This window comes from Pseudoduganella sp. GW821-FHT12E03 (assembly GCF_058807115.1).
The window spans coordinates 877075-926103 of sequence record NZ_JBXAQJ010000002.1; the positions used below are offsets into that span (position 1 = coordinate 877075).

Consider the following 49029-nt stretch of genomic DNA (forward strand, 5'->3'; position numbering starts at 1 on the left):
GCGCCGCAGCACTTCCGCCACGCGCGCCTCGGGCGCCACCAGCGGACGCAGGAAAGGATCGGTGCGGGCATTGATGTACAGGTGCACGCCTTCGGCCACGGCCATGCGGCGGATCGCGGCGATTTTTTCGCACAGCAGTTCCGGCGCATCGGCGCCATCTTCGATGTTGATGCCGACCGCGCCGGCGCGGATCACATCGCGCGCCAGCGCCGCCACGGCGGCCGGGTCGTTGGCATAGCCGTTTTCGATATCGGCGGTCAGCGGCACGTCGGCCACCCGCACGATGGCGCGCAGGGTGGACAGCAGCAGGTCCGGCGGCAATTGCCCGCCATCGGCATAGCCGTGCGCCCACGCCACGGCGGCGCTGCTGGTGGCCAGCGCCTTGCTGCCGGCGTGCAGAGCCATGCGGGCCGTGCCGGCATCCCAGCAATTGGCCAGCAGCAGCAAGCCTTCGCTATGCAGGGCGTGGAACTGTTGATCGTGGCGTGCGGACATGGCGTCTCCAGGTGATTGTTAAAATCACCATGTTGACACATTTTGCACAAGGTTGCAGAAGGGGGGCGCGGTGGCCGCCCTGCGGGGCGGGCGGCCGGATCCGGCAGGAAGTGACGCCGGCGTTGTCGTCAGAGTTTGCCGGACAGAAAGAAGGGGATGGCGCCGGCGGAACTGTCGAGTTTGGCCTTGATGGCCAGGCGGGCGGACATCATGACTTCCTTTGAGGGCAGGATGACCTTGCCGGATAACTGCTGGGTATCAATATTGACGCCAAGACTGGCCATCGCGGCCACCGGGTCACTGGCGACCCACGCGCGGAAGGCGTCGTCGCGCGACAGCTTATCGAGAATCACGTCGAGATCACGGGTGATGACATTGTCCATACTTGCTTCCTTTCAGTGGGCCGTTGGCAAAGGTGACATCGTTGTGGCGGACACAACCAATCTAGGTCAAGGCCGCGGATTTCTCAAGGTAATACTGGGCGCTGTCGCCAGCCTCCGCCAGCGCCTGCAGGAAAGCATCGAGCAAGGCTTGCGGCATGGCAGCGCCGTCCGTCAGCAAGCCCTGTTCCAGGGCGCCGGCGGCCGCTTGCAGTTGGTGTGCGGAAAGGTTTCCGGCGGCCCCCTTGACCCGGTGCACCAGCCGCGCGGCCTTGTCATATTCACCGGCGGCAATGGCCTGGCGCAATTGCGGCAACAGCGTGTCGAAATCGTTGATGAACACGGTCAGCAGCCGCGACAGCAATGCGGCATTGCCGCCCAGGCGGTGCAGCGCATGCGGCAAATCCAGGCCCGGCATGGGGGGTAATTCCAGCCGTATGGCAGGGGCGGGCGCCAGGTGTTCGTGGCCGCCACCGGTACAGGCATGCAGTACCGCGTACAGTCCGGCCGGATCGATCGGTTTCGCCACGTAATCATTCATGCCGCGCGACAGGCAGTAGTCGCGGTAACCGGCCACCGCGTGCGCCGTGATGGCAATGATGGGAACGCGTTCCCGGCCCGGCATGGCGCGGATGCGCTCGGTGACATGGTAGCCATCCATGTCCGGCATCTGGATATCCATCAGCACCGCGTCATAGGCTTGCTGTTCGACCATGCGCAGCGCTTCGCGGCCGCTGTCGGCCATGTCGACGGCGACCCCGGCGCGCTGCAGGATTTCACCGCACACTTGCTGGTTGATCGTATTGTCGTCCACCACCAGCATGCGCAAGCCGCCCAGTCTTGGCGGCGTGGCGCGGGCGGCGGCGCTGGCGTCGTGCGCCGCCTGCAGCGCGCCGGAGGCCGCCACCCGCAGGGCGATGGCGAACGTAAAGCGGCTGCCTTTGCCCGGTTCGGATTCGACCATGATGGTGCCGCCCATCTTGCGCACCAGTTGCTGGGAAATCGCCAGGCCGAGGCCGGTGCCGCCATACAGGCGCGTGGTGCTGGCGTCGGCCTGGGCGAACGCCTGGAACAGCCGGGTTTGCTGCTCGCCGCTGATGCCCAGGCCGGTGTCTTCGACCAGGAAGCGCAGGTGCACCAGGTCGTTTTCATCGTGGCTCTGGGCCCCGTCGTCGAGTTCCACCCGCAGGCGGATATGGCCGCGGGTGGTGAATTTCAGCGCGTTGCCCAGCAGGTTGGTCAGCACCTGGCCCAGCCGCAACGCATCGCCCATCAATTGCGATGGCACATCCGGCGCGGCCCATACCACCAGTTCCAGGCCCTTGTCGGCGGCTTGCCACGAAAACAGGTCATGCAGCTGCGTCAGCGATTCATTCAGGTCGAAGGGCACGGCTTCCAGTTCCAGCCGCCCCGATTCAATCTTGGAAAAGTCCAGCACGTCGTTGATGATGCGCATCAGGCTCTGTCCGGCCCGGCCGATCTTGCGGAAGTAATCACCCGGCTTGCCGGTCAATCCCATCTGGCCGCCCAGGCCGGCAAAGCCCAGGATGGCGTTCATCGGGGTGCGGATTTCGTGGCTGATATTGGCCAGGAATTCACTCTTGGCGCGGGTCGCCGCTTCGGCATTGGCGCGTGCCACTTCCAGCTGGCGCATCGAGCGCGCTTTCTGGAACGCCGTGACAAACGGTTCCTTCAGCGCGATCAGCAAATCGAGGTCGCTGGTGTCAAAGGCGCTGGCGCTGCGCTGGTTTTCAAACAGCAGCAAGCCTTCGGTCTGGCCATCGATCCGGATCCGCACCGCCAGCACGGCGCTGGCGCCGGCCAGTGGCTGCGCCGCGCTCGCGCGCACCAGGTAGATGTCGTCGGCGATGCGGTCGGAGGCGCGCGCGTACTGCGCTTCGGCGGTATCGAGCGCGAGGCGCTGGCGCTCTTCCGTCATGCCGACGTTGCCCCAGGCGGCGCGCAGGGTCAGTTGCTCTGTGCCGGTCTTGCGCACCAGCGCCAGCGCCGCGTCGACCCCTTTGATGACGGTGGTTTCATGCAGGATCGTATGCAGCACCGAGTCGAAATCGAGCTGCTCATTGATGGACTTGACGATGGCGTTGAGTTTTTCCAGGTGGCGGGTGCGCGAATACACCAGCGATTGCAGGCGCGCCTGGTCGCGCTGCAAATACAGGGTGCGCCAGCGCAGCACGCCCCACGCCGCCCCCAGCAGCGCCAGCGCCATGGCGCCGTAAGCCCAGCCGGTCTGGTGCCAGGCCGGCTGAACCTGCACCGCGATAGCCAGTTCTTTCTCGTTCCATACGCCGGCGCGGTTGGCGCCTTTGACGCGCAGCACATAGGCGCCAGGCGGCACGTTGTTATAGGTGATCGCGCGCCGTGCTCCGTCGCCTTCGTGCCAGCGGCGGTCGTGGCCATCGAGTTTCCACGCATAGCGGTTGCGTTGCGGCGCCGAATAGTCGAGCGCCGCAACGTCGAATTCAAACGCCTTGATGCCGGGGGGGACCAGCAGATGACCGGAAGGCGGCACGGCGCGGCCATCGACCGACACCGACGTGATGGCCAGGGGCGCCTTGTATTGCCAGGGTTGAACCGCATCCGGGTGGACCACGGCGAGGCCGCCGAACGCGCCAAACAATAAATCGGCTTCGGCGGTGCGGGCGGCGGCGTTGACGAAATACGTGCGGAACGGCACGCCATCGGCCCGCACCAGGGCGCGCGCCTTGAGGGTGGCGGGATCGGCGATCGCAATGCCATCGGTGGTGGCGGCCCACATGCGTCCCCTGGCGTCGGGGATCAGCGCCACCACCACGTCGCTGGGCATGCCGTCCTGGGTTGTGAGGCGGCGGAATACCGGCTCGCCGTTGGCGCCGGCCTGGTCCGTCATGACGGCGATGCCGCCGCCATGCATGCCGATCCACAAGCGGCCCTGGCGGTCGAAGGCCAGCGCGGTGATCAGGGGATCGGGCAGGCCGGAAACATGCCGCACCGTGCCGCTGTCCACATGCAGGCGGTTCAAGCCGTTGCGGGTGCCGATCCACAGCGTGCCCTTGCCATCGTCCAGCACCGCGTGGATACGGTTATCGGTCAGGCCGCCGGCGCTGGCGGGACCTTGCACATAGGCGCGCACGGTATCGGCTTGCAGGTCGTAGCGCAGCAAGCCGTCATAGGTGCCCAGCCACAGGCTGCCATCGCGCGGCACGATATTGCCGACCCGGGGCGTTGGATTGGCCGCCGGCAGCGCGATGCGCCGTACCTGCATGCCGCCCGCCGTGGTGCGGTACAGGCCGAGCTGGGTGCCAATATAGGCTTCACCGTCCGGCGCCGGCGCCATGGTCAGCACCACGCGGTTCGGCAAGGCGCTGTCCGGGTGGGCGGGATCGGGCCGCAGCGCCGCCACGCGGATGCCGTCCGGACGCACCAGGTCGACGCCCTGGTCGGCCAGCCCCACCCAGATCCGGTTGCTCGCATCCGCCATCACCGCGGTCACGGCCGATTCGAGCATGCCTTCGCCGCCAAACACGGCGCCGATGGCGCGGCTGTGCGGCGCATACATATCCACCGTGCGTTCATTGCTGACCCACACCAGGCCGCTGCGGTCGCGCAGCAGGGCGGCGGTGCGGTCGCTGGCGAGGCTGTCGCGCACGGCGGCCTGGTGCAGGATGCGGCGCGCATTGCCGCTGGCGGTCTCCAGCTCGATCACGCCGCCGCCGTAGGTCGCGGCCCACAGTGTGCCTGTTTCCGTCTCGGTCAGCGCCAGCACCATGTTGGCGTGGGCGTCCGGCACGCCGTCCAGCGGCAGCAAGCGTGCGCCGGCGCCGGCGTCGACGCGGCCGATGCCGCTTTTCAGTGTGCCAAAGTACATGACGCCGGTGCTGTCCTGGTACAGCGACAGCACGGTATCGCGCAGGGTGATGTCGGTCACGCCGGCAATACCGGTGATGGGTACCTCGTGGAAACGTCCGGTCCGGGCGTCGCGCCGGACCAGTCCGTTTGCGGTGCCAATCCACAGGTCACCGTTGCGGGCGGTCAGCAGCGCGCGCACCTGGTGGTTGGGCAAGCCCTGCTGCCCCTGGCGGAAATGGGTGGCGCGGCCGGTGGCGGGTTGCAGGTAGTCGAGGCCGCCCGGGGTGCCGGTCCAGATGCCGCCGTTGGCATCGCTGGCAATGGCCGTCACGGAACCATGGCTCAAGCCATTGGCGCTGGGCGGATAGCGGATAAAGCGTTCGGACGTCTTGTCATACATGGCCAGGCCGGCCAGGGTGGTGCCGATCCACAGGCGGCCGAGCGGGTCCACGTGCAACACCTGGATGAAGTCGCCCGGCAGCGAAGTGGCGTCGGATGGATCGTGCAGGAAGGTGCGCATGCGGTAGCCATCCCAGCGCGCCAGGCCCCGTTGCGTCCCCATCCAGAGAAAGCCGTCGCCATCCTGCGCCAGCGCCATGGCGGTCGGATGCGGCATGCCTTGTTCCAGTCCCAGGTGTTCGAACAGCGGGGTGGCCAGTTTTTCCCAGCGGCTGGCGGCGCCTAGTGTGGTTGGCGCGGGTGCCGAACTGGCCGAACTGGCCGGTGTTGCCGCCGATGCGGCGGTGCCGGCGCCCGCGCCGCCGCACAGCGCCGCCAGCAGCACCGCCACCAGCGCCAGCGTCCCTGCGGTGTGGACACGCCGGCGCGGCGCCGTGCCGGCGGTAGCGGAGCGCTGGGCCGGGGAGTGTGCGGCGAGGCTTGGGAAGGCGGGCAGGGCTGGCATGGTCACCGTTTGAGCATACGCAATTGCCCTGTGAAAGTCCATGTCGCGCGCAAGCGTGCACAGCCTGTAGGGCACGCTTGCCGGGAGGCGCGTGAATATGTTGCGACCAGAATACAACAATGTCTGTTAGTACATTGAATGGGCGCGCCTGGCGGTTAATTGCGCGCCAGGGCGGCGATCAGTGCGCGGCTGGCGGTGGACAGGCTGCGGTGCGGCGGATAGATCAGCGAAAAGGGCCGGGTGCGGCCGCCGTGGCGCGGCAGTACTTGAACCAGTTCGCCCCGTTGCAGCGGGCCGGCCGCAACGAAGCGGTAAGTCTGGCAAATGCCCATGCCCTGCCGCGCCAGCGACACCACGCCCAGCACATCGTCGGTCACCCGCAGGCGCGGCGGCGGCTGCCATTCGGTGTCGCCGCCGTGCTCGGTCAACAGCCAGGGCGGGATCTTGCCGGTGCTGGGCATGACGAAGGTCAGGCAACTGTGGTGGGCCAGGTCGGCAATGGTCTCCGGCATGCCGGCCCGCGCCAGGTAGGACGGGGAGGCCACCAGCACCAGTTCTTCATCGCCGAGCTTGCGGGCGGCCAGGCCGCTGTCGGGCAGGGCGCCGAGCCGGATCGCCATGTCATAGCCTTCCGACACCAGGTCGACATTGCGATTGGCAATGCTCAGCTCGATCATGACCTTGGGGTGCTGGTCCATGAACGGGTGCAGCAGCGCGGGCAATTTGTAGTGCGCATAGGTGGTCGGGGCGCTGAGGCGGATGGTGCCGGCCAGTTCGCCGTCGGCGCCTTGCACGGCTTTTTCCGCGTCGGCCAGCACGCCAAACGCGAGCCGCGCCTGCTCCAGGTACGCCTGGCCGGCATCGGTCAGGCTCAGGCGGCGGGTGGTGCGGCGCATCAGTTGCGTGCCGAGCCGCGCTTCCAGCCGGGACACGGCGCGGCTCAGGACGGACGGCGTGGTGCCGAGCGCCACGGCGGCGGCGCTGATGGTGCCTTGGTCGGCGATGGCGGTGAAGACTTCGACATCGGCCAGGTAATCGAAATGGCGGGGCATTTGGTCCTTTGGCGAACAAATGATTTGTATCGGTGGTTGTTTATTGTTCTTGTGGGTATGAATAGAGTAGCGCCTATGTTCAACCCCTACAAGGAATACGCAATGAAAACCATGATGAAACAAGCGGCGGTGGTGGTGGCGCTGGGCCTGGCGGCGGCGGGTGCGCAAGCGGCCAATGTGCTGGTGCTGTTGTCGGATGAAGCGGTGCTGGATTTGAAAGGCGGCAAACAGTTCGCCACCGGGTTTTATGCCAATGAATTGATGCAGCCGGTGAAAAAGATCATCGACGCGGGCCACAGCGTGACGTTTGCCACGCCGCTGGGCAAGGCGCCGGCGCTGGACAAGCTGTCGGTGGACAAAATGCATTTTGGCAATGATGAAGCGGCCATGCAGGCGCACCTGGCCTTGCTGGCGCAATTGAAGATCACGGCGGCGGACGGCTCACCTGTCATCAGTCTGGCGCGGGTGGCGCAGCAGGGGTACGCACGCTATGACGCGGTCTTCGTTCCCGGCGGCCACGCGCCGATGCAAGACCTGGTGCGCAGCCCGCAGGTCGGGCAATTGCTGGCGCATTTCCATGCAACGGGAAAACCGACCGCGCTGGTCTGCCACGGCCCCGCCGCGCTGGTGGCGGCCATGAACCAGCCAGGAACATTCGTCGCCGCCCTGGAGGCGGGCGCCGCAGCCAAGGCGCGGCAGTGGGCCTATGCCGGTTACAAGATGACGGTACTGAGCAACGAGGAAGAAGACATGGCCAAGGGCATGCTGGGCGGCGAAATGAAACTCACGCCGCAGGCGGCATTGCAAAAAGCCGGCGCCCTCTACAGCAACGGCCCGGCGTGGGCGCCCCACGTGGTAACGGACCGGGAACTGATCACCGGCCAAAACCCGGCCTCCGCCGTAGGTGTCGCCGACGCGCTGCTCGCCAAACTGAAGTAACAATGGGGTCAGGCGTGCATTGATGCATTACGATGGCGCCTGATCACCATGTCCGACCGCAAACCCGCATGGAGTGCACGCCTCCCCCAATGGGGTCAGGCGTGCGTTCGTGCATGCAGCGACAACGCCCGCCATTGCTGGCCTCCCAGGGTAATGCATTAATGCACGCCTGACCCCCAATGAAAAATCCTCAATGAAATCAATGGGTTGGACTGGATGGGAGGGCGCAATGCGGGGAGTAACGCACGAATGCACGCCTGACCCCACAGGGGGGAGAAAAAAGCCCGGCGCTTGGCCGGGCTTTTGGGGGTACCTCTCTCTATATATAGAAGAGGGCTAGTCCTTGATTTCCAGCGCCCGGTTCAAGCTCAGCGCGGCCAGCGAGCCGGCGGCGCCGGACAGCAGGTACAGGCTGACATAGGCCAGGCCGAAGTTGGCCGACAGGCCCAGGGCGATCAGCGGGGCGAAGGCGGCGCCGACCAGCCAGGCCAGGTCGGACGTCAACGTCGCGCCGGTATAGCGGAAGTGCGGTTCAAAGTTCGCCGTCACCGCGCCGGCGGCCTGGCCGTACGACAGGCCCAGCAGCACGAAGCCCACCAGCAGGAACACGTTCTGGCCCAGGTCGCCGCCATCCATCAGCATCGGCACGAAACCGGAGAACACGGCGATCAGCGCGGCGGTGGTGCCCAGGGTGGTGCGGCGGCCGAAGCGGTCGGCCAGCAAGCCGGACGCCACGATGCTGATACCGGCCAGCACTGCGCCCACCATTTGCAATTCCAGGAAGTCGCTGATCGAACGGGTCGAGTAAATGTTAATCCACGACAGCGGGAACACGGTGACCAGGTGGAACAGCGCGTACGACGCCAGTGCCGCCAGTGCACCGATCAGCACGTTGCGGCCCTGCGATTGCGCCAGTTCCACGACATTCACCGGATCGAGCTGGTGGTCGTCCAGCAGGCGGGAATATTCCGTGGTCGACACCAAACGCAGGCGGGCAAACAGCGCCACCACGTTGATCGCGAACGCCACATAGAACGGATAGCGCCAGCCCCAGTCCAGGAAGTCCAGCGTCGACAGCTGCGCCAGCAGGTAAGAGAACAGGCCCGCGGCAATGATGAAACCGACCGGCGCGCCCAGCTGGCCCAGCATCGCGTACCAGCCGCGCTTGTGCTTGGGCGCCGACAGCGCCAGCAGCGACGGCAAGCCGTCCGACGCGCCGCCTTGCGCCAGGCCCTGGCCCACGCGCAGCAGCGACAAAATCACGATCGAGGCGGCGCCCAGGTGCGCATATTCCGGCAGGAAGGCGATACCGGCGGTGGAGATACCCATCAGGAACAGCGCGACCGTCAACTTGGTTTCACGCCCGAAGCGGCGTTGCAATTCCATAAACAGCACGGAACCGATCGGACGCGCAATGAAGGCGAACGCGAAGATCACGAACGAATACAGCGTGCCGTCCAGGCGGCTTTCGAACGGGAAGAACACTTGCGGGAACACCAGCACCGAGGCAATGGCGTAGACAAAGAAATCGAAATATTCGGAAGCTCGTCCGATCACCACCCCGACTGCGATGTCTTCAGGGTGGATTTCACCGTCGCGCGCGTTGATGTTGCGTGCACCGTGAGCGTGGCCGCGTTGAGGATAGTCGGCTGGGTAATCGCCGTGGTAGGTAACAGTCATGGCCAACTCCTTTGTCTCTTAATAATTGTTCAACAGCTCCCCCGGGAATTGGGCGGGGGTGGGACAAAGTGTCCAATTTCCAGAGAGCACTGTTAGACGTTACAGTAGCATGTTATTCATTTTATGTAACGTACATTACCGCATGAATCCAACGTTGATCCAACGCGGACTTGCTCTTTCCTCCGTTTTGTGGCTTTCCGGCTGCGATATGGTGGTCATGAAGCCGTCCGGAGATATCGCTGCTCAGCAGGCCAACCTTGTTGTTGTGTCCACTTTGCTGATGTTGCTGATTGTCGTGCCCGTCCTTGCACTGACTTTGTTCTTTGCATGGCGTTATCGCGCCAGCAACACTTCCGCCAAATACGAACCCGACTGGGATCACTCCACCAAGCTCGAACTGGTGATCTGGGGCGCGCCGCTGCTCATCATCATCGTGCTGGGCCTGCTGACCTGGATCAGCACCCACAAACTGGATCCGTATCGTCCGCTGGACCGCATCGACGAGCACCGTGCGATCGCGCCAGGGGTGAAACCGCTGGAAGTGCAAGTGGTGGCGCTGGACTGGAAGTGGCTGTTTATCTACCCGGAACAAGGTATTGCCACGGTTAACGAACTGGCAACGCCAGTGGATGTGCCGGTGCGTTACAAGATTACCGCCTCGACCGTCATGAACGCGTTTTACATCCCTGCGAAAGCCGGGATGATTTACGCGATGCCAAGCATGGAGACCGAACTGAACGCGGTCATCAACAAGGTTGGCGTGTACGACGGCTTCTCCGCGAACTACAGCGGCGCCGGCTTCTCCGGTATGCGTTTCAAATACCACGGCCTGTCGCAAGCGGACTTTGACGCCTGGGTCGCCAAGGTCAAGGCGTCCGGCAATACGCTGGACCGCACCGTGTACCAGGCGCTGGAAAAACCAAGCGAAAAAGAGCCGGTGCGCTACTTCGCCGGCGTGACCGACGGCCTGTACGACGCGATCCTGAACCGCTGCGTCGGCGAAGGCCAGACCTGCATCAACAAGATGGTGGCGGACGACATCGTGCGCGCCCGTACCGCGGCTGAACTGTGCTTCACCCCACAGGCCAAAGCCCAGCCTAAACTTTCGATGAAGAACGACTAATGCAAGCCCATACCGAAGTCCAACACGACCTGATCTTCGGTCGGCTCAGCTGGGACGCGATCCCGTTCCATGAGCCGATCCTGATCGCTACCTTTGCCGGCGTGCTGCTGGGCGGCGCAGGCCTGCTCGGCGCGCTGACCTATTTCCGCATGTGGGGCCCGCTGTGGCGCAACTGGATCACCAGTATCGACCACAAGAAAATCGGCATCATGTACATGATCCTGGGTTTGATCATGCTGCTGCGCGGCTTCGCCGACGCGCTGATGATGCGCGCCCAGCAAGCCATCGCCTTTGGCGACAATGCCGGCTTCCTGCCGCCGCACCACTATGACCAGGTGTTTACCGCCCACGGCGTCATCATGATCTTCTTCGTGGCGATGCCGTTCGTCACGGGCCTGATGAACTACGTGGTGCCGCTGCAAATCGGCGCGCGCGACGTGGCGTTCCCGTTCCTGAATAACTTCTCGTTCTGGATGACCACCTTCGGCGCCGTGCTGATCATGGCATCGCTGTTCGTCGGTGAATTCGCGAAAACCGGCTGGCTGGCGTATCCGCCGCTGTCGGGCATCCTGGCCAGTCCGGATGTCGGGGTCGATTACTATATCTGGGCGCTACAGGTGGCCGGGGTCGGGACACTGCTGTCCGGCGTCAACCTGATCGCCACCATCGTGAAAATGCGCGCGCCTGGCATGGACATGATGAAAATGCCGGTCTTCACCTGGACCGCACTGTGCACCAACGTGCTGATCGTGGCCGTGTTCCCGGTGCTGACCGCCGTGCTGGCCATGCTGTCGATGGACCGCGTGTTCGACACCCACTTCTTCACCAACGATGGCGGCGGCAATCCTATGCTGTACGTCAACCTGATCTGGATCTGGGGCCACCCTGAGGTGTACATCCTGGTGCTGCCGATCTTCGGTATCTTCTCCGAAATCGTCTCGACCTACTCGGGCAAGCGCCTGTTCGGCTACTCGTCGATGGTGTACGCCACCGTTGTGATCACGATCCTGTCGTACCTGGTATGGCTGCACCACTTCTTCACGATGGGTTCCGGCGCATCGGTGAACTCGTTCTTCGGCATCACGACGATGATCATTTCGATCCCGACCGGCGCCAAGATCTTCAACTGGCTGTTCACCATGTACCGTGGCCGCATCCGCTTCGAGCTGCCGATGATGTGGACCATCAGCTTCATGATCACGTTCGTGATCGGTGGTATGACCGGCGTGCTGCTGGCGGTGCCGCCGGCCGACTTCGTGCTGCACAACTCGCTGTTCCTGATCGCCCACTTCCACAACGTCATCATTGGCGGCGTGGTGTTCGGTGTGTTCGCCGCGATCAACTACTGGTGGCCAAAAGCGTTCGGCTACAAGCTGAACACCTACTGGGGCAAATGGTCGTTCTGGCTGTGGACCATCGGCTTCTACTTCGCCTTTATGCCTTTGTACGTTCTCGGCCTGATGGGCGTGACCCGCCGCATGAGCCATTTCGACGATCCATCGCTGCAGATCTGGTTCCAGATCGCCGCCGTGGGCGCCCTGATGATTGCCGGTGGTATCGGCGCCATGCTGCTGCAGTTCTATGTCTCGTTCCGCGACCGCGCCAAGCTGCGCGACGTGACCGGCGACCCATGGAATGGCCGTACCCTGGAATGGTCGACCTCGTCGCCACCGCCAGACTACAACTTCGCGTTCACCCCGGTCGTGCATGACAACGACGCCTGGGCCGACATGAAGAAAAACGGCTACCAGCGTCCGCTGTCCGACTTCGTGGAAATCCACATGCCTGCCAATACCTGGGCTGGTTTCGTGATCTCCGCGCTGGCCGGCGGCCTGGGCTTCTGCCTGATCTGGCAAATGTGGCTGCTGGCAGGCGTGGCGTTCGCCGCGATGCTGGGCACCATCATTGTCCATACGTTCAACTACAAGCGTGATTACTACATCCCGGTCAAGCAAGTGACCGAGACCGAAGAAGCCTTCACGCAAAAGCTGGAAGCCCACGCTTGATATGAGTACCGCGACCATGAAAGACACCACGGATATCAGCGCACGTTACTTCGTGCGCGAACACCACCCGGAGAACGGCACGCTGCTGGGCTTCTGGATCTACCTGATGAGCGACTGCCTGCTGTTCGCTTGCCTGTTCTCGGCGTACGCCATTCTGGGCCGCAACTATGCGGGCGGCCCGACCGGCGCTGAACTGTTCGACCTGAAACTGGTGGCCATCAACACGGCCTTCCTGTTGCTGTCGTCGATCACCTACGGCTTCGCGATGCTGGAATCGCAGAAGAAAAAACTGGGCCTGACGATTTTCTGGCTCGCCATCACCGGCGTGTTCGGCCTGGCGTTCCTGGGCCTGGAAATCTATGAGTTCCTGCACCTGATCCACCAAGGCGCCGGTCCGAACCGTTCCGCGTTCCTGACCTCGTTCTTCGCGCTGGTCGGCACCCACGGCTTGCACGTGACGTTTGGTATCGTGTGGCTGGTGACGTTGCTGTTCCAGCTGAAAAAGCATGGCCTGACCCATGAAAACAAGCGCCGCATGATGTGCCTGTCGATGTTCTGGCACTTCCTGGACGTGGTCTGGATCGGCGTGTTCACCTTTGTTTACCTGATGGGAGTCATGTAATGGCACATCACAATCACGACCACGGTCATGGCCACGGCCATGACGACCACCACGGCCACGACGATGGCCACGACCACGGCAGCCTGAAGACCTACACCATCGGCTTCATCTTGTCGGTGATCCTGACCGCCATCCCGTTCTGGCTGGTGATGGGCAAGGTGCTGGACAATCCAAGCACCACCGCCATGATCCTGCTGGGCCTGGGCGCGGTGCAGATCGTGGTGCACATGGTGTACTTCCTGCACATGAACACCAAGTCGGAAGGCGGCTGGAACATGCTGGCGCTGATCTTCTCGGCGATCCTGGTGGTCATCGTGCTGTCCGGTTCGATCTGGGTCATGTACCACATGAACCACAACATGATGCCGGGGATGCCGGATGCGCATGACATGCGTATTCGTCCCTAAGCGTCCGTAATCGCAAGGTTCGGACCATGCGGCCGCACGACACCCAGGAGCAAGCCCCGCGCTTGCACTCTTCCGCCCTGCGGAAGTTCCTGGCCGTCTGTGCGGCCGTTGCTGTTTTATTGCTGCTGGCGCTGGGAACCTGGCAAGTGTTCCGCCTGCAGTGGAAGCTGGACTTGATGGAAAAAGTGGACGCCCGTGTCCATGCCACACCGGTGGCCGTGCCGGAACCCGCCCGGTGGGCGCAGGTCACGGCAAGCATCGATGAATACCGCCACGTCACCCTGACCGGCGTCTATCTCCCCGAATACACGACGCGCGTCCAGGCCACCACGGACCTGGGCAGCGGCTATTGGCTGCTGACGCCGCTGTGCGTGCAGTCCTCGCACACGCAGTCATCCCATATTGTCATCATCAACCGCGGCTATATTGGCCAGGAAGCCGCCAAGCGGATGCCTGCCCCTGCGGCGACTTCCGCCGGCAAGGCGGTCTGCGCCACCGTGGCCGGCCGCCCGCCCGTCACCCTGACCGGCTTGCTGCGCATGCCGGAAACCGGCCGCGCCTTCCTGCGCCACAACGATCCCGCCAACCACCGCTGGTATGCGCGCGACGTCGCCGCGATCGCCCTGGCGCGCGGCTTTGACGGCGCCATGGTGGCGCCATTCTTTGTCGACACCGACAAGGGGCAGGAGCCCCCGGCCGAAGACGAGGCGCTGCGCCCGGTCGGCGGCCTTACCGTGATTTCGTTCACCAACAACCATCTGGTATATGCTCTCACCTGGTATGCGCTGGCGCTCATGGCGGCCGGGGCCTTTATCTGGGTGGCGCGTGACGACAAGCGCCGCCAGGCAAAGTAGTTAAAATTATGGCCTTGGCAATTGTGGGAGTGACCGTCAAGGTCGTGAGTCAATCACGGACGGGATTGCGTAGGGCGGACTCTACGAGGCCGCCATGCATGCGCCGCCGCCAGCGCGCGCAGTACTTTCGTGCGAGCACGGCGGCTTGGCGCTTTGCGCCAAACCGCCCTACATTCTGCATAAGCAGCCATAGTTAATCACCGGCCGCCGTGCCGGTAACGAATGCCGGGCCGGGAGCCATGTCGGGGACCACTGATATTTTCGCAGTACTAAAAGATCCAGCCGCGGTCACCGCGCTGGGACAGGCCGCCGGCCACCAGAACATGCAGCAGCTGATCCAGCTGCGCTGGATCGCCGTGGTCGGCCAGATTTCCACCATTGCCATCGTGGCCTGGGGCCTGGGCATCCAGCTGCCGCTGGCCTACATGCTGGAAGTGCTGGCCTGCCTGATCGCGTTCAACGTGGCCAGCCAGTTGCGCTGGCACGAAAAATGGACCGTCACCAACGGAGAACTGTTTTTATCGATGCTGGTCGACGTGGCCAGCCTGACTGCCCAGCTGTATCTCAGTGGCGGGACCTCGAACCCGTTTATTTTCCTGTACCTGCTGCAGGTGATCCTGTCGGCCGTGCTGCTCGAGGCATGGTCCACCTGGACCATCGTCGCCATCACCAGCGGCTGCCTGGCGGGCCTGGCGCTGGTGTCGAAACCCCTCGCATTGCCGCTGTTCCACGAGCGCGGCTACTTCAGCCTGTACATCCAGGGCATGCTGATCTGCTTTGCCATCAACGCGTCCCTGCTGGTGGTGTTCATCACCCGCATCATGACCAATTTGCGCGCGCGCGACGGCAAGCTGGCGGAAATGCGCCAGCGCGCGGTGGAAGAAGAGCACATCGTCCGCATGGGACTGCTGGCTTCCGGCGCGGCGCATGAATTGGGCACGCCGCTGGCGACGCTTGCCGTGATCCTCGGCGACTGGAAGCGCATGCCCGCGTTCAAGAACGATCCGGACATGCTGGAAGAATTGCAGGAAATGCAGACGCAGCTGGCGCGCTGCAAATCCATCGTCAGCGGCATTTTGCTGTCGGCCGGTGAAGCGCGCGGCGAATCGTCGACCAGGACCACCATCAATACCTTCCTCGACGAGCTGGTCGACGAGTGGCGCGGCACCCGCCCGGTGCATACATTTGAATATCAAAACCACCTGGCGCAGGATGCGCCGGTGGCGTTCGATTCGACCCTGAAGCAAACCATTTGCAACTTGCTCGATAATGCGCTGGAAGCGTCGCCGCAGTTCGTGCGCTTTGACGTCTCGCGCGAGGGCGAAGCGCTGAAAATGCTGGTGACGGACCGCGGGCCCGGCTTTCAGCCCGCCGTGCTGGAACAGTTGGGCAAGCCGTACAATTCGACCAAGGACAAGCCGGGGCGCGGCCTGGGCCTGTTCCTGGTGGTGAACGTGGCGCGCACCCTGGGCGGCACGGTCGACGCGAGCAACCTGGTGCAGGGCGGGGCGGCGGTGCTGCTGACGCTGCCGCTGGCGGCGATTGCCGTGCCTGACGACGTAGAGGAAAAGTATGACCATTGAAGCAGAACGGGAAGCACACGAAGCGCAGCCCGAAGAACGTGTATTGCTGATCATCGAGGACGATGAAGCCTTTGCGCGCACCCTGAGCAAATCGTTTACCCGCCGTGGCTATACGGTGCTGCACGCCCCGGGCCTGGAACAGGCGGAAGCGCTGCTGGAAGTACATTCGCCGGGCTTTGCCGTGGTCGACCTGAAGCTCAGCAACAACACCTCCGGCCTGTTGTGTGTGCAATTGCTGCACAAGTTCGACCCCGACATGCTGATCGTGGTGCTGACCGGCTACGCCAGCATCAACACGGCGGTGGAAGCCATCAAGCTGGGCGCTTGCCAATACCTGGCCAAGCCCTCCAACACCGACGATATCGAAGCGGCGTTCAACCATGTGGCGGGCAGCGCCGAGGTGGAACTCACGGGCCGCGCCACGTCGATCAAGACGCTGGAATGGGAGCGTATCCATGAAGTGCTGGCCGAGACGGATTTCAATATTTCCGAAGCGGCGCGCCGGCTCGGCATGCACCGCCGCACCCTGGCGCGCAAGCTGGAAAAGCAGCGCGTCAAATGAGTGCATTGAAGCGCTTGCCCTTTACCAGCAGGCCGCCGCGTTGATGAAGTGCCGGTTCAAGCCGGCGGTGGCCGCCGTGCCCGGCCCGCCCCCATCTTATTTGCCTTGCAGTGCCGCGCGTTCCACGTAAGTGCGCAGCAGCCGCTCCACGGTGCCGTCCGCGCGCCGCTGGCGCACCGCCTGCTCCAGTTGCGGCAGGTAGCGGATCAGCGGGGATTTGCGGGCAATCGCGATATATACCCCTTCCGTGGCGATCACCCCGGGCAGGCGCACCACCTTGTCCTGGTAGCCAAAGCGGCGCAACTGGATCTCTCCGCCATACAGGCTGAACGGGTAGTAATCGGCGTGGCCCGCGTCCAGTTTTTTCCAGTTCAGCAGCGCCGATGAGACGCGGCTGACGGTCAGCCGTTCCGCGATAAAGCGGTCGAACTGTTCGCCATAGCTCTCGCCCAGCATCGCGGTGCCGTGGCGGCCGATCAGGTCGTGCCAGCCCCCAAACGAAAATTCCCTGCCGCGCGCCACCCACACCACATTGGCGTCCTCGGCAAAAGGCGTGGCGTGGTAGTCCAGGTAGCGCAAGCGGTCCGTCGTCCGGTAAGCCCCGACAATCACATCGACCTTGCCATGTTCGGCTTCGGCTTGCGTGCGCTTCCAGTTGCCCTGGGTTTTGAAGTCCAGCGTGACGCCGAGGTCGCGAAAAATCAGGTCCGCCAATTCCGCCCCGGCGCCCGTGATACGGTCGCCTTGCTGCCACGAATACGGCGGCCAGTCCGGATGGCCGGAGGCGATATGGCGCTGTTGCGCCACGGCGGGCGGCTGGAACACCGGAAGGGACAGGCACAGCAGGACGCCAGCGCAAATGCGCCGTCGCAGTGGCCTGGCTGGCGCGGCTGGCGGCATGGCGTGTCCGGAATGGAATAGCTTCAAATGATGCTACTGTGCGGCAATTTAACAGTCAATCACTGAATGCATGCCGGTGAAAGCGGGAATGCCGCCGGGCCACCCGCAAAATCCAGATCCGCTGATCGCGTGAATTTCCGGTAAGCTCGTGGTTCTTTCATCAACATTGACGAAGGGAACCTGCAATGGACTTACTGGACGCCTATTGCGCGCGGATCGGCTATGCCGGCCCGCGCACACCCACCCTCGATACCCTGCGTGCGCTGCAACAGCTGCACCCGGCCGCGATCCCGTTTGAAGCGCTCGACGTGCTGATGGATCTCGGCATCTCGCTGGACCCGCGCGACATCGACGCCAAGCTGATCGCGGGCGGCCGTGGCGGCTATTGCTTCGAGCAAAACCAGCTGCTGCGGCGTGTGCTGCAAGCGATCGGCTTTACGCAGGTCGAACCGCTGATCGCCCAGGTGCGCTGGCAAGCGGGGCCGGAAGCGGAAGGCCGCCCCCGTTCGCACATGGTGCTGCGCGTGACCATCGATGGCGTGCGCTGGTTGTGCGACGTCGGCTTTGGCAGCTGTGTGCCGACCGCGCCGCTGCTGTTCGACAGCACAGAAGCGCAACCGACGCCGCATGAGCGCCTGCGCCTGACGCCGCTGGGCAATGAATATTTACTGGAAGCGGAACTGGGCGCGGACGGGCAGCGGGCGTGGCACAGCGTGTATCTGGTTTCACCGGCGCCGTGCCGGGACGGCGATTATGCGATGGCGAATTTCTATACGGCGCACTTTCCCCAATCGCATTTCCGCCATGATCTGATCGTGGCGCGTACCACGCCGGAAGCGCGCTATGCGCTGTTGCGCAACCGGCTGACGATCCGCCGGCCCGATGGCGGCGGCGAGCGGCGCTTCCTGACGGCGGACGACCTGGAACGGGCGTTGCGGGAAGTGTTCGGGCTGCCGGTGCAAGCCGCCTGGCGCCCGGTGCTGGAACGGGCGGCGGCCACCGTGTGGGAGCAGCAATAAGCCGTCAGTCCAGTTCGCCGATCGCGGCGCGCAGCGCCTCCAGGGTCGCGGGTTTGGTCAGGTGGTCGTCAAAGCCGGCCGCCAGGGCTTTCTCGCGGTCGCTGGCCTGTCCGTAGCCCGACAGCGCGACCAGCCTGGTGCCGTCCAGTTCAGGCAAGCGGCGCATGGCGCGCGCGGCCTGCATCCCGCTCATGTCGGGCAGGCCGATATCGAGGAAGACGATGTCGGGCGGGGCCGCCTGTGCCTGCGCGATGGCATCGGCGCCGCTGTGCGCCGTGTTGACGCGGTGGCCTGAAAATTCCAGCAGCGACGCCACCATTTCCGCCGCGTCGACGCTGTCGTCGACCACCAGCACACTGCGCGCCGGCGCGGACGGCTGCGGCGACGCATGGGGCGCGGGCGCAGCGGGAGCGTCGGCCAGCGGCAGCCGTACTTCAAAGGTGCTGCCGAGACCGGGGCCGGGACTGCTGGCGCGGACCTGGCCGCCGTGCAAGCCGATCAGGGTCCGGACCAGCGACAAGCCGATGCCGAGGCCATCCTGTACCCGGTCCGGCGCGTGCCCGGCCTGGGCAAACATCTGGAATATCGTTTCGATCTGTTCCGGCGCGATGCCGATGCCGTTGTCGGTGACCTGCACCAGTGCACACGCGGCATCGGCATCGCTGCCGGCCTGGTACGCCACCAGCAGGCCGATTTTCCCGCCGGGCGGCGTGAACTTGGCGGCATTGTTGAGCAGGTTGCCAATGATCTGGGCCAGCCGGACGCCATCGCCGGCGACCCACAGCGGCCCGGCCGGCATGACGGCGGTGACCGTGTGGCTGCGCCGCTCCAGCGCGGCGCGGGCCGTCTCCAGCGTGCCGCGCGCCAGTTCCCCCAATTCCACGGGCGCCAGCCGCAACGTGATCTTGCCTTGCGAGATGCGCGACACGTCCAGCAGGTCGTCGACCAGCCGGACCATGTGGTCGGTCTGGCGGATGATCATCTGGCGCGCATTTTCCTGTTCCGGCGGGGCGCCCGGCGCCAGGTGCCGCAACAGTTCGACGGCGTTGCGGATGGGACCCAGCGGATTGCGCAATTCATGGGCCAGGATTGCGAGGAATTCATCCTTGCGCCGGTTCATGTCGCGCAATGCCTGTTCCGCATGCCCCAGCCGCAGCAGCGCCCGCACATTGGCCACCAGTTCTTCCGGTTCGATCGGTTCGAACAGGTAATTGTCGGCGCCAATATCGAGCGCGCGCACCTTGTCCGGCTTGGCCAGGTAGGAAGCCGAGGTTTGCAGCACCAGCACCATGGCCGTATGGGGATCCCGCTTGAGCCGGGCGCATACATCGAAGCCGCTGATGTCGGGTAGCTTGGTGTCGAGCAGCACCAGCGCGGGCCGCTGCGACGCCGCCAGCGCCAGCGCCTCGGTGCCGCTGGCCGCTTCGATCACCCGGAATCCGGCCCGCTGCAAGATGCGGGTCTTGGCGTAGCGGGCCGCTTCGGTATCGTCCACATTGAGGATCAGATCGTCATCGGATGTCATAAGGCCTCGCGCGCGGCTTGGACCGGACACAAGGCCCGCAGTTGCGCCAGCAGCGCATCGCGCTGGACAGGTTTAATGAAGTAGGCGTCGGCGCCCAGGGTGTGCGCCTTTTGCCGGTCCGCCACGGCTGACGCAATGATGATGGGGACATGGCTGCGCTGCGCGTCGGCTTTGGTTTGCGCCAGCCAGCGCCACGTGTCGCCGCCATTCAGGTACAGGTCCAGGATCACGGCGGCGGGTGCTTCGGCATTCCACGCCTGCTCCGCTTCCCACAGGCTGGACGCGGGCACCAGGCGGTACGGCGTGTCGCGCAGGAAGCTGCGGTACAGCCCCAGCGTGCCGCGGTCGTCCTCGATGGCCAGCACCGGAATGCCTGCCTTGTGCGGCCCCGGGGCGGCGTCGGGCGCCTCGGCGGCATGCGGTGCCGCGGCGTACACCAGCGGCACCGTGACATGAAACGTCGACCCCGCGCCGGGCGCGCTGTCCAGCCCCACCGCGCCGCCCAGCAGCGCCGCCAGGCGGCGGCACAGCGGCAAACCCAGGCCCGTGCCTTTCACATGGCGCTGCAGGTGGCTGGGCACCTGCGAAAACTCCTCGAAGATGATGTGCTGGTATTCCAGCGCGATGCCGATGCCGGTGTCCTGCACGGCAAAGCGCACCATGGCGCCTTCGGACACGAGTGCGGCCGAGACGCGCACGTGGCCCTGTTCCGTGAACTTCAATGCATTGGAAATGAAATTGCGCAGGATTTGCGACAGCTTGGCGTCATCGCCGACCATGGACAAGGCCTGGTCCGGCATGTCGAACTCGAGTTCCACGCGGGTACCCACCAGCAGCGGGCGCAGCATGCCGCGCAGCGCGCTGAACATGTCGGCCACGTCGAAGGGGGCGGCGTGGACTTCGACCTTGCCCGCCTCGATCTTGGCCAGGTCCAGCAAATCGTCCACCAGCTCGGCCAGCGCATCGGCGCTTTTCAGGATATAGCCGCACTGCTTTTCCTGTTCGGATTCGAGTTCGCCGTCGGCGCGCGACAGCAGCAGCTTGGCCAGCGCGCGGATGGAGCTGAGCGGGGTGCGGAATTCATGGCTCATGTTGGACAGGAAGCGCGACTTCATCTCGTCGGCGCGGCGCAGGTGGTCGGCCTGCTGGTCCAGTTCCGCGTACAGCGCCACCACGCCCCGGTTGGTGTCTTCCAGTTCCCGCGTCAGTTGCACCAGCTCATCCTGGCGCGCCTGCAGTTCCGCCAGGGCGGTCAGCAACTCGCGGTTTTGCTGCTGCATTTCCGACAGGGCGATCGAGTTCGATTGCGCAACCGGCTCCGCGTGCAGTTGCGCCCCCATGGCGCCGATGTCATTGGCCGCCAGCAGCGGCGCGTCCGGCGGCAGCAGCTTCTTGAGCGTGACCGTGGTGCCCTGGTCCGGCGCCGTCACAATGTCGCACTGGTCCATCAGCCGGCGGACGCCCAGCAGCCCCAGGCCCATGCCGGTGCGCGACTGGTAGCGCCCGGACAGGACCAGCGCCAGGTCGGCAATGCCGGGTCCCCGGTCTTCCACGCGGATCACCAGCAATTGCGGCGCGGTGTTGCCCTCGACGGAAAATTCCACCTTGCCGCTGCGCGCATAGCTGTAGACGTTGCGCGCCAGTTCCGACACCGCCGTGGCGATACGGGCCTGGTCCTGGTTGCCAAAGCCGCACAGCAGGGCGATCTGGCGCGCGCGCTGGCGCGACGCCACCACGTCGACTTCGTTGGAAACCTGGAGTGTCAGTATCCGCAGGCTCATGCGGCGCTCCCCCGCGCATCGCGCAGCACCAGCACCGTCGCGTCATCGCGCCGGCGGCCAAAGTCGCGGAACAGCACCGCGGCAATCACGGCCGGATGGCACAGCGCCAGGCCCGGATAATCGTCGAGGTTCCAGCGCGTGCCGATGCCGTCGCTGTGCAAGATCAGCATGCCGTCCGGGCCCCATTGCGCATCGAATTCCTGCACCTTGCGCATATTGCTGCCGACGATGCCGTTATGCGACACCAACTGGCGCCGCGCCTGTCCCAGCCAGGCGTGGCACGCCACATTGCCGATGCCGGCCAGCACCAGCCGTTCTCCCAGCATGTCGATGCGCACCACGGCGACCGCCGCGCCGCGGGTGGCGCGCAGCGCCAGGTGCGCCTCTTCCAGCAACAGCGCGGCGCGCCGGCCGGGTTGCGCCATGACCGTGTCCACCGCGGCTTGCGCGGCGATGGCCGCCTGGCCGCCGTGCCCCAGGCCATCGGCCACCAGCGCGGTGGCGCCGGTGGCGTCGCAGGCCACGGCCCAGCCGTCGCCGCACTCGGTTTCGCCCGGCAAGGCCTGGCTGACCAGGCCCAGTTGCAGCGGGCTGCCACGATGGCCGGCATCGGGAGGAGCGCCGCCGCGCCATAGCGACAGCGCAAACACGGCGCCTTTGCCCGGTGCGCTCCAGGCGTCGAGGGAGGCGGAAAGACGCGCCATGGCGCCGAGGCCGACGCCATAGCTGCCGGCGGTGGAGCGGCCGTCCTCCATGCTGGCCGGCAAACTGGCCATGCCCGGACCGTTGTCGATGGCGAGCAGTTCGATGCCATCGGCGCCGTCGCGGTGCAGGGGGCGCAGCAAGATTTCGCCCTGGCACGCGTGCTTGAGGATATTGGTGGCGGCTTCGGTGGCGACAATCGCGGCTTCGCCGCATTGGGTCGCGTCAAAACCCTGGCGCGCCGCCATGTCGGAGGCGGCGCGGCGTACCGCCGCGACATGGCTGCTGTCGATGACGGGGCAGCACAACTGGCCTGCGGGGGCGTGGTCGAGGCGGTACATTAATAGGGTTTCCATTTGGTGATGCTGACGGTGGTGCCGGCGCCGGGCGCCGACTGGATGTCGAATTCGTCCGCCAGCCGCTTGGCGCCCGACAAGCCCAGTCCCATGCCGCCGCCCGTGGTATAGCCGTCCGTCAGCGCCAGGCCGAGATCGGGAATGCCGGGGCCCTGGTCGATAAACACCAGTTGCACGCCATTGCGCAGTCCCTGTTGCATGTGCTGCACGTGGACTTCGCCGCCGCCGCCGTAGCGCAGGGTATTGCGCGCCAGTTCGCTGGCCGCCGTCACCATCTTGGTCTGGTCGATCAATGAAAAACCCAGCGCCACCAGCTTTTCACGCACCTGCTGGCGCAGCCGCACCACGTCTTCATCGCTGCGCAGCGGCAGGGTGGCGGCGCTGGCGTCCATGCGGCTCATGCGATCTGCCGCTGCAGCAGTACTATGCCTTTTTCCACGTTGAGCGCGGTCTGGACGCCGTGCAAGGTCAGGCCCAGTTCGACCAGCGTGATGGCGACGGCCGGCTGCATCCCGACCAGCACCGTATGGGCATCGAGCACCCGCGCCATGGCGGCGGTGTTGCTGATCATGCGGCCAATAAAGGAATCGACGATATCCAGCGTGGAAATGTCGATCAGCACGCCGCGCGCCTTTTCCCGCACGATGCGCTCGGTCAGGTCGTCCTGCAGCGCCATGGCCAGGCGGTCGTGCATGTCAACCTGGATCGTCACCAGCAGCAGCTGGCCCATTTTCAATATCGGGATACGGTCCATTGGTTCAGGCCGCCTGCTGTACGACCACGGAGGCGCCGAGGCGTTTCATGGCGGTCTGGAACGCGTCGGCCAGGCTGGCCTTGGTGACCACGTCTTCCAGGTTGACGCCCAGGTGGACGATGGTTTGCGCAATTTGCGGACGGATACCGCTGATGATGCAGTCGGCGCCCATCAGCCGGGCCGCCGCGACGGTTTTCAGCAAGTGTTGCGCCACCAGCGTGTCCACGGTGGGGACGCCGGTGATGTCGATGATGGCGATCGAGGCGCCGGTGTCGATGATTTTTTGCAGCAGGCTTTCCATCACGACCTGGGTGCGGGCGCTGTCGAGCGTGCCGATCAGCGGCAACGCCAGGATGTCGCGCCACAGTTGCACCACCGGTGTCGACAGTTCCATCAATTCCTGTTGCTGGCGCAGGATCACGCCTTCGCGGGATTTCTGGTATTGCTCGATGGTGAACAAGCCCAGGCGGTCGAACAGCGCGCCGGTCTCAATCAATTCCGTCGTCAGCATGCCGGCGTTGCCTTCCAGGTCGCGGCGCAGCAGGGTAAACAGCGGCTCTTTCAGCGAAAAGACGAACGTGGCGGTTTCTGTCGGCGTGAAACCCTGGCGCACGCGGAGGGCCGACAATTCCGTCAGCAACTGGCGCACGGCGCCCCAGTCCGGCGTATCGATGTCATAGCTCTGGCCCTTGGCGACCGCTTCCGCCAGCATGGACAGCAGGCGTTCGGCTTGGCCCCGCACTTCGGTTTCCGCCGCCTTGTCACGCCGCACGGTACGCGACAGCATGCCGGCAACCCAAACCTCCAGCAATTCGTCGTTGTTCTTGGTCAGGATGTCGGCCAGGTGGCCGGTGGACTGGATACTCATGCACACTCCGCTAGACATTTGAAAAGGGAGAACTGAGTCTAGCAGGGACGGTAAATTAACCGAGCGTGATTGAATTGTGTGATGACAGGCTGTGGTTTATTCATGCGGATGATGGCGAGCACATCATGTGGCCGCCATCATTGCGGGACTGCTTAATCGTCCAGCTTGCGCAAGTGATTGGCCAGCACGTGCGCGGCTTTGCGCGCGGTCGTCTGGTCCGGATGCAGGCCATCGCCGATGTGGGTGAACTCTTTCCAGATGTCGAGCTGAATCGCGTCCGGCAAATCGGCGGCCAGGCGGCTTTGCACCACGTCGGCCAGGGTGTTGTAGTCTTGTTCGCCAATCACCCACGCGACGTTGGAGCTGGTGCGGAACAGTTCCATGTCCAGGTCTGCGTATTTCGGATAGCCGGTGAAGATCGGGGTCAGGCCTTTCGACAGCGCGAAACTGCCCAATGCAACCAGGCGGTCGGCGGTGGCGTTCATGTCGGCCACGGTGCACTGCACCGAGGTCGGCTGCGGCACACCCATGCCGCCCGCGTGCAGGCAGTCGTTCGGGATCGTGACCACGACATATTTTGCGTTGTAGCCGCCGACCGGGGCGGGGCGCGCCACGCGGGTCAGGGCGCGGTTCAACTGGACCTGGTAACTGTCCCACACCGCCGGACTGCAGGTGGCGGCGCCGGGCGGGCACTGGAAGCGGGTAAACGTGCCGGCGCCGGCCTGGGCTTCATTGATCACATAGCCCGGCAATTGGTGGTCGCGGGTCAGGGCCGCGCCCAGGCTCAAATAAATGCCTTGGGCGACGGAGCGGCCGCCTTGCGGGGCGATGCCATTGTTAAACGGGGTTTTGGCTTCGGAATACGATGCGCCAATGACCAGCAGTGGTTGTTGCGACGGCTTGTCTTCCAGTTCATGCTTGGCGCTTGCGCCGTGCATGGCCACGACGCCCAGTGCCAAGGCGGTCCATTTCTTCAATTGCATTGCTGACTTCTCCCTGTGTGATAAGTGATCCGATTTACTTGCATTTTGCAAGTTGCATTGCTGCAATATTTGCCAAACGGATACTATCACAAAAGAAATATAAGTTAACAAGATGCAATGATAAAAAAGCGTACTTTTTTCACAGTCTGATGCTAGCCTGCAGTGACAGCGCGCGCGGCGCCATCGGCAAGTCGTAAGGCAGGGCCAGCCCCGGCACCAGGCTGGGTTCACGCACATCCCGGTTGAACAGGTTGCGCACGGTGGCCGTGAAGTTCCAGCGCTGTTTGCCGTATCGGGTGGACAGCGCCAGGTCGAACGTATGGTAGTCGGCAACGGGTTTGCGGTTGTCGCCGGTGGCGCGCTTGCGGCCCGCCACCCAATTGAGCTGTGGACTCAGCATGTAGGCGCTTGATAGTTGCCAGTCGGCGCGGCCGGTCAGGTGATGATGCGGCGCATAGCCGGCATCGGCGCCGGTGGCCTTGTCGATCGAACGCTGCCATGAATAGTTGCCATGGAGGCGCAAGTCGCGGCGCGCGTTCCACGTGCTTTCCAGTTCCACACCGCGGCCGGTCTGATTGCCTGTATTGCGGTAGGTTGCGCCGGTGCCGGCAACCGGATTCGGCACGGTGCGGATAATGTTGCCCATTGCGTAGCGGTATAGTGTCAGGTTCGCGTGCCAGTCCGTTTGTATCTGCCATGCCACGGACGTTTCCAGCGTGCCGTTGGTTTCCGGCTTCAAGTCAGGATTGCCCAGCGCGACGGGGTTATTGACGGCGTGCGACTCATTGAAGGACGGCGCCCGGAACGCGCGGCCGTACAGCAGCTTGGCGGTCAGGTCGAAGCGCGCATCCCATACCAGCGCTACGCGCGGATTGGTGGTGCCGCCGAAATCGGAATAGCGGTCGTGACGTACCCCCGCCGTCAAGTTCCAGTCGGGCGCCAGGCGCCACGCGTCCTGCAGGTAAATGTAATCAATGCGGCGGCGTTGCGGCTGTATAAATGGATCGATGTGCGAACGGTCCTGTAGCGACGGCAGGGGAACGGGTGTGCCGTTCGAGGTATAGCTGAAATTGCGGCGCTCACGCACCCGGTACATATGCACGTCGTCGTGGCCTATGCCGATACGGATTTGATGGTGCGGCAGGCCGCCGTAATCGGCAAAGGCGGTACTGCGCACGATTCGCTCCCATATTTCCGGCGCGCCGATCATTCCCTGGGGGAATGTGCCGGTCGGCAAGCGAACGCCGGCCGGCAGCAGGATGTAGGGTTGCGGGATTTCCTGAGCATAATGTTGGCTGCTGATGCTGGCGCCCAGGCCCCAATTGGTGGCGAACTGCGGATCGGCCCAGGCCAGGCTGGATGTCAACCGTTCGCTGCGGCTGTGGCCGGCTGCGTCCAGCGCTTGGGCAATGCCGGCGCCGGCGCCCAGGCCGTCGCGCAGTTTGGCGCCCAAACGGCCACGCCATTTGCCATAGGCGGCCTCGAGCTGCAGGTCGGCTGCGCGATAGCCGGTAACGACAGCCCCCGGAGCGCGGCTGGCACGGGTGCCGAACAGCGTATCGTTGCGGGTTTGCGCATCCGCCGCGACCAGACCGCGATGGCCGTCGGTGGCACCCACGCGCAGATAGGCGGCAATCGCCACTGGACCCAGGGCGCCGCCATACTGGGCCCAGGCATCGCGCGTGTGGAAGGCCCCGCCGCGCAGCCCGAATTCGGCGCCCGCCGCTTCGGCAGGCGACTTGGTGATGATATTGATGACACCGGAGAAAGCATCGGAACCATACAGCGCGGAGCCGGGGCCCCGGATGATCTCAATCCGGGCGACATGCTCGACCGGAAAGCCTCCCCATACGTTCCCTTTGTTGCCGGTAAACAGGGTCGTGACGGGGACGCCGTTTTGCATTACCAGCACTTGGGGCCCGAACTGGCTGTATACGCCGCGCATCACATACAGCGGCGAGTAACTATTGGCGCTGCGCATCACGTGGATGCCGGGGACCGATTCCAGCACCTGGTCCAGGTCGCTGGCGCCCATATTGGCAATGTCAGCCGCTGTGACCACGGAGGCAACGGCGGGCGCACGGCGCAACGATAAGGCATTACCGGTGGCAATGCTGACGCTGGCTGCATCGCCATACAGCAGGCTGAGCTCATCCTCGTCGGCAGGTGAGTGCGCACAGGCGGCAGCAGCCTGCATGGTCAGTAAAGCCGCCAGGCAGTATTGGTGGCACATGGGCGTCACGACCTTCTCCGATGCTGAAACTTGCCATTATAGAATGGCAAGTTGCTGGCGAAGGTTGTAAATACGCATTTGAAAGTGACTTTCGCCGATCCGGACCAGCCGGGCACTGGCGGCAGCGCCGTCCGGCGCCGCCACCGGACGGCTTTACAGCTTGTAACTGGCCGTCAGTGAAATGGCGCGGGGCGCCATCGGCAAGTCGTTCGGGATTTGCAAGCCAGGTGCGGCGCTCGGTTCGCGTACGTCGGCATTGAACAGGTTACGTATTGCTGCGGAGAAGTTCCAGCTGTTTTTGCCACGCCGGGTCGATAGCGCCAGGTCCACCGTGTGGTAGTCGGCTATCGGTGCGCGCGCATCGCCTGCTGGCCGCTTACGGTCCGCCACCCACGTAAATTGCGGACTGAGCATATAGCCGCTGGCGAATTGCCAATCGGCCCGCGCATACAGATGATGGTGAGGTGCGTAGCCGGCATCCCTGTTGGTGGCCTTGTCGATGGAGCGCTGCCACGCGTAATTGCCCACCAGCCGCAGGTCGCGGTCCACTGTCCAGGCGGTTTCAAATTCCGCGCCGTGGCCGGTCTGGTTCCCGGTGTTGTTATACACCTGGCCCAGCGCGCCCGCCGGACGTGGCGTCAGGCGGATGATGCTGGCCATGGAATAACGGTACAACGTCGCATTCAGCTGCAAGTCCGCCTTGGCTTGCCACGAAGCCACCGCCTCCAGCGTGCCATTGGTTTCCGGCTTCAGATTCGGATTGCCCAGTGCGACGGGATTGGTAATGCTGTAGGCCTCATTGAAGGAGGGCGCGCGGAAGGCGCGGCCGTACAGCAGTTTGGCGGTCAGGTCGTACGTCGCATCCCACACCAGCGCGACGCGCGGGTTGGTGGTGCCGCCAAAATCGGAATATTTGTCGTGGCGTACGCCTGCTGTCAGATTCCAGTCCTTGGCCAAGCGCCATTCGTCCTGCAGGAACACATAATCCACGCGCCGGCGATGGGGGCGCAGGAACGGGTCGGTGGCGGAATAGTCGGTCAATCCGGCTGCCGGGATCGGCGTGCCGTTTGGCGCATAGGTGAAATTGCGCAATTCACGGGTGCGGTACAGGTGCAGGTCTTCATGGCCGGCGCCGATCCGCAGATGGTGATCCGCGAAGCCGGTATAGTCGGCAATGGCGCTGAAGCGGACATTACGCTCCCATGTTTCCGGTGCACCGATCATGCCGGTTGGGAACGTCCCGGTGGGGAAACGTACGCCGGCCGGCAACAGGATATAGGGTACCGGGATTTCCTGGACATATTCCTGGGAATTGAGGCTCACGCTCAATCCCCAGTCGCGTGTCACCTGTGGATTGGCCCACGCCAGGTTGCCGATGGTGCGGGTGCTCTTGCCCTTGCCTACCGGGTCCAGTGCGGAGGCAATGCCGGCCCCGGTACCGACTTCGCGCTGCTTGAAGTTCAGGCGCGCGCGGAACTGGCCGTAGCTGGCTTCCAGGTTGAAATCGGCAGCCTCGTTGTCCACGTTAACGGGACCCGGCGCCAACGTGGCGCGCGTCCCCAAGAGGGTATCGTTGCGTTTTTGCGCATCGGCGTCGATGGTGCGGCGGAAGCCATCGGTGCTGCCGACACGGAGAAAAGCCGCGATCTCCACCGGGCCGACTTTACCGCCATGCTGGATCCAGGCATCGCGGGAAGCGAACGACCCGATACGACCGCCGAATTCCGTTCCGGCGCTTTCGGCGGGACCTTTGGTGATGATGTTGATGACGCCGGAGAATGCATCGGAACCATACAGGGCCGAGCCGGGACCACGGATGATTTCCAGGCGCGAAATCACTTCGACCGGGTAATCGCCCCACATGTTGCCTTTATTGCCCTGGTATAGCGTGGTGATGGGGACGCCGTTTTGCAGCACCAGCACCTGCGGGCCCTGCGAGCTGTAGACGCCACGCACCATATAGAGCGGGGCCCAACTGTTGGCGCTGCGCGCAATGTGGATGCCGGCAACGGTTTCCAGGACTTCATCCATGCCGCGCGCACCCATGCTGGCGATATCGGCCGCAGTGATCACCACTGCAACGGCTGGCGCGCGGCGCAGCGACTGCAAATTACCGGTGGCGATACTGATGCTGTCGCTGTCGCCGTAGACCAAACTCAGCTCATCTTCTTCGCTGGTGGTTTGGGCCGTGGCCGCCATGGCTTGCACAGCCAGGATGACTGCCAGACTGGCGCGGGACAGACGTGATATGCGGGCAGGCTTCAAAGGCATTCTCCAGATGTAACATTTTGGCCATTGTAGCGTGATGATTAATACTCATGGGCAAAAAATCCCGCATCTGTTGCTTGCGTGCTGCTATCGAAGGGGCCACGGACGCGGCGCCGGACCATCGTAGGCGACTGCCGAGCAAGGTGTTGGGAACAGGGTTCCCTCGTCTTTCGCCGCGGCTTCCGCGACGCAGGGCGCCATGCCGGCAGTAAATTGCGGCATGCGGAGCATCTGGTATTCGCGCATGGACAGGCCCATGTCGGAAAACATCGCGGCTTGGAATGCGCCAAAATTCATGCGCAGGTTGGGGTAGCGGGTCAGCAGGATGCGCTCGACGGCAAAGGCCAGCGTCAGGTGCGGGCCCTGGTCCATGCCCAGTTTTTTCGCCAGCGCCATGATGACGGGAATGCGCTCGTCGGTGCTGCTGATGGGACGGCCGTAGCCATAAATCTTGCGCTGGCCGGTTTCCGCCCAGACGATGTCTTCCAGCGCTTCACCGGTCGCGGCGCGCCGCAACGCTTGCTGTAGAAAATGCATCGCGCGCAACGCGGCATTGCCGCCATAGACCATGGCTTCCGAGACCGCCACGCCGGCGACCAGCGCGAGGTTGCTGCTGCTGCGTGCGCTGGCGGCCAACGCGGCGACGCGGTTATTCCACAGGCGTGCGTCAGGGTAGCTGGTGCAGACCCACAGGGCCTGGATCATTTCCGACTGCGCCGGTGTCAGCTTGCGGCCGGTGACGCCAAACGCATAGAGGTCCAGCCAGCCGAGGTGCTGCAAGTCCTGGTGCAAATCCTGGCCACGGAAGACCGCGTGGCTGCCGGGGAATGCGGCGCCGGCGCTGGTGCGCAGCACGCCGGCCGCCTTTGCCAATTGTTCCGGTCCGGTCATGCCTGCTCCCTTGGGTTTGCTGCCGGATCCAGTTCCAGCTTGTAAAACGGAAAGTGCTTGAAGCCGACTTGCTTTTGCTCGAGCGCGTGGGCGGCCGCGCCGGGCAGACGCAACAGCAACGTCAGCATTTCCCCCTCGTCGGGAGTAAAGCCGAGGTCGTGCAAGGCACAGGCGGCGACGCCGGCCATCGCCAGTGGATAGCCGATGGATGCGCAGGCAGCCGCGGCGTGGGCATGCAGCCAGGCGGTATGCGGGCCGGCGCCGAGCGTGTTCAGTGTGGCCAGCAACTGGCGCACGGGCAGTGGGGTGGATGCGCCGTGCTTGTCGAATCCCGGCACGTGCTGGCGTTCCGGGTACACGTCCACAGGATCTTCCGCATGTGCCTGGTTATAGCCCGCCCATGCCGCGAGGTCGCCGCCACAATCGCGCCACATGGTCATGGCGTCGTAGACATCGCGTGCGCCGCCATTGCGGCCCGCGCCAACAGCCAGCGCGGCAATCAGTGCGGCGGCGGCGGGGGAGCCGCCGACGCCGCCACACATGGCGGCGTGTACCGAGGCATCGCGTGGACCGGGATTGGCCAAGGCTACGGCCAGTGTTTCCAGGACCGCCAGCTGATTGCCTTCAGGCAGTTCGGGACGCAACAGCAACCACAGCATGTCAATCCACCGGGCCTGGCCGGCCATGGCGCCGAACACATCATAGCCTCGGCACAATGCCGTGCGGGTCGCGAAGGGATTGTCCGCTTCCGGCAATTCTTGCCAGATGGCGGTGTGGATCAAATCGTTGGGCGATGGCGCCGGAGCGTTCTGGCTCACGTTTGCGCTCACAGCAGACTCATGCCGCCATCAACGACGATTTCCTCGCCGACGATATAGGATGCATCGGTGCTGGCCAGGAACAGTGCGGCTTTGGCGATTTCCTCCGGCTGGCCGAAGCGCTTGCTGGGCGACTTTGCGGCAATCGCCTGTTTCTTTTCATCGGCCACGGCGGGCGGCAAGCCAAGGCGGTCAAACATCGGCGTCGCAATCGGACCTGGGCTGATGGCATTGACGCGGATGCCGCGCCCGATCAACTCCAGTCCCAGTGATTTCACCATGGAGCGCAACCCTGCCTTGGCCGCACCGTACACGGTGAAGTTCGGCGAACCGAGCTGATTGGTAATAGAGGTCGTCACGATAATGCTGGCGCCCGGCGCCATCAGCGGCAAGGCTTTCTGGATCGTGAAAAACACGCCCTTCAGGTTGACGCCGACCTGTTCGTCAAACGATGCTTCGGTGACGTGTTCGATCGGGGAGGGGCTGGCGACGCCGGCATTGATGAACAGCACATCGAGGCGGCCGAAGTTGGCTTTGATTTGCGCCATGGTCGCGTCGATGCCGGACAGTTCGCCGGCATCGGCCTGGATCAACAGTGCTTCGTTGCCCAGTGCGGCGCCGGCGTCATCCAATGTCTGGCGGTTGCGGCCACTGATGGCCACCAGTGCACCTTGTTGCTGGAACAGGATGGCACTGGCCAGGCCGATGCCGCTGCTGCCGCCCGTAACCAGGGCAGTCTTGCCTTGCAATTTCTTGTCCGTCATTATTATTGACCCTCGTCCAGCAACACGCGCAGGCGGCTGGCCATTGGCGGCACCTGTTCCGGGTCGATGTAGACATCCAGCAGGGTCGGGCCCGGGTAGTTGCAAATCGACTTGATGTCGAGCGCCTGCAAATCGGCGGCGCTGCGGATCGTGAAGCCACGGCCGCCCTGGGCGCGTGATATCGCGGCGAAATCGGTCGGCGGCAAGGCGTAGCCGATCTGTTCGCCGCCGCCGAGGCGCTGGCCGTGCTTGACCATGCCCAGCGCGCGGTCGTTCAGGATCACGAAAATCACGCATTGCTGTTCCGCCACGGCGACCGACAATTCCTGGCCGCTCATCAGGAAGCTGCCGTCGCCGGTGATGCAGACCACTGGCGCCGAAGGATTGCCGGCGGCGGTGCCGATGGCGGCGCCGATGGCCCAGCCCATCGGGGCGAAGTGCGTGGTCAGGCGCAGCCAACCACCGGTGCTCTGGCGCTTGCCCATTTCGCGCGGACGGTCGCCGCCGCCAAAGCGGCGCTCGCCCATGCGGCGGCATTGCGGCTGCAGGTAGTGGGTGGCCCACGCCACGCTATTGCCGGCGTCCGCCAGGTAGCGGGTGTTGTACGGGAACAGGTCGCCCAGTTCTTTCATCAGGCGCTGCGGCGTCAGCGGATTGGCGTCGCTGTTGAAGGCTTCCGGCGAATCGAGCATGGCGTCATGGTTCCAGTGCTGCGCGGCCTTGTCGCGGGCCATGCGGCGGCGCTCGACGGAAGGATCGGTGTGCGAGCCGGCCTGGTGGATACGGTCGATCAGGCGGTCGAAGATCGCGCGCAGGCTGCCGCGCAGGTGGTAGCGCGCCATCGGTGTGCGGGCCAGGTGTTCTTCCGACTCATCGATATGGACCAGGCGGTCGTTCAGCAGGCTGGCGTTCCAGCCGCCGGTGTTCCATTCGCCCATGCTGGTGCCGACTGCGACAATCAAGTCCACCGATGGGTCATTGAGCGCCGCTTCGGCGGTGGCGTGGCCGCCAAAGCCGAACACGCCGCGATACAGCGGGTGTTGCGGGCTGACCAGGCCTTTGCCGTCCGGCGTGGTGACAAAGGTCGCGCCTTTGAGTTTGGCAAATTGCAGGATCGAATGGATCGAGTCGCCACAGCCGCCACCCACGAGGATCACCACGTTGCGGGAATTGGCCAGCATTTCGCGCAGCGATTCCACTGCGCCGCTGTCGACCAGCGAAGCCGGGCGCAGCAGGGCGCTCATGTCGTAGTTCGGCTTGACTTGCGTGGTTGGCGCGCGGAACACGTCCACCGGCACCGACAGGTGGACCGGGCCGGCGGGTGAACGGGTCGCGTGCTGCAGGGCGGTGATCAGTTTCCACTCCAGCTGCTGTGGGTGCGATACCAGCGAGTTGTAGCGGGTGCAGTGGCGGAACATGCCGAGCACGTCGATGCCGGTGCACGCGGATTCTTGCAAGGTGTGCTTGCCGAACGATGGCAGCGCCGGCTGGCCGGTGATCACCAGCATCGGTACGTTGTTGCCGTAGGCGGTCGCCACGGCGGTCAGCATGTTGGTGGCGCCGGGACCGGAGGTGGAAATGCAGACGCCGATCTTGCCGGTTTCGCGGGCATAGCCGTCAGCCATGAAGGCGGCGCCGGCTTCGTGGCGCGCGACGATATGGTTCAGGTTGCCGCCCTTGCGCAGGTTGCGTGCGATGGCGTTGTAGAGAGGCTCGATGGCGCCGCCAGGGACGCCAAACACATATTCGACACCCAGTTGTTCGAGATAGGCGACCAGGAGGTCGGCCATATCCATGCTGATTTCCGCTGGTTCTGCGGCACGGACCACTGCCTGTGAGGTGTGGAGGGAAGGTAACTGCTCGTGCTGCTCAAACTCAACGTTCTCTAACATGCAAGGCTCCTCAAATAGTATGGCATAAATGCAACTTTATTTGTTTGGAAGTAATAAATGTTGCAGTGCGAGATCATAGCCCAATTTTGAGGCAGTGTGTGACAATTTGAGAGAATTAGTAAAAATATTCTATTGAACAATTGGAGTTACTTTTGGGAAATATAAAATATAGCGCACGACTATTAAGTATTAAGTAAAGTCCTATGTAAACAACGGCTTAGATAATGCGGGCGGGGCGCCTGCTGATAACCCGAGATAATTCCGATAGGAAATAAAAAATCCCGCCGAAGCGGGATTTTTTTGTGACATCGGGCAGGTTTTACAAGCGCGCCAGGGAGGCTTCGCGCTGCCGTATCAACTGTGCAAACTGCTCGGCCGGGATGGCCGGGCTGAGATGGTAACCCTGCAGCAAATCGCAGCGGCGCGCCTTCAGGAAGTGCAATTGCGCCTCGGTTTCCACGCCTTCGGCCACCACTTCCAGCCGCAGGCTGTGCGCCAGCGCGATGATCGCGGTGACAATCGCGGCATCGTCGGCGTCTTGCGGCACGTCGCGCACGAACGAGCGGTCGATCTTGATGATGTCGACCGGGAAGCGTTTCAGGTACGACAGCGAGGAATAGCCGGTGCCGAAGTCGTCGATCGACAGGCGCACGCCGAGTGCGCGCAGGCGGTGCAGGGCGGTCAGCGTGTCCTGCGCGTTTTCCATCAGGGTGCTTTCCGTGATTTCCAGTTCCAGCAGATGGGCCGGCAAGCCGGTATCGGCCAGCACGGTTTCCACCGACGACGTGAAGTCTTTTTGCAGCAGCTGGCGCACCGACAGGTTGACCGCCACCCGCAGTTGCGGCAAGCCTTGCGTCATCCACGCCTTCAACTGGGCGCAGGCGGTGCGCAGCACCCAGTCGCCCAATGGGATGATCAGGCCGGTTTCTTCCGCCAGCGGGATGAACTCGGCCGGCGACACCATGCCGCGCACCGGATGGCGCCAGCGGACCAATGCTTCCATGCCGATCACGCGGCCATCTTCCAGGGTGGCCTGCGGCTGGTAAAACACTTCCAGCTGGTGCTGTTCCAGGGCCCGCCGCAAGTCGCTTTCCAGGCGCACGTGCTCGGAAATCGAATGTTCCATCGACGCTTCATAGAACTGGAAGCCGGTGTTGGTTTTCTTGGCGCGGTACATCGCGCTGTCGGCGTGCTTGACCAGGGTCGCGACATCTTCCCCGTCGTGCGGGTACATGGCGATGCCGACACTGCTGGTGACAAAGATGTCGTGGCCGTCGATCTGGAACGGCGCCGACAGCACGCGGCAGATATTGTGCGCGGCCGTGGCGGCCGAGCCCGGGTTGTCCAGCTCACCCAGCACCACCGTGAATTCATCGCCGCCCAGGCGCGCCACGGTATCGACATTGCGCACGCTGTGTCGCACGCGCTGCGCCACCGCCACCAGCAGGCGGTCGCCGACGTCGTGGCCCAGGTTGTCGTTGACGTACTTGAAGCGGTCCAGGTCCATGAACAGCACGGCCAGCAGGTTGCCGTTGGATTTGGCCTGCTCGATGCCCTGGCCCAGCAATTCAAAGAACAGGGTGCGGTTCGGCAGCCCGGTCAGGATATCGTTGTAGGCCAGGTGGCGGATGCGTTTTTCCGCCCGGTTGGCTTCGATGATGCGGCGCACGCGCTGCGACAGCACGGCATAGTGGATCGGCTTCGGAATGTAATCCGACGCGCCGGCGGCGAACGCGCGCTCCACCGAGGAATTGTCCTGCAGCGCGGTGATCATCAACACGGGAATCGAACTGCCGCCCGGCATTTCCTGCAGGCGCGAGCAGGCGGTAAAGCCATCCATGTGCGGCATCACGGCGTCCATCAGGATCACGTCCGGCTGGAAGCGCTTGAGCATGGCCAGCGCTTCCTCGCCATCGGACGCTTCTTCGACCTGGAATCCGTCGCGCTGCAGGGTGTAGCGCAGGGTGCTGCGGGTGCTGCGGTCGTCATCGACCACCAGCACCTGCGCCATTTCCTCCTGCGGCGCGTGGCTGACATTGCCGCCGGCGTTGACTTCAGCGTCAAGGAAGGTCGCCACCTGGTTGTATTCGGCGCGCAGCGCCGGCAGCAGCGGCGGAATCTGGTCGAGGCGGCGCGCAATGGCCAGTTCTTCAATTTTTTGCGCCAGCGCCGACAGGTCGACGGCGCCCAGGTTGCCGGACGAGCCTTTCAGGGCGTGGGCGCGGGCGCGCGCGGTTTCCGCGTCATGCGCGTAGACCGCCTGTTCCAGCTCATTCAGGTAGACCGGCGAATCCTCCAGGAAAGGCGAGACCGCGTGCGGCAGGGCGGCGCCCAGGATTTCGCGCAGCTTGTCGAACACGGCGCGGTCCAGCGGCGTGCCTTGCGGCGTGTCGCCATGGCGTTCCTGCGGGGTCTCGGTCGGCGCCGGCGTCGGATGCGCCGCGCCGGCCTGGCCCGGCAGCCATTTATGCAGCTTGTGGCGCAGTTCCAGCAAGGTGATCGGCTTGGCCAGGTAATCGTCCATGCCGGCCGCCATGCATTTCTCGGCGTCGCCGCGCTGGGTGTTGGCGGTCATCGCCACCAGCGGCGTGCGGATGCCCAGGGTTTCCTCATGGGTGCGGATATGCGCGGTGGCTTCGTAGCCATCCATTTCCGGCATGCTGCAATCCATCAGGATCATGTCGAAGCGGGCGCGCTTGGCCGCTTCCACGGCTTCGCGGCCGTTCGAGGCGAATTCGCAGACGCAGTTGTTCATGGCCAGCATGCCGGCCGCCACCATCTGGTTGGTGCGGTTGTCCTCGGCCACCAGGATGCGGAACTGGTTGGGTGCGGCCACCGGCGCGGGCAGGGCCGGTATCGGCGCTGTGCCCAGTGCCATCTGCGCCGGCTTGGCGGTATATTCCGGCGCCGCGGCGCGGCCGGCCAGCAATTCGTGCAGCGCATTGACCAGGCGTCCGACGCGCAGCGGTTTCGGGATGGTGGCGTGGGTCGCGGCGCCGGCCATGTTGCCGCCGCCGTGGCGGTCCATCAACAGCAATTCCGGTGCCAGTCCGGCCGCCGTGATACGGCTGGCGATATCGATCGCGTGTTCGTCGGTCAGGCTCACGTCCATGACGACGATGCGGTAGGGCTGGCCCGCGTCGGCGGCCGCCTTCAGCTCGGCCATGGCCTGGTTGCCGCCGTCGGCCAGGAAGTGCGCCATGCGGTGCTGTTCAAACACCTGGCCCAGCAGCGCACGCACGGTGGCGCTGGCGTCGATCGCCAGCACGCGCGCCTGCGCCAGTTGCGGATCGGCTTCCAGCGACAGCTGGGTGGCCGATGGACGGCACTGGGCCGTGAATTCAAACGTGGTGCCGGCGCCCGGCGTGCTCGAGACACCGATGTCGCCGTTCATCAGGCCGACCAGCTGGCGGCAGATCGCCAGGCCCAGGCCGGTGCCGCCATAGCGGCGCGTGGTCGAGGGATCCGGCTGCACGTACGATTCGAACAGATGGCTTTGCACCTCGGGGCTCATGCCGATACCGGTGTCGCGCACGATAAAGCGCAGGCCGAACGCCTCGCCGCCGGCCACTTCCACGTGTAGCGAGACTTCGCCCTTGTCGGTGAACTTCACCGCATTGCCGAGCAGGTTGATGAGAATCTGGCGCAGGCGCAGCGCGTCGCCGGTGACCCGTTCCGGCACGCCGGGGGCCAGCAGGTACGACAGTTCCAGGCCTTTTTGCTGGGCCGGGCGGGCCACCAGTTCCAGTACTTCCTCCACCAGCTTGCGCAAGTCGAAGTCGGTTTCTTCCAGGGTCAGCTTGCCCGCTTCCATCTTGGAGAAGTCCAGCACATTGTTGATCAGGTCGATCAGGGTGCGCGACGAATTCCACGCCACATCGACGCATTCCTGCTGGCGCTGGGTCAGGCGCATTTCCTTGAGCATGTCCAGCATGCCAACCACGCCGTTCAGCGGGGTGCGCACTTCGTGACTGACGGTGGCGGCAAATTGCGCCTTCATTTCCGCCATGTTGACCGCGGCGTCGCGCGATTCCTTCAACTCGGCTTCGCGCTGTTCCAGCACGTTCATCATTTTGTTGAACGCCTGCGCCATGTCGATCAGGTCGCGCGGGCCGGCCGGGGCGGCGCGCATGCCGGACTCGCCGGCTTCCGCGCGGCGCATCAGGTCGGACAAGGCGTTGAGCGGGTTGATCATGTGGCGGGTCGCCAGCCGCACCAGGCCCAGCAGGATGGCGGCAAACGACAGGGTCAGCGCCAGGTTGCCCAGCAACAGTGACCAGGTCAGGCGGTCCAGCGTATCCTTGCCGACCTGCACATGGACATAGCCGAGCAATTGCGGCTGCTGTTCCTGCATGTCGAATGGCGACGCCTCGGTCTGGCCGCCAAACACCGGCGCGGCAAACAGCCAGGCATCCTTGGATTCGCCGACCAGGCTGGCGTGCTGCGGGCTCGCTTGCGCGCCCGGCATCTCGGCCAGCTTGCTGCCGCGGTGCTGTTCCTGCAACAGCAAGACCTTATGTTTGGCGTCGCTGATCTGCAGCCCGGTCACGTCGGGGAAGGCGAGCGTGGTGCTGACCACGTCGCGCGCGTTTTCCGCGGAATGGAACAGCAGCGCCAGGGTCGACTGGCGGGCCAGGTTGTCGGCGATGCGCTGCCCCTGTTCCGTAAAGTGGTCGCGCATGCGGCCGCGCGCCTCCCACGAGTTCATCAGGGAGGAAAACAGGGCCAGGCCGAGAATCGATGTCGAGACAATGACTGTCAGCTGGCGGCGGAAACCGGTGCGGCGCAAATAATTACGAAACATAATGACCGTATTCAGGGCTGCGGATAAACATAATCAAAGCGATGTTGCGAAGACAGGTTCAATCCCATGTGGTTGGCGGTACGTACGTTGATGGCGGTCTGTAAATCGCGCAGCGGGACCAGGCCACGGCGCTTGCCGTCGCCATTGATCACGCCGAGCGCGGAATTGGCCAGCGCCCGGCCAAGTTCCACGTTGTTCGGTCCCATGGCAAACAGCGCCCCTTTCTTGACATGCAACACATTGCTGGAAAACAGCGGCACGCCGCTGTTCCAGGATTCGCGCAGCACCATCGGCAAGATGATGCTTTCCTCCACCGTGGTGCTGTCATGCGGCAGCCAGACCGCGTCGCGGCGGTTGTCGGCATTGGCAAACAGTTGCGGATACAGCTGGGCAGCCTTGCCCAGTTCGGTGGCGACGTGCACTTGCAATTCCAGGCCCTGGGCACGGGCGGCGTCGCGCGCCAGGCGGATCAGCCAGTCGCTTTTTTGCGGGTCATACACGACGATCACGCGGCGCAAGTCCGGCAACAGCGCGCGCAGGCGGGAAAACAGCAGGGCGGGGTCGGGCGTGAGGCTGATGCCGGCCACGTTTTCCGCATCGGACAGTAATAGCACGCCGCCGGCCAGCACCGTGATTTCGCGGTCCAGCCCGTTGGTGGCGTTGAGTCCCTGGCGGCCCAGCGCGATCACCACGCGGGTATTGTTATGTTTCAGCGTCGTATTGAGTTCGGCGGTATCGACCTTCGGGTCGACCGGGTAGCTGCGCACGCGCAGCCGGGTACGCTCTTCGATGCCCTGGATGATGCTGGTGAAGGCCGAACGGAAGGGGGCTTCGACGTTTGGATACAGTACGGCGATCGAGCCTTTGCCGATCGAGGCCTGCACTTCGGGACGGCGCAACTGGTCTTCCAGCTGGGCCAGGGTGATCGGGCGGAGATGGTCGGGACGGACGCCATCGCTCCGGATGACCGGCAGGGTCACGGAGGAAGCGGCAATGCCCGGCTCGATGCGCTCCATGATGGCGCCCACGCTGTTGCGTGCTGCGGCGCCGGCGCCAGGCAGGTCAATCGCGGGTTTGAATCCTTGTGCGGACGCGGCGGGGGACACAGCCAGCGACAGCGACAGGATAAAGGCGATGCAGGCGCGCAACCGGCGGCCCACATCCGTTATCTTTTTAATCATTATACTGTCCGAAGGGGCCCGGGTAGCGGACATATATCCTGACTACAATAGTGGTGGGCCCGTCATACCCGATAGTATATGCTAGTTACTTGGCTTATTAGAAAGAAATTTACTTCCACACGGCATTAATTTACACAAGGCAACGCTATTTCCGTGTATTTCCTGCGCCAATCCTCAGAATCATGGCTCGGGATAAACAAAGTCGAAGGTTCGTTGTTGTCCAGAGGCAACGTTAATGCCGATGTGGCTGGCGGTCCGGGTGTTAAACGCGGTGCGCACCGAGCGCAGCGGGGAGACGCCGGCGCGGCTGGTGTCGCCATTGAGGAGGCCGAGGGCGATGCTGGCCAGTTCCTTGCCCAGTTCAAAGTTATTCGGGAACAGTGCGAACAGCGCGCCTTTTTTCACGTGCAGGATGCTGCTGGAAAAAATCGGCACGTTGCGGTTCCAGGATTCTTTTAATACCAGCGGTAGCACGGTGGTTTCCTCCACCGTGACCGGGTCTTGCGGCAGCCACAGCGCATCGGTGCGGCCGTCGGCGCCGGCAAACGCGGTTTCATAGCGGCGCACCGCCGCGGCCAGGTCGGCCGCTTCCAGCGTCACCAGTTCCAGCCCCTGGCTGCGCGCCGCTTCGCGCGCGGTTTTCAGCATCGCCTGGCTGTGCTGCGGGCTGTAGACGACAAATACCCGTTTGACGGTGGGCACCAGGCTTTTTAGATGGGAAAACAGCAGGGCGGGATCGGGCGTCAGGCTGATGCCGCGTAACTTCTCGGCGTCCGGCACCGAGCTGACGCCGCCCACCACCACGCCCACCGACGGATCAAAGGCGGCCGCCGCCTGCAAGCCCTGGCGGCCCAGCGCGATGACGACCTTGCCGCCGTTTTTCTTCAGGGTCGATTGCAGTTCGTTGAAATCCGCATTGGACGCGACTGGATAGCCCTTGACGCGGGTGCGCGCCTGCTCCTCGATGCCCTCGATGATTTCAGTAAAGACCTTGCGGTATGGCTGTCCGATGTCCGGGTACACGACCGCCAGCGCTTCCGGGCCGGCCGCCGCGACGTAGCCGTACGCCGTCGCGGCATACAGTGCCGGAAGCAGGATCAGCAACTTTCTACGTTGGTTACACAAATCAGGGACGTCGGGATAAATAAAAATTAATTGCAGGAAAGAGTTTATCCGCCCCACGCTGGTTGTACACAAAAAAGTGCCAACTATAACCGCAAGTTGCCGCAGGTTGTTGCTTTTTTAGCCATGAGGGCGCGCCAGCCTATTGGCGGGACCTTGCTGCCGATCAAGTTATTTCCAATAGGAATGACTTAGCCTGACTCCTCACCGATTCTTGCCAGGAAATGTGACATTTTCACCCTTAAAGTGTTGCGTGGAGCCTGCATCGTGACAAAGGGTGAGAATTGGAGTTTTTTCGATAATTATAATCTGGCATCAAGCTTGTCCATCTTGCCACATGGTAGGGGGTCCAATGTCGGGATATGCGGGAATCGCTGCCGTCGGGAAGAGTCTGGAACGCTTGTTGAATTTGGCGTTTACGGAGCGCCAGCCCGTCCCCACGAAAATCACCCGCGCCGTGCTGATCCGTACGGATGACTTGATGGCGAAGAATGTTCCGGCCGCCATCGGCCAGTACGCGCTGTCGCTGCTGCTGTACCGGGTGGATTTCAATAAGACCATGCGCGCCGCGTGGTCGGCGGTCGGCTCCATCGATGGCCATGGCCACTTGCCGCTGGATTTGCACTTCCTGATCACGCCGTGGGCGGACAACGCCGAACACGAACACATGATTCTGGGGCGCGCCATGCAGGCGCTGGAATACACGCCGATCCTGTCTGGTCCCTTGCTGTATGCGCCGGTGCTGCCCTATGACGATGAACCGGAAGCGCTGCCGGCCGATTCCGTGCAGGTGGCGATGGAAGATATTTCCACTGAAGCGCTGATGCGCACGTTCGATTCGCTGCCGACCGATTACCGCTTGTCGGTGCCGTACGTGGCGCGGGTGGTGCGCATCGACAGCCGCGAAGCGCGGCCGGTGCCGCCGGTGACGGATGCGGTGATACCGCTGCGGGTGGCTGCCGGAGTCTCCGCGTGAGCCCCGTCGCGACGCCCTGGATTCCGCTGTCGCCGGCCAATACGGTGGAAGTATCGCGCCTGCGGCACCGGCTGGCCCTGGGCTTGCACTGGGTCGATGCGCTGGCGGGCGCGCCGGCGCAGGGGGCGTGGCACGCGGTGCTGGAAACGCTGGGGCCGTATGCGATGAATGTGCCGTTCGACAGCCACGGCGCTGCGCGCCACGCGTTGCGGAACGCGGGCTTGCTGCGCAAGCGCTTCGGCTTGGCGCTCGATGGCGGCGATGTGCGCTGCGCGGTGCGGGTGTATGCGGCGCCGCCGCGTTTGCCGCGCTTGCCGCACCTGGTTCCACCCTATGAACGGGCGCTTGACCCGCGCCTGTATGTGCCGCGCCGTATCCGTTTTACACCAGTGGCCGACGGTGTGGACCTGGCGGCGACGCCGGCCAATATCCGCCAGCCGTGGCTGTGGCCCGGTTCGGCGTACCCGCTGCCGGGCAATGCCACGGCGGTACGGGGCCGCGTGTTGCGGGGCGACAGCCTGGCCACGGCGGCGCCAGTGCCGTGGGCGCGGGTGGTGGCGACGGTGCCGGCCAGTGAAACCGTGTTTGGCGATGCGCAACCGGTGGGCTATGCGCATGGCGACGACCGGGGGGAATTTGTGCTGGTGCTGGAAAACCGCGCGGTCGGCGGCGCCGCGCTGGCCGGTACGGTGGCGGTGCGGCTGTGGGCGTTCCTGCCGCCGCCCGGCGTGACGGTCGATGCCGCCGACCCGCTGGCCAGCCTGCCGCTGGAAGAGGGCGGCGGCGACAGTCTCAATGCGGTGCTGCGCGGGCACGCGGCGCCGGCGGATTATGTGGCGCAAGCCGGTGTGGAACTGGCGCTGCGCGTGGGGGAAACGGCCGGCGGCGCGGATGCCACGCTGCTGTTTGCATAGCGTAGTTCTCATTGAGTTCCGATTCGCGCAGGGGAGATCCAAATGCCAGAGTATCTAGCGCCAGGGGTGTATGTCGAGGAAGTCAGCTTCCGCTCCAAATCCATCGAAGGGGTGCCGACCAGCACCACCGGTTTTGCCGGGGTGACGCGCACCGGGCCGGTGCAATATGCCGGCGGTCCGGCCAGCACGGCGCCGCGCCTGATCACGTCGTTCACGGAATATGAACGCGTGTATGGCGGGCTCGAAGCGCTGAAATTCGGCTTTGATGAGCGCATCAACTACATGGCGCACGCGGCGCGCGCTTTCTTTGCCAACGGCGGCAAGCGGCTGTATGTGGCGCGGGTGTTCCCGGACGGCGATGCCGATCCGGCGCTGTCGCGCACGGCCAGGCTGGTGTCCGGCGTGGCCACGTGGCGCGCCCGCTGGCCGGGTGAATTCGGCAATGCGCTGGTGGACGTGCGCGCCTCGCGCAGTAAAAACCTGGCGTTCAAACACCCGAACGACCCGAATGACCCGCTGCAAAAACATTTATGGGGCGTGCAGGTGCGGCGCGCCGTGCCGGGCTCCGTGGTGGAGCTGATCAATCCGTTGCCGGTGCCGCCGGCAACGCTACCCAAGGATAACGACCCGCTGGTGGCGGGGCGGCTGTACGTGGTGAAGTACACCCCGGACGGCAAGCAGGAATTCATCGACCATCTCGGCAATACCGTGGCGCTGCCCGATGCGCTGCCCGACATGCAAGTGCTGCTGGTGGAATTGCGGGTGCTGGTGCACGGGCCCAATGGCCGTATCGACAATTATGAAAACCTGTCGGCCGGCCGCCACCAGTTGCGCTATATCGGCAAGGTGCTGGACCGTGACGATCCGGAAGATGAAAACGCCATCGTCTACCTCGATTATGTGGCGGACGACACGGATGTGTTCGGCCCCGCGCAGTTGATGCTGGATTTGCGCAATTCGGTGCAAAAGCGCCTGTCGGGCGGCAATGACGGCATCTTGCCGGGACCGGATGCGTTTGAAGGCAAGGAAGCCGACCCGGACCATGTCGATGTCAAGGCCACCGGGCTCGAAGCGCTGGGGGAAATCGACGACATTGCCATCGTGGCGCTGCCCGACGCGGGCGCGATGCCGGACCCGTTGTTGATCATCGACGCGGGGGCGCGGCTGGTGGCCCATGCCGAGAAGTACCGCTACCGCATTGCCGTGGTCGATGGCCCGGCGCAAAGCTCGATCACGGAAATCCGCGAATTCCGCGGCAAGTTCGATACCAAATATGGCGCCCTGTACCACCCGTGGATTGAAATCCTCGACCCGCTGGTGCCGCTGGCGCCCGGCGTGCCGCCGGCCCGGCTGCTGTTGCCGCCGTCCGGCTTCGTGTGCGGCATTTATGCGCGCAACGACATCGAGCGCGGCGTGCACAAGGCGCCGGCCAATGAAATCGTGCGCGGGCTGACGAATTTTGAAATCAACATCAACAAGGCGCGCCAGGACGTGCTGAACCCGGAAGGCGTCAATTGCCTGCGCTTCTTCGAAGGCCGGGGCAGCCGCGTGTGGGGCGCGCGCACCATGAGTTCGGACCCGGAATGGAAATACGTCAACGTGCGGCGGCTGTTCATTTACCTGGAACATTCGCTCGACAAGGCGACCCAGTGGGCGGTGTTTGAACCGAACTCGGAACGGCTGTGGGCCAATATCCGCCGCATGGTGGAAGACTTCCTGGAAGTCATGTGGCGCGACGGCGCGCTGATCGGCGAAAAGCCGGAACAGGCGTATTTCGTGCGCTGCGACCGCACCACGATGACGCAAAACGACCTCGATAACGGCCGCCTGATTTGCCTGGTGGGCGTGGCGCCCAGCCGTCCGGCCGAATTCGTCATCTTCCGCGTCGGTCAATGGACCGGCGACGCCAAGGCATAGGAGAGTACATCATGGCTGTTCCGCGCAACAACCCGTATGGCGCCTTTAATTTCCTGGTCTCGCTGGGCGCCGGCGACGAAGCCAAGCCGATCGCCGGTTTTTCCGATGTCAGCGGCCTCGGGGTGGAAATCAATTACTCGGAATACCGCAATGGCAACGACGCCGTCAACACGGTGCGCAAGATTGCCAACACCTTCAAGCAGGAAGACGTGACCCTGAAACGCGGCCTGATCGGCTCGACCGACCTGGCTGACTGGGTCAAGGAAGTGCGGCAGGGCGGCGATGGCCGCCGTCCCGTCACCATCACCGTGCTCGATGAAGCGAAGAAGCCGGTGGCGGCCTTCCGGCTCAGCAATGCCCAGCCCAAGAAATGGGTGGGACCGACCCTGGCGGCCAAGGGCGGCGGCGAAGTCGCGATGGAAGAGCTGCATATTGCCCACGAAGGCGTGACCTACGAATAAGCGGGCAACCGGCACCTCATCATGCATACACCGTTCACCTCATCCCGCCTGCCCCTCGGCGCACCCGGCGTCCATGCGCTGGCGCCGGTGGAAGCGCCGCGCCTGCATCCGCAGCACATGGACGTGTGCGCGTTTGTCGGGGTGGCGCCGCGCGGTCCGGCTTACCAGCCGGAGGCGGGACGTCCCGGGGACAGCGCCTGCCTGATGATGAGTGATCCGGCCCGCGCCTACCGCCGCAGCGTGCCGGTGCTGGTGCACAGCTTTGACGAATACCGCAGCCTGTATGGCGGCTATGAGGGGCCGGGCTATTTACCGTATGCGGTGGCGATGTTCTTTGAACAGGGCGGGCGCAGCGCGTATATCGTGCGCATCGTGCATGAATATGACGCGCCGCCACCGGGCGATCCCGCGCCGTGGCGCGAAGCCTGGGCCCATGGGGAGGTGGACGGGCTGGCGGCGGACACGCTGCTGTTTTTGGCGCGCAATGAAGGCAGCTGGGGCAATGCGCTGCGGATCGATGCCGGCTATAGCACCGGCGCCCTGGCGTACACGTGGCAGGACGGCGAAGCATGCGTCGACCGCGCCGGCAGCGCACCCGCCGGCACCCTGCTGCGCTTGTGGAGCGCCGATGGCGCGCAGGCGCTGGCGTATTGCCGGGGCACGCAGGAACGCCGCCCGCAAGACTTTCCCCTGTCGCGCTGGGCGCTGGCGCTGGAGCCGGCGCCGCCGTTTGAACCGGTGCGCATCGATACCGTGCAAGTGTGGCTGGAAGTGCGCGAAATGCGCGACGATGGCGAAGCCGGCCGCAGCGAACGGCACCAGAACCTGGCGCTGAGTCCGCGCCATCCGCGCTGGATCGGGACGGTGCTGTGCGAAGAATCGCTGCTGTTGTGGCCGGATCCATCGTGGGCCGCGCAGGAATTATGGCCGGGGCGCACCGAAGTTGAATTGTTGCATGGCATCTCCGCGCCATTCACCGATGGCCGTGACCGCTATGGCGATTTGCTGCACGAAGACTTTTTCGACCCCGAAGGGCTGGGGGACGGGAGCGAAGGTGCGCGCGCGGGCTTGTCGGCGCTGGAAGCGTGTCCGGAAGTCACGCACGTGGTGGTGCCGGACTTGTATGTCCCGGCGCAATGGGCCGGCGTTGACGCCGTGACGGACACCGTGGACAGCGCGGCAGGCGCGGAATTTGCCTGCTGCGTGGACTTGCCCGCTTCCGCCGCCACGATCACCAGCGTGGCGCCAACCGCGCTGCGGCAATTGATCCTCGACCCGCGCCACTTCGCCGACTTGAACGCCATCGCGGCGCTGCAGCAGCAAGTGCTCAATGTGTGCGAATTCCGGGGCGCCATGATTGCCTTGCTGGACGTGCCGCCCGGCCTGTCGCAGGTGCAGGCCACGCGCTGGCGGGCGCAATTCGGCAGCAGCTGGGGGGCGGCGTATCACCCGTGGCTGGTGGCGTCGCGCACGGTACCGCGCGAGGAAGGGCCGTCCCAGCCCTTGCGCCCGTTGCCGCCGTCGGCCGTGGCGGCCGGCATTATCGCCCGCAAGGAAATCGAGCGGGGCATCCAGTTCGGCCCCGCCAATGAAGTGGCGCGCGCCATCGCGCGCCTGGCCGAACCGCAGCCGGCCAACCGGGCCGATGTGTTTCACCCGCTCGGCCTGAATTGCTTCGTGCGGGGCCAGGATGGCGTGCAACTGGTGTCGGCCCGCACCCTGTCGCGCGACCACGCGTGGCGCCAGTTGTCGGTGCGGCGGCTGATGCTGATGCTGGAGCGGACCCTGTTGCGCGAAACCCAGTGGGCGGTGTTCGAGCCGAACGGTCCCGTGCTGTGGCGCGATTTGCAGCATGCGATCGACAACCTGCTGCTGCGCCTGTTCCGCGCCGGCGCCTGGGCGGGCGCGACGCCGGCCGAATCGTATTTCGTCCGCATCAACCGGGAACCGGCGCGGCTGGAGCGGGGCGAACTGCTGGTGGAAATCGGCGTCGCCCCGGCCGAACCGCTGGAATTCATTGTGCTGTGCCTGCACCGCGATGGTGACGGCACCCTGACCCTGGAGCGCTGACCATGGATCCCTTGCTGCTCCCCGCGTTCCGTTTTGAAATCAGCCTGGTGCGCTCCTCTGCGATTGCCGCGGGCAGCCAGCGCTTGCTGGGGACCGGCGACAGCGATGCGGAACCGCCCGATGGCGACCGTCTCGGCACCGGCGGCTTCCAGGAATGCGGCGGACTGGAAATTGAAATGGACGTGCAGGATTTCCAGGAGGGGGGACGCAACAATGGCGTGGTGCGGCGCGCGGGCCGCGCCAAGTTCCAGCCGCTGGTGCTCAAGCGCGGCATGTTCCATGAAGCCGGCGAAGACGGCAAGGCCAATGCGGATTTGTGGCGCTGGCTGCAAAGCGTCATCAATGGCGAACGGCCGATCCGCCGCTATGACGGCATCGTCTATGTGAAAGGCGCGGACAATACGGTGCGCGCCACCTGGGTCTTCGAACGGGGCTTGCCGTCGAAAATCAAGGGCCCGGAATTGAATGGCAAGACCGGTGAAATCGCCATCGAGGAATTAACCATTGCGCACGAAGGCTTGCGGCTCCTGATGCCGGATGGAGGTGCGGCATGACACGGCTGGTCAAGGCATCGCTGTGCGAAGTGGCGGCCGATGCGCGCGGCACGGAAATCGGCACGCCGATCGACGTGCAATTCAATCCGACCTCGCTGCGCATGCAAATCACCAACAAGACCGGTGGCGGCCAGCAGGCGGGCAGCCAAAGCCGCCAGCGTCCCGGCGACGGCGTGGTGACATTGACGTTTGAACTGGTGTTCGACACCGCCGATGAAGGCACCACGCAAGCCCCGGTGCCGGTCACACGCAAGACCATGGTGGTGGAAAACTTTGTGCGGCCGCGCGGCAATACGCCGCGCGACCAGGCCCCGGCGCGGGTGCAGTTCAAATGGGGCAGCTTCCTGGTGCAGGGCACGATGGAATCGGTCAGTGTCGACCTGGAATTGTTCGCGGCCGACGGCACGCCGCTGCGCGCCAAGGTCGGCGTCACCATCAAGGGACAAGACCCGCGCTACCAGTATGACCCGCTGCCCGCGCCATCGCCGCAGCCGCCGGGACCGATGGACCCGCCGCCGGGCGCGCCGGGCACCAGCGGCGGCGGTGCGCCGGAGCGGGTGGCGCAGGCGCTGCCCGGCGAGAGCCTGGCGCAGCTGGCGGCGCGCAACGGCCTCGATCCCGATGCGTGGCGCGCAATGGCGGCGGGAATTGCCGACCCGCTGAATTTGCCGGCCGGGCTGGAGATCGGCTTGCCGGACAGCGCGCGTGGCCGCCGGCTGGGCGGCGCCGGGCCGCAAGGGCTGGCGGGCGGCGATTTGAACGCCGCCGCCGCCGCGTTGCCGCTGGCGGCGGCGCCCGGTGGCGCCGGCCCGGTCGCGCCCGC

At 64.4% G+C, this 49029-nt stretch carries 38 protein-coding genes (1 of these 38 only partly in view); 16 read left to right on the plus strand and 22 right to left on the minus strand.

Annotated elements, in window-relative coordinates:
- From AC1RRC_RS07580 to AC1RRC_RS07595, 4 genes are all read right to left on the minus strand, one after another.
- Nucleotides 1-495, minus strand: the 5' portion of a protein-coding gene (locus tag AC1RRC_RS07580) for an isocitrate lyase/PEP mutase family protein (protein WP_493054651.1). 318 nt of this gene lie to the left of the window's left edge; 495 of the gene's 813 nt are visible here — the first part of the coding sequence; it begins with the start codon at nucleotides 493-495; the stop codon falls past the left edge of the window.
- A gap of 128 nt (nucleotides 496-623) precedes the next feature.
- Nucleotides 624-878 carry an NHLP-related RiPP peptide gene (locus AC1RRC_RS07585; protein WP_493054652.1) on the minus strand — a complete coding sequence of 85 codons (255 nt, stop codon included), beginning with the start codon at nucleotides 876-878 and terminating at the stop codon, nucleotides 624-626.
- A 61-nt stretch (nucleotides 879-939) separates the two neighbouring features.
- On the minus strand, nucleotides 940-5625 hold the full coding sequence (locus AC1RRC_RS07590) for a hybrid sensor histidine kinase/response regulator (protein ID WP_493054653.1): 4686 nt from the start codon (nucleotides 5623-5625) through the stop codon (nucleotides 940-942).
- A 155-nt stretch (nucleotides 5626-5780) separates the two neighbouring features.
- A complete protein-coding gene (locus AC1RRC_RS07595; protein ID WP_493054654.1) occupies nucleotides 5781-6677 on the minus strand; it encodes a LysR family transcriptional regulator in 897 nt (298 codons plus the stop codon).
- Between the two features lie 102 nt (nucleotides 6678-6779).
- On the opposite strand from AC1RRC_RS07595, the gene AC1RRC_RS07600 reads away from it, so the two are divergent.
- Entirely contained in the window at nucleotides 6780-7616 is an 837-nt protein-coding gene (locus tag AC1RRC_RS07600) for a type 1 glutamine amidotransferase domain-containing protein (protein WP_493054655.1), read from the plus strand.
- Between the two features lie 336 nt (nucleotides 7617-7952).
- Here AC1RRC_RS07600 and AC1RRC_RS07605 read toward each other — a convergent pair whose 3' ends face one another.
- The gene (locus AC1RRC_RS07605; RefSeq protein ID WP_493054656.1) at nucleotides 7953-9296 is read right to left on the minus strand and encodes an MFS transporter; all 1344 of its coding nucleotides are present in this window, start codon (nucleotides 9294-9296) and stop codon (nucleotides 7953-7955) included.
- Between the two features lie 142 nt (nucleotides 9297-9438).
- On the opposite strand from AC1RRC_RS07605, the gene cyoA reads away from it, so the two are divergent.
- The 7 genes from cyoA to AC1RRC_RS07640 all read left to right on the plus strand — a co-directional run bounded on the left by cyoA (nucleotide 9439) and on the right by AC1RRC_RS07640 (nucleotide 16453).
- Entirely contained in the window at nucleotides 9439-10419 is a 981-nt protein-coding gene (gene cyoA, locus AC1RRC_RS07610; RefSeq protein WP_493054657.1) for a ubiquinol oxidase subunit II, read from the plus strand.
- The gene (gene cyoB / locus AC1RRC_RS07615; protein ID WP_493054658.1) at nucleotides 10419-12425 is read left to right on the plus strand and encodes a cytochrome o ubiquinol oxidase subunit I; all 2007 of its coding nucleotides are present in this window, start codon (nucleotides 10419-10421) and stop codon (nucleotides 12423-12425) included. Before cyoA ends, cyoB begins: the two co-directional genes overlap by 1 nt.
- A gap of 16 nt (nucleotides 12426-12441) precedes the next feature.
- Nucleotides 12442-13047 carry a cytochrome o ubiquinol oxidase subunit III gene (gene cyoC / locus AC1RRC_RS07620; protein ID WP_493054659.1) on the plus strand — a complete coding sequence of 202 codons (606 nt, stop codon included), beginning with the start codon at nucleotides 12442-12444 and terminating at the stop codon, nucleotides 13045-13047.
- Nucleotides 13047-13454 carry a cytochrome o ubiquinol oxidase subunit IV gene (cyoD, locus tag AC1RRC_RS07625; RefSeq protein WP_493054660.1) on the plus strand — a complete coding sequence of 136 codons (408 nt, stop codon included), beginning with the start codon at nucleotides 13047-13049 and terminating at the stop codon, nucleotides 13452-13454. The genes cyoC and cyoD overlap by 1 nt, the downstream gene beginning before the upstream one ends.
- A 26-nt stretch (nucleotides 13455-13480) precedes the next feature.
- Complete coding sequence (locus AC1RRC_RS07630) at nucleotides 13481-14308, plus strand: SURF1 family protein (protein WP_493054661.1); 828 nt, start codon at nucleotides 13481-13483, stop codon at nucleotides 14306-14308.
- 239 nt (nucleotides 14309-14547) lie between these two features.
- Complete coding sequence (locus AC1RRC_RS07635; protein ID WP_493054662.1) at nucleotides 14548-15891, plus strand: ATP-binding protein; 1344 nt, start codon at nucleotides 14548-14550, stop codon at nucleotides 15889-15891.
- Nucleotides 15881-16453: a response regulator transcription factor gene (locus AC1RRC_RS07640; RefSeq protein ID WP_493054663.1), complete on the plus strand. Its 573-nt coding sequence runs from the start codon at nucleotides 15881-15883 to the stop codon at nucleotides 16451-16453. Before AC1RRC_RS07635 ends, AC1RRC_RS07640 begins: the two co-directional genes overlap by 11 nt.
- 96 nt (nucleotides 16454-16549) lie before the next feature.
- On the opposite strand, the gene AC1RRC_RS07645 is transcribed toward AC1RRC_RS07640, so the two are convergent.
- Nucleotides 16550-17353 carry a substrate-binding periplasmic protein gene (locus tag AC1RRC_RS07645; protein WP_493054664.1) on the minus strand — a complete coding sequence of 268 codons (804 nt, stop codon included), beginning with the start codon at nucleotides 17351-17353 and terminating at the stop codon, nucleotides 16550-16552.
- Between the two features lie 185 nt (nucleotides 17354-17538).
- On the opposite strand from AC1RRC_RS07645, the gene AC1RRC_RS07650 reads away from it, so the two are divergent.
- A complete protein-coding gene (locus AC1RRC_RS07650; RefSeq protein WP_493054665.1) occupies nucleotides 17539-18372 on the plus strand; it encodes an arylamine N-acetyltransferase family protein in 834 nt (277 codons plus the stop codon).
- Nucleotides 18373-18376: 4 nt separating this feature from the next.
- Here the strand turns inward: AC1RRC_RS07650 and AC1RRC_RS07655 are convergent, their stop codons facing one another.
- The 16 genes from AC1RRC_RS07655 to AC1RRC_RS07730 form a co-directional block, all read right to left on the minus strand.
- Nucleotides 18377-19897 carry a response regulator gene (locus AC1RRC_RS07655; protein WP_493054666.1) on the minus strand — a complete coding sequence of 507 codons (1521 nt, stop codon included), beginning with the start codon at nucleotides 19895-19897 and terminating at the stop codon, nucleotides 18377-18379.
- Nucleotides 19894-21678: an ATP-binding protein gene (locus AC1RRC_RS07660; protein WP_493054667.1), complete on the minus strand. Its 1785-nt coding sequence runs from the start codon at nucleotides 21676-21678 to the stop codon at nucleotides 19894-19896. Before AC1RRC_RS07660 ends, AC1RRC_RS07655 begins: the two co-directional genes overlap by 4 nt.
- Complete coding sequence (locus tag AC1RRC_RS07665; RefSeq protein ID WP_493054668.1) at nucleotides 21675-22736, minus strand: ATP-binding protein; 1062 nt, start codon at nucleotides 22734-22736, stop codon at nucleotides 21675-21677. The genes AC1RRC_RS07660 and AC1RRC_RS07665 overlap by 4 nt, the downstream gene beginning before the upstream one ends.
- Nucleotides 22721-23137 (minus strand): anti-sigma regulatory factor, encoded by a 417-nt coding sequence (locus AC1RRC_RS07670; protein ID WP_493054669.1) that lies wholly within the window; start codon nucleotides 23135-23137, stop codon nucleotides 22721-22723. The genes AC1RRC_RS07665 and AC1RRC_RS07670 overlap by 16 nt, the downstream gene beginning before the upstream one ends.
- Nucleotides 23134-23490, minus strand: coding sequence for an STAS domain-containing protein (locus AC1RRC_RS07675; protein WP_493054670.1), 357 nt, complete (start codon nucleotides 23488-23490; stop codon nucleotides 23134-23136). The genes AC1RRC_RS07670 and AC1RRC_RS07675 overlap by 4 nt, the downstream gene beginning before the upstream one ends.
- Before the next feature lie 4 nt (nucleotides 23491-23494).
- Complete coding sequence (locus AC1RRC_RS07680) at nucleotides 23495-24358, minus strand: STAS domain-containing protein (protein WP_493054671.1); 864 nt, start codon at nucleotides 24356-24358, stop codon at nucleotides 23495-23497.
- Between the two features lie 152 nt (nucleotides 24359-24510).
- Entirely contained in the window at nucleotides 24511-25341 is an 831-nt protein-coding gene (locus AC1RRC_RS07685) for a hypothetical protein (protein ID WP_493054672.1), read from the minus strand.
- A 139-nt stretch (nucleotides 25342-25480) separates the two neighbouring features.
- Nucleotides 25481-27574: a TonB-dependent receptor plug domain-containing protein gene (locus AC1RRC_RS07690; protein ID WP_493054714.1), complete on the minus strand. Its 2094-nt coding sequence runs from the start codon at nucleotides 27572-27574 to the stop codon at nucleotides 25481-25483.
- 153 nt (nucleotides 27575-27727) lie between these two features.
- Complete coding sequence (locus AC1RRC_RS07695) at nucleotides 27728-29839, minus strand: TonB-dependent receptor plug domain-containing protein (protein WP_493054673.1); 2112 nt, start codon at nucleotides 29837-29839, stop codon at nucleotides 27728-27730.
- A 90-nt stretch (nucleotides 29840-29929) separates the two neighbouring features.
- Nucleotides 29930-30733 carry a citrate synthase family protein gene (locus tag AC1RRC_RS07700; protein WP_493054674.1) on the minus strand — a complete coding sequence of 268 codons (804 nt, stop codon included), beginning with the start codon at nucleotides 30731-30733 and terminating at the stop codon, nucleotides 29930-29932.
- Nucleotides 30730-31551, minus strand: coding sequence for a citrate synthase family protein (locus AC1RRC_RS07705; RefSeq protein WP_493054675.1), 822 nt, complete (start codon nucleotides 31549-31551; stop codon nucleotides 30730-30732). Before AC1RRC_RS07705 ends, AC1RRC_RS07700 begins: the two co-directional genes overlap by 4 nt.
- 8 nt (nucleotides 31552-31559) lie before the next feature.
- Nucleotides 31560-32315 carry an SDR family oxidoreductase gene (locus AC1RRC_RS07710; protein ID WP_493054676.1) on the minus strand — a complete coding sequence of 252 codons (756 nt, stop codon included), beginning with the start codon at nucleotides 32313-32315 and terminating at the stop codon, nucleotides 31560-31562.
- A 2-nt stretch (nucleotides 32316-32317) separates the two neighbouring features.
- Complete coding sequence (locus AC1RRC_RS07715; RefSeq protein WP_493054677.1) at nucleotides 32318-34111, minus strand: thiamine pyrophosphate-binding protein; 1794 nt, start codon at nucleotides 34109-34111, stop codon at nucleotides 32318-32320.
- Nucleotides 34112-34526: 415 nt separating this feature from the next.
- Nucleotides 34527-39011 carry an EAL domain-containing protein gene (locus AC1RRC_RS07720; RefSeq protein ID WP_493054678.1) on the minus strand — a complete coding sequence of 1495 codons (4485 nt, stop codon included), beginning with the start codon at nucleotides 39009-39011 and terminating at the stop codon, nucleotides 34527-34529.
- An 11-nt stretch (nucleotides 39012-39022) separates the two neighbouring features.
- On the minus strand, nucleotides 39023-40192 hold the full coding sequence (locus AC1RRC_RS07725) for an ABC transporter substrate-binding protein (RefSeq protein ID WP_493054679.1): 1170 nt from the start codon (nucleotides 40190-40192) through the stop codon (nucleotides 39023-39025).
- A 180-nt stretch (nucleotides 40193-40372) separates the two neighbouring features.
- Nucleotides 40373-41296 (minus strand): ABC transporter substrate-binding protein, encoded by a 924-nt coding sequence (locus AC1RRC_RS07730; RefSeq protein ID WP_493054680.1) that lies wholly within the window; start codon nucleotides 41294-41296, stop codon nucleotides 40373-40375.
- A gap of 370 nt (nucleotides 41297-41666) precedes the next feature.
- Between AC1RRC_RS07730 and AC1RRC_RS07735 the strand changes: the two genes are divergently transcribed.
- The 7 genes from AC1RRC_RS07735 to AC1RRC_RS07765 all read left to right on the plus strand — a co-directional run.
- Entirely contained in the window at nucleotides 41667-42290 is a 624-nt protein-coding gene (locus tag AC1RRC_RS07735; protein WP_493054681.1) for a Pvc16 family protein, read from the plus strand.
- Nucleotides 42287-43204: a hypothetical protein gene (locus tag AC1RRC_RS07740; protein ID WP_493054682.1), complete on the plus strand. Its 918-nt coding sequence runs from the start codon at nucleotides 42287-42289 to the stop codon at nucleotides 43202-43204. Before AC1RRC_RS07735 ends, AC1RRC_RS07740 begins: the two co-directional genes overlap by 4 nt.
- Before the next feature lie 42 nt (nucleotides 43205-43246).
- On the plus strand, nucleotides 43247-45121 hold the full coding sequence (locus AC1RRC_RS07745; protein WP_493054683.1) for a phage tail sheath family protein: 1875 nt from the start codon (nucleotides 43247-43249) through the stop codon (nucleotides 45119-45121).
- Between the two features lie 11 nt (nucleotides 45122-45132).
- Entirely contained in the window at nucleotides 45133-45582 is a 450-nt protein-coding gene (locus AC1RRC_RS07750; protein WP_493054684.1) for a phage tail protein, read from the plus strand.
- A 21-nt stretch (nucleotides 45583-45603) separates the two neighbouring features.
- On the plus strand, nucleotides 45604-47652 hold the full coding sequence (locus tag AC1RRC_RS07755; RefSeq protein ID WP_493054685.1) for a phage tail sheath family protein: 2049 nt from the start codon (nucleotides 45604-45606) through the stop codon (nucleotides 47650-47652).
- 2 nt (nucleotides 47653-47654) lie between these two features.
- The gene (locus tag AC1RRC_RS07760) at nucleotides 47655-48206 is read left to right on the plus strand and encodes a phage tail protein (protein WP_493054686.1); all 552 of its coding nucleotides are present in this window, start codon (nucleotides 47655-47657) and stop codon (nucleotides 48204-48206) included.
- Nucleotides 48203-49029 (plus strand): CIS tube protein (locus AC1RRC_RS07765; protein ID WP_493054687.1); only part of this gene is annotated, 827 nt, incomplete at its 3' end. The genes AC1RRC_RS07760 and AC1RRC_RS07765, both read left to right, overlap by 4 nt.

Excerpts from the sequence above, each read along its gene's own strand:
- AC1RRC_RS07585 (WP_493054652.1), bottom strand. The coding sequence starts at position 878 with ATGGACAATGTCATCACCCGTGATCTCGACGTGATTCTCGATAAGCTG.
- AC1RRC_RS07590 (WP_493054653.1), bottom strand. The coding sequence starts at position 5,625 with ATGCCAGCCCTGCCCGCCTTCCCAAGCCTCGCCGCACACTCCCCGGCC.
- AC1RRC_RS07595 (WP_493054654.1), bottom strand. The coding sequence starts at position 6,677 with ATGCCCCGCCATTTCGATTACCTGGCCGATGTCGAAGTCTTCACCGCC.
- AC1RRC_RS07600 (WP_493054655.1), top strand. The coding sequence starts at position 6,780 with ATGAAAACCATGATGAAACAAGCGGCGGTGGTGGTGGCGCTGGGCCTG.
- AC1RRC_RS07605 (WP_493054656.1), bottom strand. The coding sequence starts at position 9,296 with ATGACTGTTACCTACCACGGCGATTACCCAGCCGACTATCCTCAACGC.
- cyoA (WP_493054657.1), top strand. The coding sequence starts at position 9,439 with ATGAATCCAACGTTGATCCAACGCGGACTTGCTCTTTCCTCCGTTTTG.
- cyoB (WP_493054658.1), top strand. The coding sequence starts at position 10,419 with ATGCAAGCCCATACCGAAGTCCAACACGACCTGATCTTCGGTCGGCTC.
- cyoC (WP_493054659.1), top strand. The coding sequence starts at position 12,442 with ATGAAAGACACCACGGATATCAGCGCACGTTACTTCGTGCGCGAACAC.
- cyoD (WP_493054660.1), top strand. The coding sequence starts at position 13,047 with ATGGCACATCACAATCACGACCACGGTCATGGCCACGGCCATGACGAC.
- AC1RRC_RS07630 (WP_493054661.1), top strand. The coding sequence starts at position 13,481 with ATGCGGCCGCACGACACCCAGGAGCAAGCCCCGCGCTTGCACTCTTCC.
- AC1RRC_RS07635 (WP_493054662.1), top strand. The coding sequence starts at position 14,548 with ATGTCGGGGACCACTGATATTTTCGCAGTACTAAAAGATCCAGCCGCG.
- AC1RRC_RS07640 (WP_493054663.1), top strand. The coding sequence starts at position 15,881 with ATGACCATTGAAGCAGAACGGGAAGCACACGAAGCGCAGCCCGAAGAA.
- AC1RRC_RS07645 (WP_493054664.1), bottom strand. The coding sequence starts at position 17,353 with ATGCCGCCAGCCGCGCCAGCCAGGCCACTGCGACGGCGCATTTGCGCT.
- AC1RRC_RS07650 (WP_493054665.1), top strand. The coding sequence starts at position 17,539 with ATGGACTTACTGGACGCCTATTGCGCGCGGATCGGCTATGCCGGCCCG.
- AC1RRC_RS07655 (WP_493054666.1), bottom strand. The coding sequence starts at position 19,897 with ATGACATCCGATGACGATCTGATCCTCAATGTGGACGATACCGAAGCG.
- AC1RRC_RS07660 (WP_493054667.1), bottom strand. The coding sequence starts at position 21,678 with ATGAGCCTGCGGATACTGACACTCCAGGTTTCCAACGAAGTCGACGTG.
- AC1RRC_RS07665 (WP_493054668.1), bottom strand. The coding sequence starts at position 22,736 with ATGGAAACCCTATTAATGTACCGCCTCGACCACGCCCCCGCAGGCCAG.
- AC1RRC_RS07670 (WP_493054669.1), bottom strand. The coding sequence starts at position 23,137 with ATGAGCCGCATGGACGCCAGCGCCGCCACCCTGCCGCTGCGCAGCGAT.
- AC1RRC_RS07675 (WP_493054670.1), bottom strand. The coding sequence starts at position 23,490 with ATGGACCGTATCCCGATATTGAAAATGGGCCAGCTGCTGCTGGTGACG.
- AC1RRC_RS07680 (WP_493054671.1), bottom strand. The coding sequence starts at position 24,358 with ATGAGTATCCAGTCCACCGGCCACCTGGCCGACATCCTGACCAAGAAC.
- AC1RRC_RS07685 (WP_493054672.1), bottom strand. The coding sequence starts at position 25,341 with ATGCAATTGAAGAAATGGACCGCCTTGGCACTGGGCGTCGTGGCCATG.
- AC1RRC_RS07690 (WP_493054714.1), bottom strand. The coding sequence starts at position 27,574 with ATGTGCCACCAATACTGCCTGGCGGCTTTACTGACCATGCAGGCTGCT.
- AC1RRC_RS07700 (WP_493054674.1), bottom strand. The coding sequence starts at position 30,733 with ATGACCGGACCGGAACAATTGGCAAAGGCGGCCGGCGTGCTGCGCACC.
- AC1RRC_RS07710 (WP_493054676.1), bottom strand. The coding sequence starts at position 32,315 with ATGACGGACAAGAAATTGCAAGGCAAGACTGCCCTGGTTACGGGCGGC.
- AC1RRC_RS07715 (WP_493054677.1), bottom strand. The coding sequence starts at position 34,111 with ATGGATATGGCCGACCTCCTGGTCGCCTATCTCGAACAACTGGGTGTC.
- AC1RRC_RS07720 (WP_493054678.1), bottom strand. The coding sequence starts at position 39,011 with ATGTTTCGTAATTATTTGCGCCGCACCGGTTTCCGCCGCCAGCTGACA.
- AC1RRC_RS07725 (WP_493054679.1), bottom strand. The coding sequence starts at position 40,192 with ATGATTAAAAAGATAACGGATGTGGGCCGCCGGTTGCGCGCCTGCATC.
- AC1RRC_RS07735 (WP_493054681.1), top strand. The coding sequence starts at position 41,667 with ATGTCGGGATATGCGGGAATCGCTGCCGTCGGGAAGAGTCTGGAACGC.
- AC1RRC_RS07745 (WP_493054683.1), top strand. The coding sequence starts at position 43,247 with ATGCCAGAGTATCTAGCGCCAGGGGTGTATGTCGAGGAAGTCAGCTTC.
- AC1RRC_RS07750 (WP_493054684.1), top strand. The coding sequence starts at position 45,133 with ATGGCTGTTCCGCGCAACAACCCGTATGGCGCCTTTAATTTCCTGGTC.
- AC1RRC_RS07755 (WP_493054685.1), top strand. The coding sequence starts at position 45,604 with ATGCATACACCGTTCACCTCATCCCGCCTGCCCCTCGGCGCACCCGGC.
- AC1RRC_RS07760 (WP_493054686.1), top strand. The coding sequence starts at position 47,655 with ATGGATCCCTTGCTGCTCCCCGCGTTCCGTTTTGAAATCAGCCTGGTG.